Genomic DNA, 57,671 nt, shown 5'->3' with positions numbered 1-57,671 from the left:
CTATTACAGAAGAGTATGAGCCACGTAAAAATAATACAAACATTCCTGCAAGACCTTGTATGTTGCACCCCCCTGCCCTGTTTTTCCACTCTTCTGATGCTAAATAATATTTAATTTCTTGTTCGCTGAGACGCTTAAATTTCACTATTGTAACTACAGTCCTAATATGCTGTTTAGATTGATCAGGAGTTAATAAACACACACTGGTGTATACTCTATGCCTTCTTCCTGATAACAAGCGAACGCATTTTTCTGCTTGCTCAACGTTTTCAGCTTTGAGCAGTATCCTTCTACCACAAGCAACAACTGTATCAACACCAAGCACAAAGTAATTTAGATTTGCACTTTGTATTTTCTCGGCTTTACTTTTTGCCATACGGATTGAGTAATCTTTTGGCAGCTCTTTCTTCAAAGGCGATTCATCTGTATCTGCTGGCAAAACTAAACCTGGCTTAATATTTATTTGTTTTAGTAAGGCTACTCGCCTTTCTGATGATGAAGCAAGAATAAGATTATCTAGAGATTGTTCTATCACTTGAGCCTTTTTATTATCCTACCCTTTCTTGCATTCCTATCATAAATACTCATCTCAACTAACACTCTATCGCCTATAATGATACGTATTTTACTTCTTCTCACTCTTCCTGATACATGACAGATAATCTCATGTTCATTGTCCAGCTTCACTCTAAATTCTGCTGCAGGTAGTAAAGCAGTTACTGCCCCTTCCACTTCAAAAATTGTTTTTGATTTGTCTTCTTTTATCATTGTCGTATTATAATTTAATAATCTTTTTCAGTCTACTATAGATTTTAAATTATTATCAATACAGGAGATTTTTATACTCTACTTGAGTATTGCTCTTGCAACTTAACTCCAATCATCTCCTTAACAATGCAAGAGGAAAGCGAGCTACCTACGCTTCTACTCTCTACTACCTTCTCAATAGAACTTATATTAGAAGATAAATCATTATCACAATTTTCCTCATCGCTATCAAGTCCACTATCAAAACTTGAAGATCTGGATAACTCTGTCTTCTTTTGTGAGGCACTATCAGGTTCACTAAAAACGTTTCCTGCTAGAGTATAAAATTGATGATTGAAGCTTCTTTGTTCAATAGAACTCATGTTAGAAGATAAACCATTATCACTACCATATCCTCCATCAGAGCTTGAAGATCTGAGTAACGTCATCTTTTCTTCCAGTGGAACACAAGACTCATTATTAGTCTCATTAAAAATATTTCTTGTTGGAGTATAAAATTGATTATTGAGGCTTCTTTGTTCATCAGCATGAATTTTTTCTCCCAGTCCATCAGCTATTTCTACAACTTTATCATCCCATTCATTCTCACACTCTAGCTTGCTTCTTAACTCTTCAACTTCCCATGCTAGTTTGCATATCCCTTGTTCATAAGATTCCAGTTGTGCTTTATGCTCATCTTTCAACTCTTGCACTTGAAGTTTTAAATTGCTTATATACTGCTCCTTTTCCTTCATTATGTGTGCTGCTTCTTTTAATTTGTCTTCTAACTCCTTCTTTTCTGTATTAACACCTTTTAGCTTACCCTCTAGCTTTCCTTTTGCTTCACATACATTTTTAAGTTCTTGTGCTTTCTCTTGTAACTCTGCTAACACGCTTGCTAACTTTTCATCTTTTTGTGCCAGTTCAGTTTGCAATTCCGTGTTTTTTCGCTCTTCTTTTCCAAAACTGTTTTGTAAATCAGTTATTTGTTGTGAAGCAATTTCTGGTTGAGTTTCAGTGTGCTGTAAATTGGCTTCCAATGCATTGCTATTAATAGAAGGAGAAGGAGAAGAAGGAAGGCTATTATCAGCATCAACTTTATGATCTAACTTCCCCTCTGGTTCCTTACCTTGATAAGCCACCATAGATTCATTGTAAAGATTAATAGGAGTAGCCCTATTCTCTTCTAGTGATTCCATTACAGCATCATATAAGGAGAGACCTTGAATATATAATTCATCGTTTTGCTTTATTAATTCTAGAATCTACTTCGATGAAACAAAATCTTCACCATTAAATTTTAGTATTTCAGTTATGCCATCGCTACTCACATTCATAATCATGGTACACATTCTTGATCCATCTTTTGCAGCCCAAGTGCTTGTCATTTCATAATATGCACCTTCTTTAAATTCATAATATCTTTTCTTATCTTTTTTATGAGCGTGTATTTCATGTTTTTTATTGCAATAGATATTCAGTTCTTTAATATCTTTCTCTTGCTGTAAAACGTCACTAATCTTTGTTGGCTCACTATTGTCGTAATGAGTAAGGTTAATATTCAAAACTTTATTATTATTGTCAATTTCTTCACAGTAAACTTGAAAGTCCTCTTTCCATTTTCCAAAATACCTACTTGCAACTTCTTTTCCTTCCTTTACTAACTCTATGTATTTACCTATATTTTTCTCAAAGTCCTCATTAACAGGCTTTTCTCTTTACTTTTACTGCTTCATCCACATACATTCGCTTAAAATCATTATCACCTATTAGATTACTAAAACGCCAATTACCATAAGCTTTTTGTATATCAGTAAAGTCCATCTTTTCTCTCAAAAGCGCTAATAAGCTTATCTTATCTCTCAAATTTTCTAACTCACAATCGAGAAAATCATCGAAACTGCATAACTTTTTATACAGTTCTCTATCTTCTATAATTGAGCAAAGAAATTTCATTATAGTAAGGTTCTTAATGGAAGGCTCATTTTTTTCTACATCATTAATATAGCTTTTGAGAAATTGAAATATACCAAGCCCATCGCTATCTTGGACAAACTTCTCTCTATCATTAACACAATTGTTGCCCTGTGATGAACATAATCTATTATGCAATTTTTGCAAGTCATGTATTGACTTAACTACATATTCTGCAACTGACAATTCTCTCAGCTAATCACTTGTTTTTTCCGCTTTTATTGCTTTGTCTCCCTTAGTCAAACCTGCAATCATAATACGCCTACTTTAACTATGTTTATATTATAACAATCAACATGTATTTAAGAAAAATCACACTGCTCACTGTACGTTTACGCTGCTACTTTACATAATAGATTGCTTGAAGTCACACAAGTATCGTTTTTTATTAGATAAAAGTTAATAAGACGTTTTCATAGATTTTTAAGCTTAATAACATCCTCTCTATTGGGACTAGTTGAAATTAGATGAATTGATACGCCTATTAATTCTTCTATTTTTCTCACATATTTCATCAAATTTGCAGGTAATTCCTTAACTGACCTTTTGCCTTGAGTTTTCTCTTTCCAACCAGGAAATTCTTCATATATTGGCTCTAATTCTTTTTGTATTGAATGTGATGCGGGTAAATAATCATACATTTTTCCGCCATACTTATAACCAGTGCCTATTTTAATAGTATCAAAAGAATCAAGAATATCTAATTTGGTTAATACAATGCTTGAAACTCCAGAGAGTTGTACGGCCTGGCGCACTAAAACTGCGTCAAACCATCCGCAGCGCCTTCTTCTATTGCTTACTGTTCCAAGTTCCTTACCTATAGAAAATAAGCTGTCTCCAATCTCGTTATTTTGTTCAGTAGGAAATGGACCATTACCCACTCTTGTTGTATACGCTTTTGCTACACCAATAATGTGAGCATTGTAGGATAATCCTGAGCCTGTTATCGCTTGCGATGCTACGGTATTACTTGAAGTAACAAAAGGGTAAGTTCCGTGGTCGATATCTAAAAATGCGCCTTGAGCGCCTTCAAATATTATTTTCTTACCTTCTTTCATAAAATCATTTAGTATCTTCCACACAGGTTTTTTATATGAAAGAATTTTTTCTGAAATCTGTCGAATTTCCTTTAATATTTCTTCTTTTTCAACCACCTGGTAGTTAAGGCCTTTTCTGATAGAATTATGGTAACTCAGGAGAGCATCCACTCTTTGATTGAGCTCATCTGCGTTTTCTAAGTCACAAATGCGTATAGCTCTCCTTCCAACTTTATCTTCATAACATGGCCCTATTCCTTTGTTTGTTGTGCCAATTTTGCAATTTCCGTTTAAATCTTCAAATAGCTTTTCCTTGTCCTTATGTACGCTAAGTATTAATGGACAGCTCTCGGATACCATCAAGTTGTTATAGTTTACGTCCACTCCTTTAACTTTCAATGATTCTATTTCTGATATTAGAGCTTGTGAATCAAGAGCAACGCCATTTCCTATGATAGATATTTTTCCTGGCCTCAAAACAGCAGAGGGCAGTAAATTTAATTTATAAACCTCATCATCTATTACTATAGTGTGCCCTGCATTATTTCCTCCCTGAAATCTCACAACTACATCTGCATTCTCAGAAAGATAATCTACTATTTTACCCTTGCCTTCGTCACCCCATTGCAGACCAACAATTACAATATTATTCATCACTATTTTCTAGATTAATACGTAAATATTAATGCAGCATGCTACAAATGAAAAGAGAAATCTACGCCTTTCCTACACCTATTAAATAAAGAAATATACTATCGACTTTTTTTATATGTTATCAAATTATTCATCATTATATGATACAACTTACAGTATATTTATAGTAAGGTGTTAATTATGAAAGAGGCAAAGGAGAGTCCAGTAGTTAGATTAAAGGCCACAGCTAAAGAGTTCAATTTTGGTAAATTAAGAGCAGATCAAGATAATAAATTAGCAAATTCTGGTGAAACAATGTTCTTGGATTTTCAAAGGATGAATTTTATTATTAATAAAAAAGAAATAGATAAAAATTTTATTATTGCATTTAAGGAAGGAGATAAAGATTATAAAAATGAGATTTTTAACCGTGATAATTTTGATAACCTCTCCGAAGAAGGTAAAGCTTTTATGGAACCAGTACTTAAGGAGCTTGATCAAGATAGACTATCTGAAGTTTGGGAAAATCATTGTAATAGCCCTACAATTGCTGATGAGAAAAAAATTGATGAATATAGAAAGGAATTTGAGAGATTTTATAACGCAGGGAGAAGCTCTTATCATCTATTCTCCAAAAAAGATTACCGTGCATTAGCAAAGGAAATTTTCAAGGAAATGTTCAGGTATGCTGGAGCAGAAGTTCCAAGTAATGCTATTTTAGAAGAGCTAGTCACCAATTGTAATCAAGCAGGGTATGAAGCTGGTATATTTAATGAATCTCATGCAGCACTCAGTAGTTGTAGCTTGATTCCACATAGTCCTAAAAAAGCGCTAAACATTTACTGCACTGATCACAACCACATAAAAGTGAAGTCTGATATGGCAATGCCTATAACCACGCTTAACAATCCGAAAGAGAAAATATGCGACCTATCCAGCTCATTAGAATTTACACTTGAGTCTCAATATGGTGAAGACCTTGTAAAATATGGAGATGGTAAATTATCACTTACTATTCCTGAAGAGTTGAAAAACTATAAAGACAATGGCAAGACCTTGTTTGACACTATTAAAGAATATTTTCAGAAATTCCGTGCAAAATTAGGATTTAAACCTGAGGCAAAAATACAAATAGAGCATAGCTTAGGTACTCAAATCAAAGTAAACAACTATTTAGATGGTACAATATCTACTACAGGATCGGATGCAAATGAAAAATTTACCAATCTTTTAAAGAAAAATCTCAGAGAGAGGTTATTGGGATCAGGAGTTGCTCTAGGAGATGAAGATGTTGATGATATTATTGAAGTCAGAGTATCTACAGTTATGGATCTACTGCGTGATTATACTAAATTGGAAGATAATAAAGAAAACAGAGAGTTATTAATAAGTGAAGTAGCAGATAATTTAGGGCTTTCCACTCAAGATAAAACAGCATCAGAAGTATTGATGGAATTAAACTCTTTACCTTCTTCGATAAAAGGTCAGGTTAATCATAATCAAGTGCAGTTTGTTGTAAATATTTTTACCAATTTAATTGTTGAAGGAAAAAGCGAAGTATACAAAGAAAAAAATGCAATTAATGCAATTGATGCAATTCATCAGAAGATAGATAAGGCAATTGTTGAGCAAGAAAAAAGAGCAACCAACAAACAAGATATAGAAAATGATAAATGGACAGATAAAATAAAAAAACAGAGATTATCTATGGAATCACATGGGCATTTGCATTAAAGATACTGTGTACAGAGGCGTAGTATGCTCAATTTTCGCCTTTCATTTAAAGCACTCAAATTGACCAAACACACTCAATCCAAAGCGTTTGTAGATTCGATATCTTGAGTAACTTGACGCAGAGAGAATTGTATACCTTAGTCAACTTTTCTAGCGGTATCCATAAGGTAAATCATTATTTGAGTGTTACACCCAAGCCCTCTTTATTTTCCTCTGTTATCAAGCTAAAAATACCATTTGGTTTCATTATGTATACGAAACTATTATGCTTGCAAGAAAAAAAAAACTAAAAAACTGGAAAAGAGAATAGGAATTTGACATAAGCTATTCCCAAATTTTCAATGTTCATATGGTTATAAGCAGTACAGCTATTAATCATCCATTATTGATATACCTGAATTATTCTCAGTAAATAAATCAAGTATAATGTTAGGTACTCTACCATCAACTATGTGAACAACCCCTGCACATTCTTCTACCATTTTAGTATATGACATAAGCCTTTCAACAAATTTTTCTCCTTTAATTTTTCCACAATCAATCGATTCTTTTAAATTTTTAATCAAGACTCTTCTATTGCCAACTTTGTTTATTTCTTCATCTGTATCAGTCAAGATTATCATTTTAGATGCGTAAACTGCAAGTGCAATTGCACTTGCAGTGCTATCAGTATCAATATGATATGTTTCTCCATTTTTTCCATAACCGATAGGTGCAATAACTGGTATAGAATCTGATTCTTCAATAAAGAATAATATATCAGGATTGATTTCAGTTGGTCTACCGATAAATCCCATGTCTAGTATTTTTTCAATATTATTTAATCTATTTTCCCTAAGCGTAGTGCTTATCTTTTCAGCTTTTATGAGGTTGCCATCTTTTCCACATAGTCCAATAGCTGAACCACCAGCAGAATTTATATGCTGAACAATTTTTTTATTAATTGAACCACACAGTGCCATTTCAATGATTTTCATAGTGCTTTTGTCTGTAAGTCTGACACCATTTATAAACTTATCATTCATACCTAGCATTTTTAACACTAAGTTAATTTCATATTCTCCGTCATGAACTACCACCGGATTTATACCAAGCTGTTTCAACAGAACAACATTATGCGCAAAAGCACTAAGCAGCGTTTCATCTGAGATTATTACACTGCTGCATTTGATGATAAAAGTTTCGCCTACAAATTTAGGTATGTTAGACAGAACTTCAAATAATATTTCTGTTTTTTCCTTCAATGGCATCTTACCATTTAAAGATTCATCACTTTTCATTTTTTTATCTTGTAAATTTGAAAAACTCATCTCTTACCTTGGTGATTTTATGCTTAACACGAATGCTTATTTGATGAATTGATACATGTTCATTATTAACCCACTTTTGAGTATTTTCTAGAATAGCATCTAGACTTTCCTGATTCACTTTATCTATTTTTGTTAGCACAATATTAAAGTTAATATTATTACATATTAACCAATAAACAAAGTCTTTGTCTATTTCTTTTAATCCTACCTTGCTATCTATAAGCACAAAGACTCTTTTTAGATTTCTCCTGTGAATTAGATAGTACTCAATTAGGTTTAAGTATTGTACTGCTTCTTCCTTGCTTGCACAAGAATAGCCATAACCCGGTAGGTCGACAATCCTAAACTTATCATTGTACATAGAGTAAAAATTTATTTGTCTAGTGCATCCAGGTTTAGAAGAAACTCTTGCAGCTTTTTTGCTGTTTATCAGCAGGTTGATTAAACTTGATTTTCCTACGTTTGATCTACCAGCAAATGCAATCTCTGGAGCCGACTCATCTGGTAATGATTTTTTGTCTGAAGCTCCAAATATGAAGCTGCAGATTGATGTTATCTGTTTTGCCATTATACTTAGGTAGAAATATTCGAGACAATTATAGTGTTATTGCTTGATATAAGAAATTTTTTATTTCAGTATATATTACTTACTTAAACAGCTGAAAACTAGGCCTGTACTATATGGATATAGAGAATAATTTACAAGACTTAAAAAAAAAGTTTTCTGATGTAGAGAGAAATCTGGAAAACCCTACCAATTTGAGTCAAAAAGAATTCGTTAGTTTTTCAAAGGAATACTCTGAACTCAGACCAATTATCGAGATAATCGATGAATATAATATATTAAAAGAGGAAATTTCAGATTTAGAAGAAATCATGAAAGATGAGAACAGCGATGGTGATATAAAAGAGTTAGCAAAAGAAGAACTTCTTGAGAAGCAAAAGATACTATTACCAAAAGTAAAAGCAAAACTAAAGTTGGCATTATTACCCAAAGATGAAGATGACTCAAGAAATGCAATATTAGAAATTAGAACAGGCACAGGCGGAGAAGAAGCAGCATTATTTGCAGCGATGTTATTTCGTATGTATCAAAAATATGCAGAAAGAAGAAATTGGAAGTTTGAGCCAATAAGTATTTCTAATACAGGTATAGGTGGCTATAAGGAAGCTTCTGCACTCATTAATGGAACAGAAGTTTTTGCAAGACTGAAATTTGAGTCAGGGGTGCACAGAGTACAAAGAGTGCCAGAAACTGAATCCTCAGGAAGATTGCACACTTCCGCAGCTACTGTTGCAATATTACCTGAAGTAGAAGAGGTTGACTTTGAAATAGAAGAAAAAGATTTACGCATAGATGTTTATAGATCCAGTGGTCCTGGAGGGCAATCAGTGAATACAACTGACAGCGCAGTAAGGGTCACCCACTTGCCAACAGGGATAGTTGTAATACAGCAAGATGAAAAATCGCAGCACAAAAATAAGGCTAAAGCGCTCAAAGTGTTGAGAGCAAGGCTATACGAAATTGAAAGACAAAAAAAAGAAATGGAAAGGTCAACAATGAGGAAAAGCCAAATTGGTTCTGGAGATCGCTCTGAACGTATAAGAACTTATAACTTTCCACAATCAAGAATAACAGATCATAGAATTAATCTCACTTCACATCGACTAGAACAGATTATAAAAGAAGGTGAACTAGATGAATTTATTGAGGCATTGATTTCACGAAATGAAGCAGAAAGGTTGACTGGAGGGGGTAATGTTACTTTTTGATGGAAATTTGAAACAAAGCATAGGTATCAGGTTAAAAAGAAGTAAAGTTAGTTGTTCATAAGGTTGACAATTATTTAAATTTATGCTGTAATTAGCAGCTCTATAACTTACAGAAACCATGGAAGTTGAATTGAATCAATATGTTAATAGTAACACCTTAGAGTTAAATAATCTATATGTATATATGGAAAAGCTAGTAAACTTTTTACAGAAAAAGCAAAATATTACAAGCTTGACTTTATCTAATTGTTATATTGATGCTCAGTGCGGAGAAGTTTTAAATGAAGCATTAGAGAATATTAATCTTCCAAATATTACTGAGTGTAAATTAACTTCTAGCATTATTGGCGCAGAAGGCTCAATAGCAATCACTAAATTGTTAAAGAATGGGTAACTTTCCAAATCTTGTTAAACTTGATTTAATTTCTAATGATATTGATGTTGAAAGTAGAATAATATTAATGAGTGCGCTAAGGGGTGGTAGTTTTTCAAATATTAAAGAATTTAATTTACTTTATGATAACGTTTGCAAAGAAGGCATAGCAGCATTACGTGAATCATAGAACAACAATATGCTTCCAAATCTTATTAAGTTTAGTTTTCCCTTTAGTATTACTAATGATAACAAAGATATGGAAATGTCAAGCGAATACCTATTCGGTTAATAGCATCATATAGAAAAAGGCAAGTTACATTTATTTGTTGCTGCTCATAGAACATCCAAATTCAACTATAGACCTGCTAAAAGGTGTAGGAAATCTTACTGCTATTGACATTATTGCGAAAATTCCATCAATTGATAACTTCCTATTCTGTGTAAAAAAATAAGAAAGGAGAGGAAAAAAGGATTAGTTTCTTTTATGATTATCCAAGAAGTCTATTCTAAATTCAAGTTTTGTGAATAGGCCTAGCGCTTAAATTTTTGATCAAAAAGGGACAAGTTTAGTAAAAAATAATGATATTATAAGTGGAACATAAAATAGTCCCACTGCAGTACTAATTAGGAGCAATAAAGTAGCTTTATCTGGTTGGTAATTTAAAATATTAGCAAGTATTATACTGGATCCAGAAATCGGAATAATAGCCAGTAACATCAGTGCTTTATAGATGCTTTCATCGTATATACCTGTAACATGCTTGTCTAGCAAGACAATTCCCAAAACAAATAACGGCCAGAATATGTACTTTGCTACAATAGTGGTCAAGGCAAGCTTCCAATCTACTTTAAAATTTGTAATTTGTGCAATACTTACTCCAAGCAGCACCATTCCTAATGTGATAAATGTACTTCTGATATTTATCATAACATCTGTCAAAAAAGTGGGTATTTGTATATCATATATACTTAAAAAGAAACCTAGAATCATTGCATATAATGAGGGAAGTTTGAGTAACTTTAATACGCATTCTTTTGCAGTATAGATACCATTTGCAGCTATATAAAATCCCAAGCTATTTTCAAATAGTGCCATTCCTATGTAACAGACAACATACACAGACACTGAATCTTCATCAAATAAAGCAATGGCAATCGGTAGACCAAAATAACCCATACTTGTGCTGCCCGAGCTAAACGCTAATATGTTTCTCGTGTTGTCCTTAAATAAAAAAGAAGAAAGATAATACACTGATAAAGACATAGTACTACCTATAAACCATATCAAAATCGGCAGAGAAATTACTTTTAAATTAACTTCTGTATGAGATACTCCGTATAAAATCACTATTGGATTAGCTATATAAAAGAGTATTTGAGATATAGTATTTCTATCAATTTTAAGATATCTTCCTGCTAAGTAACCAATAAGTATTGTAATGTAAATAGGTAATATTTTGAGGAAAAGAGTAAAGAACATACTAGCCTATTGTGATATCTTTGCTGATAAAGTGATATTAGATTTTAAGGTATTATAAAAGTAAGTAAAATTTATTTTCCAATTAATCAAGTTCATAGTTAGTTAAAAAAGATTCACTGAGTGCCAAAATTTGTTCTTATATAGGACTTAATAATGATATTTTTATGATTAAATTATGTTAAGTTTGTATAAAGCTCCTTGTATATTGTTATAAACCACTTGTAGTAATTTAGGTAGATTGTTGAAAAAACACTCATCTTGAATGGTTCTCAGGAATTCTTGCCTTAATCATTAAAATCGCACTATCACTTTCCATAATTTTTTTAAAGCCAACTTTTTCGTAAACACGGATTGCACAAACATTTGCTATACCTGGGTCGACAAAGGCATTCTCATAAACTTTAAAGACAAATTTGTTTAAAAATATATTCAAAGCTTGTGAACCAACTCCTTTACCTACATAATTCAGCTCTCCGATATACCAGTCTATAGCAGCACAACTTTCTGGAAGTTCTAAAGTGTTATAGACCTGTTCAGGTGGGAAATCATGTTTGTTGTAATATTGAATATAACCAATATCAACTCCATCACAATTAATAATGAATGCGTGCATTGGTTTTTCAATAATTTGTGTCTTAGATTTCAAACGTTTGAATCCTTTAACGTAGTTGCTATATTTTTTCTCAATTAACTCTGGTGTCCAATTTATATCCGCATCCCACCACTTCTTTATATGGTGTGTTTCTACCCATTTTAATAATAGTGAAAAATGTTCTTCTTTCAACGCTTTAAATGTGATATTTTTATTCATTAATTAAAGATTTTAAGTGTTACTACCGTTTTTATTAATTCTATCTCTAATTGCTAAGTTCATTGAAATTGATATTTCTGTACCTAGTTTTCCTGATATAGTACGCTATTTTAACATACCGGAAGGCACAATTCAATTAACTATTGCTTATAATTTTTTAGGCGTTTGCATAGGAGGGTTATTTTTTGGTCCATTGTCTGAATGCTATGGAAGAAGAAGGATGATGATCATAGGCAACACTTTGCTACTCATCGGTGCTGTTGGCTGTATTTTTGCGCTGTCAGTTTCTTGGCTTTTAATCTCTCGCTTTATTCAAGGCATTGGTGTTAGCACATCTGTAGTTGTGTTTGCAATTATTGCAGACAGCTATAAAGGCAACGAAGCAGTAAAATTTATTGGAATCATGAATTTTATTCTCACAGTTCTCATAGCAATTGCACCAGTATTAGGCAGTTTCATCAACAAAATTGTTGGGTGGCGTGGCAACTATGCAAGTGTTGCAATACTTTGTTTCATCTCTTGGGTTTTGCTGCTTTTTCTGTTACCAGAAACAAAAAAGGACCGTGATATTTTTAGTCTAAAAAAAAATGATGAAAGACTATAAAAAATTATTATCAAGTTCAAAATTTATGGTGTTGTCTTTGGCACAGAGCCTTTTTTCTGCGGCTTATATGTCATTCATTACTTGTGGCCCTTTTTTGTATATGGAAACTTTTGGTTTATCCAGCACTATTTATGCGCTACATCAAGGTGCAATGGTTGGATCTTTCTCACTAATTAGCCTGTTTTCCAGTAAGATCTTAAAGAAACTTGGAGCAATTTGGTGTGTAATTTCCGGTACAGGCGTAATTGCTATTGGATCCCTATCACTTTTAATATTCAGTATAATCATGCCCAGTGCTTACTACTTAGTAACGCTGTCTATGGCTATTTTTGTATTGGCTGTGGAATTTGTCAAGCAGTCATTTTCAATGCATCATTAAATATTTTCCCTGAAATGAAAGGCACAACTTCTTCTGCAATTTCATTTATTAGAGCTTCTATCATGGCTATTTTTATCGGCTTAACAAGCTACGTTTACGATGGTCAAGCAACCAGTGTAGCTATTCTTGTTTTTTTTGCAGTAGTTCTAATTTACTGTCTATTTATTGTTTTCAAGATCTGGAAAAATCTATAATCACCATATAGATCCTTCTCATTTCTAGTTATTGCGGTAATATGTATTGTAACTTTGCCAGCTGCTCTAGATGTATCTCTTCCAAATCACCTAATCTATATTAGTTAAAGAGTATTATCTTGCTCATGCATCTAAAGTTTGAGAGCCAAATTTCAGCAATCCAATCAAATTCCAATTTTTTTCAAACAACTGTTTCTTGCTATTTTTGTACCTTAAAAAATTTAGCTTACTTTTACGCTAGCTTGTTCAAATAGCATTAGTACGATTTACTTTTTTTGAATGTAGAGATTTTCTAGGGATTGTCCTCTTAAATTCTATAGTATCTTGTTTAACATTGAAACGAGAATCCAGTTTCAAGCATTGAGGTGATGAAGAAAGGGCTGCTTTTATTCCATCCCTCTCAACTACTCGAGTAGTGGACAATGGAATACGATTACTTTCGTTTATACTAATCAGCACGTCAAATTCTATGCTATTATTGTGTTGTTTGATGTTGCTAGCTCTAATTTTACCATTTCCAAACCAAAACTTTATAGAATTACTCGCATCATGATTGATGTCTGCAGAATCAGGCAAAATAGCAAAATTCGCGTTGTTTACAAATCTAGAAAACGCATTTTTGATGTCGTTAAATGTACCGTAATGGTCTATATGGTCGTCATTAATACTTGTTACAACAGCAATATCTGCAGGAATTTTTAACATAGTTCCATCAGACTCATCAGCCTCAATTAAGAAAATGTCACTTTTGCCAAGTTTTGCATTACTCTGATAGGAATTTAATATTCCTCCAACAATTACAGTGGCGTCATCACCAGAATGATCAAAAATGGAAGCAATCATAGCTGTCGTCGTCGTCTTGCCACTTGAACCTGAAACTGCTATCACATATTTACCTTTCATAATTTTAACCAGCATGTCTGACCTATGCAAAACGGTTTTATTGCTATTTCTTGCTGCAACTAGCTCCACATTATCAGGTTTTATTGCGGAAGAATGTACAACTATTTGAGCTTGTCTAATACTACTTGCATTGTGACCAATATAGACCTCTATACCTAATTTTTGTAACCTGTCTATATTGTCGTTTGATCGCGTATCACTGCCTTGAACTTTATAACTGGAATTATGAAGAATTTCAGCAATTGCGCTCATTCCAATTCCACCTATACCGATTATATGTATTACTTCTTTTTTAGTGCTGTGCATATTTGGCAGTAGACGTTTACTTATTACTAAATTTATTATAGTATAATTTAAAACCCTCATGGTATCGAACCATTTCACTAAGTACAATGATAAAAAAACTAGCCTTTCTATGTCTAATATTCGTTTTGATGAGTAGTTGTAGTTTTAGCAATAGGTGTAATCACACCGCAGGTCATTATAAAATTGGCAATAGCTATACAATAAATGGTATCACCTACCACCCAAAATACTGTAGCTGTTATGAGGAAGTAGGAATAGCATCGTGGTATGGAATAGAAGATCATGGCACAATTACAGCTAACGGTGAAGTGTTTAATCGTCACTTGATTTCTGCAGCACATAAGACCTTGCCCCTACCCTGCTTTGTTCGTGTTACTAATTTAGAAAATGGAAGGAAGCTTGTTATAAGAGTTAATGATAGAGGGCCATTTGTTGAAGGTAGAATAATAGACTTGTCAGAAAAAGCAGCACAAGTTTTAGGACTTCATAAGTCTGGGCTTGCTAAGGTAAAAGTCGAGTACTTAAGAAAGAGGTCAGAACAATTGATACAAAATACTCCTCATTACAAAAGGCAATATGAAAAAGAAATGCAGAAACGTCACCCAAAACAAAACAATGCAGAAAGTAAGGGATATGTAGCATTTTTTGTAAACGCTCAGGTAGCTAAATCAGCTGCATCAAAGCTTCGTAATCAAGGAATAGAAAATGTTAGATTGCTTTTCAAGAATGATCAATATTGCGTAAAAGTAAGTTAAAACCTGCATTACAGATTGTGTAGCATGCCAGAAACTATTTGACAAATGAGAATGTTCCAAAAGCATGTGCGTCAAGTTGAGAAACTATCGTGAAATATAGCAATATTTAAGATTGGTATTTTATTTGTTACATTTCAGGTAGTGACAGCTACCTCAGCTATAGCTGTAAAAAATAATCTACCACTTAAGAAATTTCATTAAAAAAATAGCATAATCTTATTTCTCTAAAAAATACTATCTTCAACTTGAATATGTTGAAAAATATTTTGCGTATTATCCAAAAAGTCATCCTTTATAGCAGCTAGCTCGGATTGTTTTTGAGATAGATTATCTTCTATTGTTCTATTAAAACAATCAAGATCATTGCACTTTAGTTGAGAGCGCATGTCTCCATTTTCATATAAACCTCGTATAACGTCATAATATGCTCGAGTTACATCAGTTTCTGGTTGTTGCTTTTCTTTGAGTATTGCCTTTAATTTTGAATCTATGTCTAATTCTCTTTTTATAGCTTCAGTAGCATTTTTATGATATTTTTCATAATCTTCAAAACTTTTTAATATTTTACCTTTTACTTCATTTTGTAACATCTTTAGCAAATCTTTAGCATGAGGTTTTTCAATTTTTTCCTTCCACTCATCATACGTATATTCTTGTCGACTACCATATTTTGTATCCTGACACTCACTTCCTATGTTAAACAGCTCTTTGTTACAGATTTTATCACCCTGATAAAAGTAATCGCTTATATTAATTTTATCGCTAGTTAAAGTTTGTCTAATTGCTGCTTTATTTTCTGCAAGTTCTTCTCTGTACTTGTTAATGCAATTTAGTAATTCTTTTTTGCAATCTGTAGTCATAATCTAGCTCCTTTAATAAAATTAGACCTAATCTAGTGTAAAATAATTAATATTTTATTACTATTTTGGTTATAACTAAGATAGTAATGAGAAGTTCAGTATCTACAAAGTTCGTTTAAACTATTTTAAAAATGGGTAGAATGTAATTTTAGGTTAATAAAATGAATTACGATGTAATCATTTCAGGTAGTGGGCTAATTGGTCTTATTACTGCTATTGGCCTGAGTAATGACTCTGTATCTGTAGCCGTAATTGAGAAAAATAGTTTACCACGTGCAATTGATGATAATCGAGCATTCGCTATTTCTCAAGGATCAAAAAAAATACTAGAAAAATTAGGGATTTGGGGACTCTTAGAAGGCGAAGCTGAACCAATACTTGATATATGCATATTAGATGGAGATAGTCCATTTACTGTGCATTATGACCATAAAATGGTCGGTGAAGAGCCAATGGGCTATGTAATCAAGAGCGCTATTATATGGAATGCAATCAATAATAATTTTTTGCATAAACTCAATATATATTCTCCACGTTCCTATAAAACAATTTCTTGTGACGAAGGATACGTGGAAGTTACTCTTGATAATGATCAAAAATTGATATCATCGCTATTTATCTGCGCTGAAGGTAAAAACTCTAAGCTGCCAGAGCTGTTTTCTATACCAATGATAAAATTTGGTTATAAACAAAATAGCATGGTATTTAATGTAAAACATGAACTACATCACCAAAACTTAGCTGTAGAGCGGTTTTTTCCTGGTGGTCCATTTGCAATTTTGCCAATGAAAGGTGGCTATACTTCTTCAATAGTTTGGACAGAAAAATGCGAAATTTCAAAAATGCTGATGAGCTTATCCGAAGAGGAATTTGTCACAGAACTCAAAAAAAGATTTGGTTCTTATTTGGGAGAAATTGAATTAGAGGGTGAAAGAAGACTTTATCCTTTGAGTTTTACTTTTGCGAGAAAGCTGCATAAAAGCAGAATTTTGCTTATTGGCGATGCAGCACATTCAATCCATCCAGTTGCAGGTCAAGGACTTAATCTTGGAATGAGAGATGTAGAGAGTGTTATTAGACAAATAACTACTGCAAAAGCGTCTGGCATTGATGTTGGCAGTAATTATCTATTGAAGAAAATTTCACGTGACAGATACTTTGATAATTTTACTATGGCACTTGCAACTGATGGACTAAATAGGATATTTTCCAACAGAATATTTTGCGCTAGAGCATTTGGTTTAATGATAGTTGAAAATTCAAATTTTCTTAAAAAACGCTTCATTCGCCACGCTATGGGGTTTATATAAATCATTAGATTTCTTTCATCATAATCAGGTGTCATTAGAGTAGTTGACACTGGAGCCCAAATTCCATAATGTCATGCCAGTGCCCAGACACTGGCATCCAGAAAAATTTATAAGCAAACTTGAGCTTATGCTAAATTTGATGAAATGAAAAACTGGATTCCAGCAGGCTTTGTTGCATCACTCTTCGGATAATAGGTAACGTGGAATAAATTTATGAAGCTATCTCAAATTTAGCCATGCCTATATCAGTAAATTTGTTAAGCAAATAACACTTGAGTAGCAGTTCTCTCTCACGATTAACCTCAGATTTGTTTCTAAAACTAAACCCAAATGTTTGCTTCAGTCGCGAGAAAAAACTTTCTATATAAGATCTCTTCCCATAATTTATCTCTTTTTTCCACCTCTTCATACCATCTTCATCATATGACTTTATGAGCTTGATTGTAGAATTTCTCTCATCCATATAATCCAACTTTGGATGCTCTATTGCATTATTTTGCGGAGGAATCCTTGTCTTTATGTCAAGCTCATCGCACAGTTTGTATAACTTCTTTCGATTATATGCCCTGTCTGCATATAGTGTGCTTATATTATATTTAACATCAATCCTTGCAATAAGATCACATGCTCCATAGTGGTCAGAATAAACTCCGCCACTGTATTTTGCTGCTATAACTTTTTTGCTACCTATCTCTAGCATTACATGCAGTTTTCTTGTTTGCTCATAGCAGCGATACTTTCTATCTGTACCATTTGCCTTGCTATGACCTGGAATATTATTGTAGATCAGTACTATCTATGGCAATCTCAATATCTTCTGTATTATTTTTATCATGTCTTCGATCATTAATTTTGATGTTAAGTTTTTTAAGCCTTCTTGAGGTCTGGGAATAGCTAATAACTTGCAAGTTTTTCCTTACTTGCTCAAGGTACCCTGCTATAAATCCCGCTGTTTGTCTCAGATCTATTCTAAATAAATAAGTTATTATGTGAACCAGAATCACGACCTTATCGCTATAAATATAGTTGCCACCAGCCATTTTTGGACCTTTTTCGTACCAATTTTCTATGGCATCATTGACGTAATAAAAAATATTTCCCCTCTCTTGGAGAAATTTGTTATATTCATGGCAGTTACTGACTCTCATTTTTTGTGGCATATTTTTCTTTAGTAGGTTAAATGCTTGTCTTATAGTGAATTTTGTCAGTAACTGCCAGTTCTTTTTATTTGACCTGTGCAACAAAGCCATTCCAGCATCACGCACTGGAATGACAAGAAAAAGAGTACTGGCATGACATTAAATGATTTTCCTTATTTTAGCATTAAACGCGATGAAGAAAATCATTTATAATCGCTATAGCAACTAGTGTTGAAACCTGACGTACCTTTTGGCTTGACAAACGAGAGTTTTTATCTGATTTGACAACAAGGGCTTCTAGATGACTTTGAAAGTAAATATTACTATGCTTATCTTCGATAGTTTCTATTAACCCGTCATTGGCAAATGCTGCAATTTTATATCCAAGTAGCTCTAGCCTTCTTCTATTCTCTGTAGTATTACTTACTGTACCTGAATGAGCATTCGGAAAATAAGTTGAAAACCAGCCATTTTGATTAGGTAGTAAAAATCTAGCTACCACTTTTTCCAAACTACTACCTGGAACAATTTTTATCTGCTGAAGAGGTATATTCTCTTTTTGTGGATAGGATGCTGATTTTAAATGATTCTTCTCATCATTAACAACATTTGTTATTTCAATTTCTTTTGCATGCATAATGTCTTGTAAACCACCGCATATGGTAAGCAAATGAATTGTAGGATTGTCATCTACTATTTTTACAATTGCTTCATTCACAAGCTGGCGGTAAGGTTTAAGAGCTGAATGAAAGTTATCTGAAATAAATATTCTGTTTATCTTTTGCTCTTTGATAAATTTTGCAACTTCAACCTTTATTCGATCTAGTATCAGCTTTTTTGCCAATATTTCATCTTGTTTTGCGAACTCTTCTTGGATTTCTTTTAGATTAATTATTTTGTCGTAGTCAATAAATATAGTTTTAACCCCAAAATTATTGAATATCTCATAGATATTTTGAGATTCATCTGTTTGCAATAAACCAACAATTATATTGTAATTTACTGCATTTTCCGCTGTCAAAGCAGATAATTCTTTGTTTACTTTTTCACTATAAGCGATATTACTTAATAGTAGAAATGTAATTAACAGTATATTAAATATTCTATTGTAACATTTAGACATTATTTCCTAAATAATTGTATTAATATTATAATATATTATAGAACATTAAGAAAAAGAATGTGGCCTGAGCAGGAATCGAACCAGCGACACAAGGATTTTCAGTCCTTTGCTCTACCAACTGAGCTATCAGGCCAACTACGTACTTTTATTTTTAGACAAAAAACGTTATTATGTCCATCAAAAGTTTTTGAAGTATAGAAACAAAAAATGAACATTAATAACAAAATAGGAATTTATCCTGGTACGTTTGATCCTATAACTTTTGGGCACCTTGACATAATAAAAAGAGCATGTAAGCTAGTCGATAAGTTGATAGTTGGTGTTGCAGAAAATGTTAACAAACATACTACCTTTAACATAAAGCTACGCACAAGCATGGCTGAAAATGAAGTTAAAGGAGCAGAAATTAATGCAGATGTTATATCTTTTAATGGGTTGCTCGTGAAGTTTGCCAAAGAGCAAAATGCCTCTGTTATTATCAGAGGACTGAGGGCAGTATCAGATTTTGATTATGAATTTCAAATGAGTTGGGTAAATTATAAGCTCTCCCATGAAATCGAAACCATATTTCTTCCTGCATCTGAAGATACTCAATTTATCTCATCAAGTTTTGTGAAAGAAATAGCGAGATTAGGAGAAGATGTTAGCAGCTTTGTATCACAAAATGTCCAAACCGAATTGATTAATCTAAATAGGGTAAAAAATGGAGAATAAGTATTTATTGTCTTTTTTATTCCCAAACGAGTATGTTCGATGTATAAAATACTATAAATTAAAGGAGCGAAATGTCAGAAGTGAGGGATAATAATCTAATAGTTTGCTGCCGTGGTGATGAGAATGATGATGGTTCTGGTCATCCAGTAGTATATTTACATAAAGAAGGAGAAATGTATTGTCCTTATTGCAGTAAGCCCATGAGTGAAATAGTAAACTCCGAAGAATTTCAATCTGTTGAGGTGAAAGCATTGAATAAAAAGGAAAGGACCAAAGGTTAATAGCACTTCATTCTTTAGCTTATGTAAATAGCAATAAAGGGGGCAGTAAAGATGAAACTGTCCATACGGTCAAGTACTCCTCCATGGCCAGGTATTATACCTCCACTATCTTTAACATTGTAAACTCTTTTTATGAGTGATTCAGTAAAGTCTCCAAGTTGGGCTAGAATAGCAATTGTAAAGCCAATTATTGGGGAATAGAAAATTGGAAATAAACTCAAAAATATTGAGCCAAAAATTGTACAAAATACTCCAGCTAAAACTGCACCTAAAAGCCCTGACCAAGTCTTTCCAGGACTAATAATTGGGCAAATTTTAGCACCACCAAAGTTTTTACCAAATAGGTAAGCGGTAATATCGATGCTCCAAATGGTTAAGATAAGCCATATTAATTCATATTTTCCCTGTGGTAGATTATATAAGTATATCAGCGATGCATTTGGTAGTGCAATGAGTAGTAATGCAAAAATGTATAAGATTCTATTGCCTTTAGTTAGGTTATACCATTCAAAAGAAGATAGAACCGCAATTGAAAAAATTAGTAGATAAAATGATAAATCACTGAAATATGTAGCAAAAGAAAATATCAGTAATATTACTATTGAAGACAGTGTTCTCACCATAAAATTATTATCTACCATATTTTTTCTCTCTCTTTGTATAATCTGCTAATGCTTTACTCAAATCTTGACAAGAAAAATCAGGCCACAAAGTATCACAAAAATACAATTCAGCATAAGCTGCTTGCCATAGTAAAAAATTGCTTAACCTTTTCTCGCCACCAGTGCGAATTAATAAATCCAGTTTTGGTAAATCTTTAGTATACAGAAATTTTTCAAATTCCTCTTCCAATACGCAATCAATATTTCCTTTTATGACGTTGTTGATAGCATGTATAATTTCCTGCTTTGCTCCATAACTAACTGCAACAGTGAGTAATAGACCATCGTTCTTATGTGTCACTTCTTCTGCTTTTTTGATTTGATCGAATATTTTACTGGGCAATAGACTTAAATTGCCAATAAAATTTAACTTAATGTTACAATTGTAAATGAATTTCATTTTATCTTCATTAGTTAAAGTGGAGTAAAATAAATTAAATAGGTAGTCTGTTTCGTTTTCAGACCTGAGCCAATTTTCCATGGAAAATGCATACAAAGTTAAGTAAGGTATGGCCAGGACTGTGCAATGCTTAGCAATATCAAATGCAACCTCACTGCCTTTTCTATAGCCATCAATTTTTACCCTTCCTTGATTGTTTGCCCACCTACCATTACCATCCATAATAATTGCTAGATGTTTTGGCAGAGATTCTAGATTCAACATTTGAATTCAACCTGTTCTAATTAGCTTGATTTCTATATCTCTGTATGAAACGTTCACTATATCCACCTAAAACTATATTATTACTGAAAAATCATTGATAGTCTATATTACAAAAATTTTCTCAACCTCGGTGTCAGCTGCCAGTGATTTTACCAAGAAAATATAGTAAAAATAGTCTGATATAGATGGTTTTACGATATAGTAAAATTATTATAAATAAATGAATTTGGTGTTATTAGAAATACCTAGCTCTTTTATGTGGATTGATATTCTCAATAACCTGCTCTAAAGATAAATTATATAATTTTGACACAGGTTCTTTGCATTCAATATATCTTTCAAATGTAAGGAATGGTACAAGTGAATTTATATTTATGTCCTGCTCTTGAGGAAGATCTTTACCGCCTAAGAAAATCCCTGGGAAAGGATATTGAGTATATATGCTCAGCTCTTGGGGAACATATTTAATTATATCTTCGTAAATACGTTCCTTGTTGTTCAAATAATCGATATTAATATCTGTAATTTTACCAGCTTTACGCAGGAGTATAGCAAGCCTCAAAGTCGACTTTACGCTAGGTTTAAAATTTTTAAATATATTGACAAATACCTTACCAGTAACATTATCTGTTATTACTTTTAGCTCTTTAGTGGTAACAGAATTGATCTTCTCAACAGCATTTTGATCTTTTAGTAGTGTTATAATCCTTTTGTCATTCAAGCTTGCATTATCAAGTAGAAGTCGAAATTTTTCAGTATCAATAGAATCGATAAAATTCCGACTTTTTAGTAAATCCATAACCATGGAGCGATCAAATTTACTACTACTAGATATAAGTTCAAGTTTTTCAAGATCGATAGAATTGACTCGAACGAATAGACTCTGATCTTTTAGTATTTCTCTAACATCTGTAGAATCAAACTTAATGCTTTTGCATATAATTTTTAATCTATTACCATCAATAGAATGGAGTTGAGGTAATGAAGTCTTTAGTATTGCTACAATCTCTTTATCTGTAAAAAAATAATCACTTTTCATGATACTCACTTTATTTTCATCAAGAGAATTGATTTGATCAAATAAACTCTGATCTTTCAGTAAATTCATAATATATCCTTGATCAGAATACTTAAATATTAAGTCAAATATTTTACGATTCATCGAATTGATGCGTTCAACAACTTCCTGATTTTTTAGTAATTCTATAATAATGGTATAATCAAATTTCCTAAATACGGATTTAGATTTTCTAGGATCAATCAAATCGATAAGCTTAACAAATTCTCGGTCTTTTAGTACTTTTATAATATATTCACTACTAAACCTATCACTTTTAACTATGTATTTAAGCAGTTCTTCACTAATAATATTGATGTTCTTAGCAACTTTCTTATTTTTTAGTAATTCTACAATAATATTAATATCATCAAACTTACCACTATTAAGTATGAGTTGAAATCTTTCAGGAGCAATCGAATTGATGCGTTCAAGAATTTCCTGATCTTCCAGTAATTTTATGATATCTTTAAGACTAAATTTATCATTCTCAATTATATATTTCAACGTTTCTTTATCAATAAGATTGATGTTCCTAGCAGCATTTTGACTTTCTAGTAATCCTATAATACTGGTACCATTAAACTTACCACTATTAAGTATGAGTTGAAATCTTTCAGGAGCAACCGAATTGATGCGTTCAAGAATTTCCTTGTTTTCTAATAATTTTGTAACATCTTCATCACTAAGCTTACCACTTTCAAATATACATTTTAGTATTTCTTCATTAAGATAAAACTGAACATCATCAACACGTTTTTCATTAGTTCCTTTATCTCCTAATGCTTCTTTCGCGAAGTTATTCGGATCATTTTTTTCATCTTCCTCGTAATAATAATTATCATAATATCCATAATCTTCTTCATTCTCCTCACTATCACTACTTTCGAATTCATTGTTGATATTGCAAACCTTCCCACCTTTTAGTATTTCTAGAATATTGTGCTCCGCAGGTGCATCATTTAGCATGGACCTAAACATTTCATCATCATAATCGTTGATGTGATTAACAATGCTCTCATCTAATAGTAATTCTTCAATACCTTTGTGACTAAACTTATTATGATACTTGCATAAGATTTTAAGCTTACTGTAATCCATTGAATTGATGCCATCAACAACTCTTTGATTTGATAGTAATTCTCTGTTATAAGTCTTACATATCAGTTGAAGTTTTTCGTTATATAAGTCTTCTGCATTGCCTGCCTTATCAAAATCCATAATCTTATTTCAATTTACTTAGTATTTTAATTTTGCATGTATTAGGAGGAAATAATCAAGCATTATGATAAAAGGCCTAATGAATTTATTAGTTTATTTATGTTTCTTTTCATGTATAAATTTATAGAAAGTTTTATGTAGAAGTTATTTTATGAGCAAAATTATAGAAATCAGAGCGCCAAAAACTCTTGGTGGTGAATCAGTTACGGAAGGTATAGTAAAAATAAAGAAAAATATCGGCGAAGCAGTAAAAGTAGATGACTTGATCTTTGAAATTGAAACTGATAAAACGGCGCTAGAACTAACTGCAGAAGCTTCAGGACAAATAACTGAATTTTTTGTGAAAGAGGATGATGTAATTAGCTCTGATCAATTACTGGCAAAACTTGCTGTAGGAGAAGTAAAAGAAGAAGTGAAAAAAGAAGATAAAGGCGAAAGCGCTGATAAAAAAGATGCCCCTTCAGCTCGTAAAATTATGGAAGAAAATGCAATTAGTGCAGAAAATGTAAAAGGAACTGGCATGGGAGGCAGAATAACTAAAGCGGATGTGATAGACCATATGAGTAAAGCTGAACAACCTCCGGTAAAACAATATGAATCGCCAAAAAGTGTAGTAAGTGGAGAGAGAAGAGAAGAGCGAGTGAAAATGAGCAAAATAAGGCAAGTAATAGCTGCTCGTTTGAAAGCATCGCAAAATACTGCTGCAATACTGACCACGTTCAATGAAATTGACATGAAAAACGTCATGGATCTGAGGGCAAAGTATAAAGAAACTTTTGAAAAGAAATATGGAATAAAACTGGGTTTCATGTCGTTTTTTATAAAGGCAGCAGTGCAAGCACTAAAAGAAATTCGTGAGATTAACGCTGAGATTTCAGGTGATGAAATTGTATATAAAAATTACTATGACATAGGTGTTGCTGTTGGCACTGACAAAGGTCTTGTTGTACCAGTTATTCGTGATGCTGATCAAATGTCATTTGCTGAAATTGAACTAACTTTAGTTGCTCTTGGCAAAAAAGCACGAGAAGGTAAGCTGCAAGTATCGGAAATGGAAGGTGCAACATTTACTATCTCAAACGGTGGTGTGTATGGTTCACTTCTTTCTACTCCGATAATAAACCCTCCGCAATCTGGAATACTTGGCATGCACTCAATACAAAATAGACCAGTTGCTGTGAGTAGCTCAATTGAAATCAGACCTATGATGTACATTGCCCTCTCTTACGACCACAGAATAGTTGATGGTAAAGGAGCAGTTACTTTCCTTGTTAAAATAAAAAATTACATAGAAGATCCAAATAGATTGGTTTTGGAAGTTTAAACAAGTTAAAAACGGCAGGTAAGTTTTTCTGAAGTTTTCAAGGTGGGTGTTACAGCTGTGCAAACATTTGTTTATAAAGGTAACTTATACAAAAAATGGTCAGTGCTTACTGTACGAGCATTGTGATTTAGGCCTAAAAAATGCGAGTAGCCCATTTGGTGTTATCCAAGTAGCTGACACTGGGATCCAAATTGCAAGTAATGCATTAGGTTGGGTGAGTATAGGTCTTGCGTTATAGAATGGTGATGTCATTCCAGTGCTTGACACTGGAATCCAGAAAAATTTACAAGCAAACTAAGCTTATGCTAAATTTGATGAGATAAAATGAAAAACTGGATTCCAGTGTCAAGCACTGGAATGACATCATTTACTATGTGCCATATTGCAATGTTTGTAAAGTTGTGTGTGTGGTCCACCAAAAGGGTGTCAGCTACTTGCATGACACTATCTGCTATTTTTCCTTGTCTGAATGAATACAAAACGGTTTTTGGTTACTCACGAAATAGATTTGTCCATTTTGCTCTTATTATTTAAAACGCTTTTGTGCCAAATATGTCAAAATTTTTATTTGACATATGTTAAAAACATTCTAAGGTAAGGCTATTTATAGAATAAGGGGGTATATAATGTTAAGTAATTCTTCTAAAGAAAAAAACTCTGAGGTTGTTCAAGGAATACCTGGACCAGTGTCAAGTGATAAATGGAATAGGACTTTCAATTTTCCTCCGAATAATAGGGTGAGAGCAGATGATCATCCATTTTTAGGTACCAAGCATGACCGCAAAATTGAATATTTAGATTGTGATGATGAAGAGTCAAAAAGGCGAATTCTTGCTGATAGCTCTTCTTATAATTCAGAAAATGAAAATCACGGTAAATATCTAAAAGGCAAGATTATTGATGAAACTAAGCAAGAAATTGCTCAACACATAGAAAACAGTGATGTAGAATCTGTACAGCTTAGAGTGAGAAGTCCAATTAGAACTATGTTGACTGCAAGAATTGTGCTGAATGATAATAAAGGAAAAATAAACATTAGTAATATTTTAACTAATGATTTTTTTGAAAGCAATAGGATAACGGCGGTTACATTGTTGCTACCTGGAGATGAAAAAAGAGGAATGCATGGACGAGTTGATGAGCATGGAGTAAGAATTTATGAAGTAGCTAATGGCTTGTAATAGTTTAGACTTGATCTGACAGGCATGAATTATCTGACAGAAGAATTGACAAAGTCAAAACCGATATCAGCATCCTGTTTAATGCTATCAATATTTTTCTGATAAGCAATATGCATACTATCAAAAAAGGTTTGCATAGGCATAGCAATATTTACCTGAATGTGGTCTAGATCTATTGTAAGAATGCACCCAATGGTCTACGTCTAACTGAAGTTCTGCCAAAGAGGTGTAAATTTTCTTTCTAAAGATAATATTGTAACATTCATCTTGCATAGTTCTATGGAACCTTTCACATATGCCATTAGTCTGTGGAGAACGAGCTTTGGTTCGAGAATGATCAATATTTTCTACCCCTAAATATAGCTGGTAAACGTGATTTTCAGGTCTGCCACAATACTCTGTACCACGATCCGTCAAAACACGTAGCAATGATACTTTCTGTTCATCAAAGAACGGTACTACCCTATCATTAAGAAGATCTGCAGCTGTGATAGCAGTCCTTTCTGTGTAAAGCTTAGCAAAAGCAACTCTGGAATAGGTATCAACAAAGGTTTGCTGGTAAATTCGTCCAATACCTTTGATATTACCAACATAATAACTGTCTTGGCTACCTAAGTATCCTGGATGCTCTGTTTCAATTTCTCCATGGGCCTCTTTATTCTTCCTTAGCCTTTTCTAGAGCTGTTATCTGTTCTTCTGTTAAAATGATACCATCCTGAGCTACTTTTGCTTCTAATGCCTTTAACCTCTTTTTAAAATTTTCAAGATCGTTTCTTTGCCACACTGATCTTATTCCACTTGCAGAGATGAGAATTCCTCTCTTTTTCAGTTCGTTTGCTGCTCTTTCTTGTCCGTATGCTGGAAACTCTATTGCTATTTCAACTACTGCTTTTTCTATATCCTCCGACACTCTATTTGCATACAATGGCTTGCTTTTGCTTATCTCGTGTAAAGCCTCTTCTCCTCCTGTTTCATACAGTTCTTTGAAGCGGTAAAATGTATCCCTTGAATATCCCATTACTTTACACGCCTGTGATACATTTCCTAATTGCTTTGCAAGTTCTAGCAATCCCAACTTTGGTTTTAGTATTTTTTCTTGTGTTGTATTCATATCTGACACTCCTTTAAAACTTGTTTATATTTTTATCTTACTTTGTTTGCTTGTCAGATCAAGTCTAAACTATTACAGAAGCAAAAAATTCTTCTAATTCTTCAAAAGGACAACTATTTTTCTCTAATTTTACTTTTATAATATTGCTTAACATTGTAACTCCACTAACCGTTTTATACATGTAGCTTAACACTATTTTAATAACTTATTAAGAAAGTTTAATTATTAATTATAATATTTAATAAAATAAATAGACTCTTTTACATTTCATCTGCAAGAATCTTTTCCTTAGTTTGTAAATAAAGATTTTCTGAATCTAATTGCCGCAGGTTACGTTTAGTAATATAATCTCATATTAAATAAAACTTTACCTAAGTTTATGCCAGACTCTACGTTAGTTTTAACAACTATTCTTACATTCTTCATCTTTACGTTGTCACTTTTTTTTATAAAAAGGATATTTGGATCAACGAACAAGAAGATAATAAAATCTTTCAGAAAAATTGCTCAGCAGATTAATGCGCTAGAGCAAGAAATGCAGAGCTTATCTGATGAGGATCTTGCTAGTAAAACTGCGGAATTAAAACAAGAACTGAAAAATGGAAAAACACTAAATGACCTTCTCGTACCTGCATTTGCGGTTGTACGAGAAGCATCACGAAGATTCCTTAACATGAGGCATTTCGACGTTCAGCTAATTGGTGGCATGGTTCTCCATAATGGCATGATATCAGAAATGAAAACAGGAGAAGGAAAGACACTAGTCGCAACTTTAGCTGCATACCTAAATTCTTTAGAAGGAAAAGGTGTGCACGTCGTAACTGTTAACGATTATCTTGCAAAACGAGATACAGAGTGGATGAGTAAATTATATAATTCTCTTGGAGTTTCTGTTGCATTTATTACAAATAATTTGAAAGACGACGAGAGAAAAAAGGCTTATAGCGCAGATATAGTATACTCAACAAATAATGAACTTGCCTTTGATTATCTACGAGATAATATGAAATTTTCTCAAGAAGATATGGTTCAGAGAGGATTCAATTATGCAATAGTAGACGAAGTAGACTCCATACTGATTGATGAAGCGCGTACTCCGCTCATTATTTCTGGCCCACTTGAGGAAAATAATCAGATATATAAGCATATCAATAAAATAGTAATCAAATTAGTTGATTCTGACTATGAAGTCGATGAAAAGAGTAGAGCAGTGTTCCTCACTGAAAATGGCATTTCACGAGTGGAGGAATTACTAAAATCGTATAACCTCATTCCTGGAAATTCCTCGCTCTATGATACTAGCAATATTATACTGACTCATTATATAGATCAAGCACTTCGTGCACATAAGCTGTTTACTGCTGATAAAGATTATATAGTGAAAAACGGTAAGGTGGTAATTATTGATGAGTTTACTGGGCGCATGATGGAAGGTAGGAGATATTCTGATGGTCTTCACCAGGCACTGGAGGCAAAGGAGAATCTTGAAATTCAGCATGAAAGTCAAACTTTAGCATCAGTCACATTTCAGAACTACTTTCGTATGTACAACAAACTTTCTGGTATGACAGGAACAGCAGCAACAGAGGCAGAAGAATTTCGTGATATATATAGATTAAATGTAGTAAAAATTCCAACTAATGTGCCTGTTAAAAGAATAGATGTTGATGATGAAATTTATGGCACAGAAAAAGAAAAATTTAGTGCTGTATTGAAGTTTATAGCGGAATGTCACAAACGTCTTCAACCAGTGCTTGTTGGCACTGTGAGTATTGAAAATTCTGAAAAACTTTCCGATCTTTTGAAAAGCCATTCCCTTAAGCATTCAGTATTGAATGCTCGTTATCATGAACAAGAAGCGTATATAATAGCGCAAGCTGGAATACCAGGCAGCATTACTATAGCAACAAACATGGCAGGACGTGGAACTGATATTCAGCTTGGTGGAAATGTTGAAATGATTGCAAAAATAGAGCTCGAGAAAATAAAAAATGCTGATGAAAGAGAAAAAAAATATCAAGAAATAGTCGAAAGAGTAAAAAAAGATAAGGAAATTGCTATAAAAGCTGGTGGCTTATGTGTTATTGGAACCGAAAGGCATGAAAGCAGGAGAATAGATGATCAATTACGTGGACGTTCTGGCCGCCAAGGTGACCCTGGACTTTCTAAGTTCTTTCTATCACTTGAAGATGATTTAATGAGGATATTTGGTTCTGATAGAATGAGGAATTTTTTGCAAAAAGTGGGACTAAAGAACAACGAGGCTATTCATCATCCATGGATTAATAAAGCACTTGAAAAAGCACAGAAGAAAGTTGAAGTTAGAAATTATGATGTGCGGAAGTCTTTGCTAAAGTTTGATGATGTAATCAACAATCAACGTAAAGTTATTTTTAAGCAGAGAAATCATATTTTAAACAATGAAATCAATGATTTAGTTGAAGTATATAGTGAAGTAAATGAGGATATAATAGAAGGTATAGTACAAAGTGGTTATTACGAAGATTATGTTGAAGATATTGCAAAAGAATTCCACATAAGATACGGGATAACGCTTAATCTAGCAGAGTTTTTGAATAAACAAGAAGCCTTGGATTATATAAATGACAAGATACAAGAATTTTTTACTGAGAAAGAAAAATATTTCAATAGTCAACAAACTACAGATTTGTGGAATACGATAGTGAAACAAGTGATGATCATGACACTTGATCATTTATGGAGGGAGAACCTTTCGGTCTTAGAGAGCCTAAGACAAAGCATAAATTTGCGTGCCATGGGGCAAAAAGACCCACTGAATGAATTTAAACGCGAAGCTTTCTTAATGTTTGAGTCGATGCTTGAAAAGTGGAGGGAGCTTACCATTCACCGCCTAGCGCACTTTAAGTTGCTAGACAATCAAGAAATAGGCAATAGGTCACGCTCTACTAAAAATAGCAGACTTCCAAAAGTTTCAAGAAATGACAAGTGCCCTTGTAACTCTGGAAAAAAATACAAACACTGTCACGGTTCAGTTGCCGTAGTGAATTAGTTGTTGCAAGCACATTATAGCTGCTATAGCTAACCGAAGTAAGATCTGCTCGAGCACTCTGAAAGACAAAATCAATAGCCGAATTAATATTGGGCCAAAAGGTTTGTAGAGACTTTCTTATGGCGTGCTTGATCAGAACTTCTCAATCGGATTTAAATCTCACTTTTACCCACAAATAAAAAAGTGAGTAAAATGGATACCAAATAAATTTGGGATTAAAATGAGTGAAGTAAGTACAAATGTGCAATATACTGATGGCTTAGGGGATAAATGGCTGGAAAGAGAGTTAAAACACGTTAATTTAGGAGATACAAGACTTAATAAGAGACTTATTAAAACAGGCTATTGTATAGAGGGTAAGGCGTCTGGATCAATTAATCAAAGCTGTAGTGGATGGAAAGAAGCTAAGGGTGCATACAGATTATTTAGCAATGAAAAGCTTAAGGATAAGGAAATTTATTCTTCCCATTACAAAGAAACTATGGAGAGAATGAAAGGAAATCAGTTTGTTTTTTCAGTTCAAGATACAAGTTATTTGGATTTTGACTCTCATATAAAAACCAAGAGGCTAGGTAGTATTTCTAAAGCTTATACGAAGCATAAAATGGGTTTACATACTGTAATTGCTATTGAATGGTGGAGAGACATACTCCATTATTTTAGCACGAAGTAACAAATTCAATGAATTGGTTCTTCAAAGATAATTTAAACTTTTACAGTAGGAGCAGTCTCATGAAGTATTATAGCGGATTAGATGTCTCACTCAAAGAAACTTTTATTAGTATCGTTGATGAGAAAGGAAAAATTGTTAAAGAAGAAGTTGTTGCAAGCAAAAGTGACGCAATAGCTAAGTACCTGCTTGACCAAAGCAAAGGATACGAATCCATAGGAATAGAAAGTGGACAACTATCAATATCAATGTGCAAAGAGCTGAGAAATTTTGGATTACCAGTAACTTGTGTGGATGCAAGGCATATGGCAGCAGCATTATCTGCAAGAATCAATAAGAATGATAAAAATGATGCAAGAGGTATAGCACAGATGATGAGAGCTGGGCTATTTAAAGAGGTATTAGTAAAATCAGACGAAGCTTGCCAGATTAAAGTGGTGCTTGGGAGCAGAAGACAATTAATATGTAGCAGAAAGAAAATTGAGGGAACAATAAGAGGGTTATTGAAAATACACGGGATAAAAGTTGATCAGCGTTCCAGATCTGCAAGTTTCGCTTTAAAAGTGCAGGAAATAATTAATGAGCTAGATGAAATTAGCAAGAATTCAATTGAAGCATTAGTACATAGCTTAGAAACAATAGAAGAATCAATAGGAAAGCTTGATAAAATACTTTCAGAGCAAGGCAAAAAAGACGAGGATTGTAAATTATTAACTACTGTACCAGGAGTTGGTATTATAGTAGCAATGACATATAAAGCTGCAATAGATGATCCGTATAGGTTTGAAACATCTTATACAGTTGGAGCCTATATGGGGTTGAGCCCAAGACAATACGCTTCTGGAGAGATTGATAGGCATGGAAGTATATCAAAAATGGGACCAGTAGAATGTAGGAATATGCTGTACGAAGCTGCACAAGTCTTACTAGTAAAATGTAAAAGGACATTTAAATTGAGGAGTTGGGGATTAAGGATTGCAAAAAAGAAGGGTATGAAAAAAGCAATTGTTGCTGTAGCACGTAAGTTGTCTGTAATCATGCATAAAATGTTGGTTAACAAAACAGAATTTTGTTACTAATAAATGCAAAAAAGTAGATAATTTTATGTAAAGTAAAGATAGCAATGCCGATGGAAGGGATAAGCAAGAGCTCCGGTTGAAGCATAGACTTCGTAGTTTACATGTTGCCGTCCACTTCCGCCTAACAAGTATAGTGCGGCTTGGCTAAAATATAAACTAGCCATATCAGACCGTGGAGAGAACCATGGAAGCGTGCTATTTTAACTTATATAAAATCATTAAGGCTATGGGGGAAAAAATGATACCTTAGTTTTTATAAGCTTAATGAATATGTGGATAAATACTTTAAATGTGTGTAGGCGTATTTATCCACATATTCATTGGCTACACTAATTTAAAAGGGGTTAATTAGAAATTTAGTACTAGTTTTTAGTTGCCGATAAGGCACTCTTTGATTGAACAAAACAACATGATAGTAAATAAAAGGTTGTATTAGAGCTGAATTTTACATCAGAAAATATTTTTCATGATACAAAAAAAATTATTATTGACTTGTATGCAATTAGAGAACTGTTGCACAGTGCCTTAATAGTCAGCAAAGACGGATTACCTTTAGGTCTATCTCTCAACAATGTTGGGCACGTTCTATTAGGGAAAAAGAAACGGCACAAGAAAAAGCAAACAGGAAATACCGTACCTCCATAGAAGAAAAAGAAAGTTATAAGTGGATAACAGCTCTCAAAGAAAGCATAAACAACCTTCCTGCAAATGTACAACTTGTTACCCTTGGTGATAGAGAGGCAGATATCTTCAAATTTTTATGGATCACTGAGACATTAGGTAGTTTTTTGTGTAATAGTTTAGACTTGATCTGACAAGCAAACAAAGTAAGATAAAAATATAAACAAGTTTTAAAGGAGTGTCAGATATGAATACAACACAAGAAAAAATACTAAAACCAAAGTTGGGATTGCTAGAACTTGCAAAGCAATTAGGAAATGTATCACAGGCGTGTAAAGTAATGGGATATTCAAGGGATACATTTTACCGCTTCAAAGAACTGTATGAAACAGGAGGAGAAGAGGCTTTACACGAGATAAGCAAAAGCAAGCCATTGTATGCAAATAGAGTGTCGGAGGATATAGAAAAAGCAGTAGTTGAAATAGCAATAGAGTTTCCAGCATACGGACAAGAAAGAGCAGCAAACGAACTGAAAAAGAGAGGAATTCTCATCTCTGCAAGTGGAATAAGATCAGTGTGGCAAAGAAACGATCTTGAAAATTTTAAAAAGAGGTTAAAGGCATTAGAAGCAAAAGTAGCTCAGGATGGTATCATTTTAACAGAAGAACAGATAACAGCTCTAGAAAAGGCTAAGGAAGAATAAAGAGGCCCATGGAGAAATTGAAACAGAGCATCCAGGATACTTAGGTAGCCAAGACAGTTATTATGTTGGTAATATCAAAGGTATTGGACGAATTTACCAGCAAACCTTTGTTGATACCTATTCCAGAGTTGCTTTTGCTAAGCTTTACACAGAAAGGACTGCTATCACAGCTGCAGATCTTCTTAATGATAGGGTAGTACCGTTCTTTGATGAACAGAAAGTATCATTGCTACGTGTTTTGACGGATCGTGGTACAGAGTATTGTGGCAGACCTGAAAATCACGTTTACCAGCTATATTTAGGGGTAGAAAATATTGATCATTCTCGAACCAAAGCTCGTTCTCCACAGACTAATGGCATATGTGAAAGGTTCCATAGAACTATGCAAGATGAATGTTACAATATTATCTTTAGAAAGAAAATTTACACCTCTTTGGCAGAACTTCAGTTAGACGTAGACCATTGGGTGCATTCTTACAATAGATCTAGACCACATTCAGGTAAATATTGCTATGCCTATGCAAACCTTTTTTGATAGTATGCATATTGCTTATCAGAAAAATATTGATAGCATTAAACAGGATGCTGATATCGGTTTTGACTTTGTCAATTCTTCTGTCAGATAATTCATGCCTGTCAGATCAAGTCTAAACTATTACAGCTAATACCAAAGTAGTTATAGTGTCCTGTTAATTTAGCCTTCAGTACTTGCCACCAATCTTTAAGTCGAATACTTCCGCGGACTATTTTCAACCACTCCTTGATTTCTTTTAGTTTTCTGGCTAGATTTAACTTTGAGGTTTTATGTCCCATTATTAATCTACCACGACGACTTTTTGCACCATAGTGCGTAAACCCCAGAAAATTGAAACTTTCCGTCCTTCGTTTCCCTCTTATCGCTTGTTGCCACTCCCTCTTGCAAAACTTTACTACTCTGGTCTTGTTTTCAGATACTTCCAACCCAAATTTATTTAGCCTTTGTTTCAGTAATTCCAGAAATTCTTCCGCGTCTACCTTACTTTCGCAACAAACCACAAAATCGTCGCAAAACCTTATTAGTTGTATATATCCTCTGGATCTTGGTTAAAATTTCTTTTCTCTCCATAAATCCAACACATAATGTAAGTATATATTTGCTAATACAGGACTTACTATACCACCTTGGGGTCTACCTTGTTTTGTTGCTTCATAATTTCCAGCTTCGACTATCCCTGCCTTGAGAAACCGCTTTACTAACCACCGCAAATTTGGGTCAGTTATTCGTTCCCTTAGACATCTCATTAGCCATTTATGCTGTATATTATCGTAGAACTTCTTGATATCCACTTCTACAATGTAGTTTATTGGCTTGTACATAACTGCTTTATCTAGTGCATTTACCGCTTGATGACAGTTTCTTCCAGGTCGAAATCCATATGAGCTGTCCAGAAAGTTTGCCTCGTAAATATTTTCTAGTATCTTCTTCAGCATAATCTGTACTAATTTATCCTCGGTCGATGGTATTCCGAGTCCGCGTTTCTCTTTACTGCCAGCTTTCGGTATATATACCCTCTTTACTGGTTGTGGTTGATATTGCTTCCTCTTCATACTTTCTACTAGCACTTCGAGTTTCTCATTCAGATTTTCTCCGTATGATTCCACTGTTATCTGGTCTACTCCACAAGCCTTGTTACGCTTCAGTTCTTTATAACATCTCGCAAGATTCTCTGTATTTATCAGATGGACTAACGATGTGAATTTAGTCGCTTATCTTGCTTTGCTCTTACTGCTATCTGGTTTAGTTTATTTTGCATGTTATTCCAACCTCCGTTGTATTGGCCTAGCAATCCCTATTCCAGTTACTATATTGCTGATCGCTTCCCCTTGTACGTGGCTTTCCCACATTCTGAGTACTATCAATCAGTCCGACTTCCCCTGCATCTTCCGCTAGTTCTTGCCTTTGTTGACTTGTTCCAGCGTACCTTTGTAGGAATGCATAGGATCTCCCAAGTTCACTTGAAGTCCATTTCAATACATGGCACGGTCTCAGATCCCGATAGAGTGAGTGATAACTTGCCTTTACGTTATCCTTCATGCTGTCTTCCATGGCCATGAAAATGTCGACCTCTATGTCTTCAGGTATTTCGGAACTCAATCCTTCACTTTCGTTGTACCCTGCATTGTCCATCCCACTAGCTCTATTACACTCGTTACCTCATGCAACATAGTGGTCTGTTCCAAACTGTTGGCTAGACTTTGTTTGTGTTGGATTTTTACCAACTGTTCTCCAAGCACTTCTTGGCGCACCAAGAGCAACCCTCACGCACAATCTCTTAACCCAAATGGAAGAAGTAAAATAGAAGATCAGCGGCAATAAATACTTTTAAAATAATAACTCTATGGTTAATATGCGAAGATTTAAGTAAAAAATGTTGTCATTCTAGTAGCTGATACTGGGCTCCAATGTCAATTACTCGGATAACAAAAAAACACAGGCTTCACATGCATCTGCAGTACTGTATTAGTCTACTATCTTCATTCCCACAACATTATACCCTGAATCAACATGTAAAATTTCTCCAGTTGTACCACTACTCAGGTCGCTTAATAAGTATAGTGCTGCCTTGCCAACATCTTCTATTGTAACATTGCGCCTAAGTGGAGAATTACTTCTATTCCATTCCGATATGGAGTGAAAGTCACTTATTCCAGAAGATGCCAAAGTTCTGATTGGACCAGCAGAAATTGCATTTACTCTGATGTTCTGTGGTCCGAGATCACATGCTATATATTTTACACTTGCTTCAAGTGCTGCTTTACATAAACCCATCACATTATAATTTGGCATAACTTTTTCAGCACCATAGTAAGATAAAGTAAGTAAACTACCGCCATTTAACATCATTTTTTCCGCTCTTTGCGCTAAAGCAGTAAAAGAATAGCACGATATATGCATTGCATTAATAAAGTTGTTTAGTGAAGTATTGACATATTTACCATTTAGCTCATTTTTATCGGAGAATGCTATTGCATGTACCAAAAAATCAATAGCACCCCACTTCTCCTTTATTTCCTTAAAAGCATTATCTATAGTTTCCTCATTTGAAATATTACAGTGCAATATTAACTCTACATTTAATTCACTTGCTATTGGTAATAATTTCTCTTTTATTGTTTCATTTTGATAAGTGATTGCAAGCTCAGCTCCATGTTCTGAGAGGGTCTTTGCTATACCATATGCTATTGACCTCTTATTTATTATTCCGGTTATTAACCCTTTTTTGCCCTGCAATATCATAGAAATTATTTGCCTTTTTTATAATTTGAAATATTAACTAGGCAAAGTCAATTATGTTTTAACTGTAGCTAACGTATAAAAATTACTTCCGCATATTTCCAACCTCATTATAATTACAATTAGAGATATTTTAAGAGCTCAAAATCTATCTTTAGTCTGCAGATTTTTTAATCAAACTTATTAAAAAATATATTCTTCAGTGTATATCTGTCGTATATGCACCGCATTTTTTTCTAACTTTTTTTACACAGGAGGATTTTATGTCCAGAATTCCAGATACTTGACCTTTACTTTAAAACCAACTGGCGCCTATGGTTTTTATAAAAAGATTACAGGAAATAAAAACACTCTAGAGAACATGAAATAAGGATACTGAAATATAAGCTGCCTACATTTGCAAGCAGCTCATAAAGTCTTCTTATTTACTTACTCCTTGAGCAGAAGAAAGTTGTTTTGATATAGTCACACTTTCCATACTTGTTGAAGGATTCTGTGAAACTTTTACTATTTCAGAACCTTCTTTACGTAAGTAGGATAGTGCATCTATGTAATAGTTTAGACTTGATCTGACAAGCAAACAAAGTAAGATAAAAATATAAACAAGTTTTAAAGGAGTGTCAGATATGAATACAACACAAGAAAAAATACTAAAACCAAAGTTGGGATTGCTAGAACTTGCAAAGCAATTAGGAAATGTATCACAGGCGTGTAAAGTAATGGGATATTCAAGGGATACATTTTACCGCTTCAAAGAACTGTATGAAACAGGAGGAGAAGAGGCTTTACACGAGATAAGCAAAAGCAAGCCATTGTATGCAAATAGAGTGTCGGAGGATATAGAAAAAGCAGTAGTTGAAATAGCAATAGAGTTTCCAGCATACGGACAAGAAAGAGCAGCAAACGAACTGAAAAAGAGAGGAATTCTCATCTCTGCAAGTGGAATAAGATCAGTGTGGCAAAGAAACGATCTTGAAAATTTTAAAAAGAGGTTAAAGGCATTAGAAGCAAAAGTAGCTCAGGATGGTATCATTTTAACAGAAGAACAGATAACAGCTCTAGAAAAGGCTAAGGAAGAATAAAGAGGCCCATGGAGAAATTGAAACAGAGCATCCAGGATACTTAGGTAGCCAAGACAGTTATTATGTTGGTAATATCAAAGGTATTGGACGAATTTACCAGCAAACCTTTGTTGATACCTATTCCAGAGTTGCTTTTGCTAAGCTTTACACAGAAAGGACTGCTATCACAGCTGCAGATCTTCTTAATGATAGGGTAGTACCGTTCTTTGATGAACAGAAAGTATCATTGCTACGTGTTTTGACGGATCGTGGTACAGAGTATTGTGGCAGACCTGAAAATCACGTTTACCAGCTATATTTAGGGGTAGAAAATATTGATCATTCTCGAACCAAAGCTCGTTCTCCACAGACTAATGGCATATGTGAAAGGTTCCATAGAACTATGCAAGATGAATGTTACAATATTATCTTTAGAAAGAAAATTTACACCTCTTTGGCAGAACTTCAGTTAGACGTAGACCATTGGGTGCATTCTTACAATAGATCTAGACCACATTCAGGTAAATATTGCTATGCCTATGCAAACCTTTTTTGATAGTATGCATATTGCTTATCAGAAAAATATTGATAGCATTAAACAGGATGCTGATATCGGTTTTGACTTTGTCAATTCTTCTGTCAGATAATTCATGCCTGTCAGATCAAGTCTAAACTATTACATTGCCAAATGGTCTAACAATAACTTACACGGCACTGGTATCCTGTATATTAGAGAAAAATAGTAAAGCTGTTAGAGGAGTTCTAGAAGCTTCTAAAAAGAATGGTATTTTGAAAGAAATTCTCAACCAAAAAGTGAAAGTAAAGAAAGCAGAAGGTCAAGAGATAAGCTATACACTGATTGATTATACTAATAAACAAAATTGTAAAGAAATTGCATTTATTCTGAAGGAGTTTGAGGAAGTTCTGAATATAGAAGTTGAAGCTGCAAGTAGTAATGTTGAAACTAGATGTGAGGGTATCAATAAAGACTGTAGAGATCTTGAAATACACGAAACTATGTTTGCAAATAGTGAAAAAACCCAAAATATTTCAACAGGAAGCAAAGATATTAAGCCCACATGTGAAACCAGTGTAAAAGAGGAAAACAAAGACGAAGAAAATTCTTTAAATTTTATTACTGATGAGCAAGAAGAAATCGTTAATATATTTGAGAAAGATGCAGAAAATAACACTGAGTGGCACAGAGAAAATCGTCATACAAATCAACCCATCTGTAAAATCAATAAGAAAGACCAAAATACTTTTACGCAAACTAATATGCAAGAACCAAATAGGTCATTTCAAGCTGAACCATATTTTAATATTGGATATGGCATTACTAAAGATGGAAAATCATCAAATCAACCAATTTTAGCTGGAGTTATTGGTGCAGTGTTATTAGTAAGTGGTATTGTGTTTTATATTATGGAAATACATATACTAGGGATAGTTATTGGAATTGCTGGGTTAGCTTGCGTAAGTTTTGGATTGTGTAGTAATTTAGAGCCTAATACCAGGCTTGAAAAAGTAGAGCAGCCTACTATCCACTCTTCAAACCCGATTTCTGGATTAGATTTTAGATAAATTATTGAAAATCTCGATTTTTTTAGCTAAGTCTAATCGAATTTAAAAGATGCTCATTAACTTTTCCATCGTAAATCTCGTAATTATAAGTTATCGATCTCTTTTTAATTATTAATACATAATTCAGGTTTCAGGAGTTATTAATAATTCCACAATAATATCTGCATAAAGTATGCAATAAACTAAGATTTTTAACAACTTATCTAAAATATAATAGAAAATCTATATTGTAATAAGAAATAAAAGGACATTACTGAATAAGTAACATCCTTTTGAAGAAGGTGAGCTGTTTTGTTTATCTTGATGTTTGCAAAGATTGTGTCACCTGAATTGGCTCTTGACCAGACATGAATGTAGAAGGCTGTTGTTCACCTATTTTTTCCTGCGAATTTACTTTTCTCAATTGTGACCTAGTTTTAATTAAGTCGTCCGAAGAAATAATCATCCTCTCTGGTGTAGAAGGAATAGATGTACCTTTTCCACTATCAGAACCACCAAGGTAACTGAAAGAACTGCTTTTAGACTCAATACTGCCATCCATACTACTACTAAAACTTGAATGGATATTATTAGAAGCTAAACTACTAACAGAATTACTGCGAGTTGGAGTTCTATTAGATAAAATATATAGATTTCGTTTGACAGTGGGATGATTGAAAACATCTTCACTCAGAGAATTTTGTGAAAATGAATTTATAACCTCATTCAAATTAGTCAGTGAAGCACTTATATTTGGTACTTTTGGAGTTAATACCTTAGTAAGGTTACCAGTGCTATTACGTCGCGTTGTTCCTATTTTACCTCCTATTGTTGCAGTTGGTGTTTCACCTTGATACTTCACATTACTTACTTTTTTGCTTTTACTACACTTACTTGCTGCCTTATTAAGGTTCTCTATAGAGTTAGAAAGTTTATGCTCTATTTTACATTCTCTAATAATCCTCTCAATTTCATCATGATGTTCAGAGAAAATTTCATAGAGATTGTTATCATTTTGAGCTAACAAATTTTGCAACTTTTTAGCATCTAATTTATCGACAAAACTTGCTTGCTGTGTCAATTGATAAACTAATTGGTCCTTTTTGAAACCTTGTGGACCATCAATAGAACCAGCTTTTTCTGATATTTTTCTGTTTAATTCAGAGAATATTTCCTTAATTAAAGCAGACTTATTTACAGTCTTGTCTTGCAAAATTTCACTAACAAGCATCTCCTTCACACTGTTGAAATTTTTCGTTTTTTCTTCTGTTTTTAAAACAACAGTTTGACTCTGTAAGTCTATTGAATATGGAATGCTATCCAAATTAGATATACTTGAACCCAAATTACCCAATTTACTTCCCACTTTTTTAAGTGTATCACTTGTGCCCTCCCTTGTTTTCTGTGCTACAGAACTTCCAGCTTCTTTTAATGAATCTCTAGCATTTATAAAGCCTTTTTTTATTGTGCCTGCAGTATATTGTGCTCCTTCAACAGTTTTTTCAGCTGACCATTTGAGTCCTTTATATCCAGATTGAACTGATTTTACAGCTACTTTTACAGCGAAATATAAAGTAAGACCAACTATAGCACCTGGTATAGCAAGTGTTACACCAACTGCTAAAAGTGGTAATAATGCTGTAAATAACCCACTTGCTGTACCTACTACAAGAGCCTGATCTCCTTGTTTCATTCGAGAGAATTCTGTATCTCCTTTTTACAGGTCAGTGATTCTTTCCTTTAGCTTTTTGTGATTATTAACACTCTTCATATTCGATAGATCTTCAGTAAATTTCTTAAAATCAAGATCATTTTCTTGTTGAGTTACAAGAGAATATGAATTTGTTTCATTAGGTAACATTTTTAACCTCACTATTAATTCAATATATTATATTTTATATATGTCATCATTAAATTAGTGTTAACTTGATTACTAATATTGGTATAGCTTAAAATAATTTAGCTGGACATGATTTTATAGAGACTCAAATTTACGATTAGAGCCTAGAGTATAGTAATTATAAATGACTCAAGAGACTTTGTTCAGCCAAAATAATTAGATTCAAACTGATAAGGCTGTATATAGAATATCAGAGGATTATCCTGATAATAGTGTTAAATCAAGATTGGAATATACGAGTAATTATGCTATTTATTAGGAATGATTTTGTTAAAAAGTAATTGTGCAAAAAAGTGAGAATTTGACTGAAGATAAAAAATTAGCATCTGATATTCTACAAGAGGTTGCAGATGCTGGTAATACTAATAGTGACAAAGTGACGTTGTTTGAAATTAAAACATCTCTACAAGAACGTGGTTTTGGTATTTTAATAATTATTTTCTCCTTGCCACTATCTGTACCTATACCAGTTCCACCTGGCTATACAACTATACTTTCCATACCTTTAATCTTATTTTCACTGCAGCTTCTGCTTGGGTTTCATTTTCCTTGGATGCTAAATTGGTTGGAAAGCAAATCCTTTAAACGTTCAACACTAGACCTTGTGGTCAAAAAAACTTTACCTGCATTAAAAAAAAATAGAAAAGTTCATGAAACCAAGAATGTCCTTTATCTTCCTAGAGCCAGGTGAAAAGATTTTGGCATTTATAATGTTAGTTTGTGCGTTGGTGATAGCCAATCCGTTTCCGTTAACTCACTTTATTCCAGCAATCGGTACAACTCTTATTTCACTTGGTATTATGAGTAAGGATGGGCTTGTCTCGATACTTGGAGTGTTGGTATCTTTATGTGGAATATTATTTGCTCTTATTGTAATGGTTAAAGGACCACAGCTTATAATTAGTACGTTTTCTTTTCTCAAAAGTTGTGTATATGGTTAATTTTTAACTGTGAGAACCTATTTTGAAAGTGAATAAAGAAGGGAATAAGATGAGGTAAGCAAAAAATAGGAGGGTAACAAGCGATATAAGTGACAAAGAATGAGAGCCAAGTGTTGCACAAGGAGCGATAGGTCGGCTAAGAAAGCACAATATCAGAATAATTATCAATACAATAAGGTATATAATGAGAGGTGGTTGCCAGTGGAGCAAAAGATTTTCCGCATGGAAAACAGTGTACGACTATTTTCTCAGGTAGTGGCAAATTGGAAAAAATACATGATATGCTAGTAAAAGAGGTAAGAAAAATGGTTGGCAAAAATGAAACACCATCAGTAGGAATAATTGATAGTCAATCAGTGAAGACTACTCAAAAAGGGGATCTATAGCTGGCAAGAAAATAAAGGGTAGAGAACGTCATATTGTTGTAGACACAGTAGGCCTAGTTATTATGGCAGATGTTCACAGTGCAAGCGTTCAAGATCGTCATGTTGCTCTAGATCTTTTTATTCGAGCTAAAGTAAAGCCTTAAAAGATAATTATATCATAAGGATTATTAATATTACCATAATAATATCTGCCATATATAATGAAAATTAACCTTGTTCATAGAAACTAAAACAAAATGAAGAATGTTTCTAAAATATTCCATATACCTTCACACTATAGTGTAATACATCTAAGTTACTGATCACTTGCAAAAAATATTTAAGTGTAATATACTCAAAGTACTATGTATTTGTGTGGGGGCAAAAATGAATCAACATTTAAAATTAACTGATCAAGAATTTAACAATAATACCGAGCTATTCAGTTTATTAGAACTAAAAGCTGTACAGGTTGTAGGCAAGAATTATCAGGAGATTAGTAGAATTTTAAAGAAACAATATATAAGCTAGTGCTTGTAAATCACCCTGATAAAGGTGGAGATAAAAATAGATTTAATCAAATTTATAATGCTTATCAAGGACTAAAAAAATACATTGAACCTTTAGAGTCAGGTAATCCTTGTATTAAAGTGAGTGTTAATGCTGAAAGTAATGGTCGTTTAACAGAAAGAGAATTTTGCTATAGGCAGAAATTGTTTGTAAAGCTGGGAATAGGTAAAGAAGCTATAGGCGAAGATTATGAAAAATTGAATTCCATGTTAGAAAAAAAGCTTTCTGAGGATTTTTTATCAAGAGATTGTATTACGCAATTACATTCTTACATTTTTCTTCTAAGCAAAAAAGAGGATCTAATAAGAGAAGACAAAAAAGCATTAGCATTAAAGTTTATAGAACGTAAAAATGCTTTATTAACTCTTCAAAATTTTGCTTATTTGCCCTTGTCTCTACTAATTACTATTACTATAGCTTGCTACTTTTCATGTGTGATCATACTACTCAACTTCTTTGTCAACAAAGTCACTGGTTTATTACTAAATTACTATATGAAAAAATATGAAAATTCAGAGATTTCTACCGATGAATTTATAAGTAAAATGAGCTATATTGTGCTAGGCAGCAAATTTCTTATTATATATCCTTCAGCTGCTTTTTCTATCTATTTAATTACAACAAATTTCATTGCTAATGGAATAACTGTTGGTGGAGCTATACTTGGTCCAATATTGTTGTTAGCAATATTTATTGAAACACTAGCTCCTGTTTTTTCGAAAGCTTGTGAAATATATACTGAAAAACATACAAAAGATTTGTTAGAAGAGGATCCAAGGGATAGAGTGGAAAAGGAAACTGACTTATTGAAATGGTACGATCCAAGAAAACTACTAATGCCAATTATTATGCCTCTTGTTAGAAAATGCTTTGCAGAGGTAACAAATGAACTTGCTGAGAGAAATTTTTATGAAATAAGCACTGATCTATCTAGTGCTCGCACTGAGCAGTTACCTAAAAAACCTCAAACAATTGAATTTGCAGGGGAATGTTCAAAAAAGTGTGTCAAACCGAAAAAAAGTAATAAATTGATATAAAAAAATGGAGGTTTGACAATGAGTCAAAAAGTAGTAAACAGAACTAACGGATTGGTAGATTATAAAGAGTTGGAAACAAATATCCTGTCGTCTATACGAGAAGGAAGACCGTTGACAGGAAAGGAGGGAGCATTAACACCATTTATAAAAAAGCTGCTGGAGGCGAGTCTAGAAGGTGAAATAGAAAACCATTTATTAGCTGAAAGTGAAGAAAATAATCGCAGAAATGGGAGGAATGGAAAGACTTTACGTACAAGTGCAGGTTCATTTGAGCTGTTAACGCCAAGAGATAGAGAAGGAAGTTTTGAGCCGCAAATAGTCAAAAAAAGGCAAAAAAGCTTACATCCAGAGCTTGAAACGAAGATTTTGAGCACATTTGCCAGTGGTATGAGCTATAGAGTCACACGTTGAGGAAATTTATGATCACAAAATATCGGCAGCAGAGATATCAAGTATTACCGACAAATTACTGCCTATAATCAATGAATGGCGTAGTCGTCCACTGCAATCAGTATACCCGATAGTATTTATGGTTCTTTAAGGTCAAGGAGGATGGACATTGCGTAAGTAAATGTATGTACAATATATTGGGCATAGACCAAAATGGCAGAAAAGAAGTCCTGGGCTTTTATTTGGCTGAAAGTGAAGGAGCTAACTTTTGGTTGGGAGTGCTAAATAACCTCAAAGAAAGAGGAGTAGAAGATATTCTGATTGCATGTGTAGATGTGCTAAAAAGCTTTCCTGCAGCCATCAACAGTGTATTTCCCAGTGCAGAAGTGCAGCTATGTATAGTACACCAAATAAGAAATTCTCTGAAATATGTATCCAGTAAAGATGTAAAAGTTTTCATGAATGATCTGAAAAAAATATATCGTGCTTCAAGTAAAGAAATTGCTGAGAATTATCTGCTTGAGCTGGAAGAAAAATGGGGAGAAAAGTATCCTTTAGTTATAAAATCCTGGCAGAACAATTGGGAAAACTTATCCAGTTATTTTAAGTATTCTGGGCCAGTTAGGAAGCTGATTTACACCACTAATCCAATTGAGGGGTTGCATAGACAAATCAGGAAATTTACTAAAACTAAGGGTTCATTTACTAGTACAAATGCCTTGTACAAACAGGTATATTGTGCTATAAAAAAGGTAGAGCAAAAGTGGATTATGGCTCTCCCTAATTGGGCTTTAACTATGTCTCAACTTGATATTTTCTTTCCAGATAGATTGAAAATTGAGTTGAACTAAAAATGCGGCTTGACACACTTTTTTGAACATTCCCATTTGCAGAGCAGAGTATTACAGTATAGTGTGAGTTCCTTTATTATGTAGAGTAGCTTGCGTTTCTTGGAGATTGGAGACTACTATCATCTTTGCAGGCTCTTTCCAAAGATCGACTTTTGTCTCATCAGATTGACCGATCTTTTCAGAATGAATTAATGCTCTAGATCTATTGAAAGAACCTAGGTTTATAGCTTCATTTACTGACAACCCTCCTAGCAAGCAATTCTTGCCTATTTTTTCGTTATAGTTTTCTATTTTATCCAGCAGATCTTTATCATTCACCTCTACTGTTATCAAATTTTCATTTTCCTTATCAGGATATAATCTCACTTCTAACTCCCCAAAACTAGTATCGAAAGTCAGTACTATATCACTACCATCTGCAAGGTCTGTATAATTTCTTATTCCTCCTTGAGTAATAATTTCTACCTCACTTTCACCAATCTTTATTATATTTCTCCCACACCCTACTTCCTGAGTGAATCCTAAATCTCTTTCTCCATCTGTAATCTTCGCAACATCTATCGTGCTATCCTCTGAATATTCTAAATAAAAAGATGAGTTATCCATTTTTGCATTTTTTATCCTACCATTGGTTGCACTTTTAGCAATTTCCATAAATTTTGTAGTACGATTGATATAATCTTCATAGGCTTTTACTATATTGGTTTTGTGGCCTTCAAATTCCCATTCCAGAGTATCAAATAAATCCTCAGCATCTACGCTATATAACATTGCTCCTCTTGATAACAATTTACATACTATTTCACTAGCAATCTCAAAGTTACTGTCTAATTCGCCAATTTTGTTCACTACAAGATCCATAAAATTATATATTTCTTCTCCAAATTCATCATAAAATGACCTGGGAAAATTAAATCTTACTCCAGACTGTATAGCTTGATCTACAATTTCTGATAGTTGGTACATATTTTGAACTTTAGATGCTTTTTTAAATAATTCATCCAGCTCCATATTTTGATTTAATATTAAATTATACCATAAGCTAGATTCTGGAACATATTCTTCCATTCTATAGCCCATTTTGTAAGTTACTCCTACTTCTGAAAAAAGTAATCTTCTTACTTCAGGGACGATTGCAAATTCACAAAGATTGAAAACCACTTTTAAATCTTAATCATTTTTATGTTTATGTAAAAACTGCTTGAGACCTTCAGTAAGGCCAACTGAATCACCTTGAAAGTGCAACTCATTAGATAATTCCTTTTTTAATCTTTTCTGATTGTCAGTGAAAAAGCACTCTATATATTTGTTATCATTATCAATTGCAACATCTAGAGGAGTTTTTCCCTGTTTATCAAGTATATTGAGCTTAGCCCTGCTCTCTAGAAACAAATTTATACTTTCTTTATCTAACCCAACTTTAGCAGCATAATGCAAAGGAGTTTTCCCTTGATTATCCTGCTGATTAGGATTAGCTCCTGCTTTTAGAAGAGAAGCTATACTGTTAAATCCATTAGCACAATGCAAGGGTGTCTGCCCTCTATCATTATGTATATTAGGGTCAGCTCCTGCTTTTAAAAGCAAACCCACAGCATTATCATAGTCTTTATCTTTATCAGCTACGCTTGATAATGCATGTAGTACAGTTAATCTAGACTCTCCCCTTCTGAGATTCAGAACAGTTTTTAAATCTTGATTGTCTTTGTTGTCGAGTAAAAACCTCTCAAGATTCTTAGCATAATTATTTCCTGTAGAGCTTAAAATACTTAACAATTCTTCATTTAACTTCTTTTCATTTTCACTTTTTATTAAGTTAGATCTGTGAACAAACCATATACGCATTAAGTTATCAAACGTATCTTCAGTAATATCCATTAAAGAGCAATCACGAAATGTGAAACTGCAACGTTCAAATGAAGAGCATAAATATTCTTTAATCAGTTGATACTTGTTATTGACTTGCTCTTCCTTGAACTTTTTTAGTAGCCTTTTCAAGGTTTTATCTTTTTTTGAACGTTCTTGATCAGTACTTAGTTCTGTTTCTTGCTCAGAAAAACTGTAATAACCTTTATCGAGTAATTTACCTGCTTCATTAATTTTTTCCTGGTGACAACTACCTCTATTATAACTGATTTCCTTGTGAGTAAACTTGTCTGCCTTGATCTTTACCTCACTGAGTTCATCTGAGAGTAACATTCCAGTCTGAAAACATAGAGGTTTAGACTTTAGATCATCATTTTCTTTTTGTAATGTACTCAACTCTCTAGTTAAATCCTGCTTTTCTAAATTCAATGGTCTATTTGGTTCTAGACACTTTTGCTCAGAACTCGACTCTGGTTTTATTCCATCAAGAAAAGAAGCGTAACCTAAATCTGATTCCTGACTAAACGCACCTTTATCATAATCATTTTCTGTTTGAGTAAATTTGTCTGCTTTGATATTTGCCTCACTGAAATCATCTAAGAGTGATTTTCCGGGTTGAAAATGTAGAGTTTTTAATTTTAGATCATCATTTTCTTTTTGTAATCTATTCAACTCTTCAATCAAATCATGATTTTTTAATTTCTCTTGATTTACATCACCTCTCAGATATTCAACTTCTTGTAAATACTTATTATCATCTGTTAAATTCTTTATTAAATCTTCCAGCTGCTTTTCCTTCTCTTCAGACTGATCTTTTAACCTATTTATTAAAGTCTCAGCTTGATCCAAATCTTTGTTTAGCTTTTGATTTGTTATGTTCATGAAATGAATTTCATCTTTTTGATCCTTTAACTCCTCATTTAAGAGGTTAATTGTAGAATTCTTAATAGAGACCTCATTTCGCAGACATCCTTCTAATTTTGCTAGCTGTTGTTCTAATCTTTCATTTTCTTCATAGATGTTACGTGCATTTCTTTCCTGTTTCTCCATTGTAACTTCAAGCCTTTTAATTTTCCCTTCTAGGGTTTGCTTATCTTCGGTAAGCTGACTTACTTCTTCGTAATACTCTTCTGCTCTTTCCTTATAGTGTCTGTGTAACTCTACTTTTTGTTTAAGATCAAAATTTTCTTGTTGTAGATTTTCTATTGTACTTTCCGAACTATCTATTACTTGATTTTCTTCACTGCTAATCTCAAATACCTCTTCAGGAAAATGTGCAAATTTACAAGATGAAATGCCTTCAAGGACGTTACTACCAAATAAATTATATTGTACTACCTGCTTCGAACTAAACATACCTATACTCCCTACTAAAATAAACAAGTAATATATTGTATGCGCTATATATCATAAATACAATCGGTTTGAATATAATCTATTTACTAATTCGTATTGTGAATTTTTATAGAATAGATTTAGGTGTAAAATATTATGATACCATTAAAGTAGATGGATAAAGCACAGTCTTTTTGAGAGGATAAATTTAATGAAAAGACCATACTAATTAGTGTTATAAGGAATTGAATTATTTACTTCCTCCAAAAAACATAAAAAGATCGTATATTTGTGAGAACAATTTAAGCAAAAGCTGCGTTATGAAAATAGAAGATTTAAATTATTTCTATAAGTTTGAGCAAATTAGTTCGTATGTAGATATGGATGAAATGGTCTAATATTGCTACTTTTAGCGTATAGCAAAGTCAGAGTATAAAAAAGTTCGTATGGTACACATGGTAGACCAACACATCCCAAAACAAACTCTTCTCTCACTAGCTGATTTTGAGTGCTAGAAATAGTTATTTTGCTTGAGATCTTAATAATATATTTTGCTAAATTAATATTGATTTACTTGCGGAAGAATAATGAAGACAAGCTCATGACGAAACAAAATTCAAAATAAATAAAATGTCATGTATTGAGTCTATTAAGGGTCTTTTGCCTAAAACTACTTTGGGTTAGAAAATTTTTCTATACATAATGGTAATTGACAAAGTTTTAAAGGTAGAGCAACATGTCTAAAATATATTAAATCTTGTTAGGAGGTAAGTATGGGTTACGAAAATGTACAAAAGGTATTACTAACTTCCATTAAAGAGGACGATCCTCATAAAGGGCTTAAAGAGTTAGAGATTAAAAGATGGTGTATTGCATATCAGACATTGCTGAATAAATGGGATAGCACAATAATACCACCCCTTTTTAAGAAAGTTTTAGAAGATGAAACTTGTTGGAAGATAGAAGATGCTTCAGGACAAATTAGACTCAATAGGTATACTTTCGGGGAAAAATTGTTAGCCTTGAAAACTTTGGATGGGCAAAGAAGTCTTATTAGACCCTTTGATCGCTACAGAATTGCCTGCTGGTGTTGTTTTGAAGACGAGATAAGAGCTATTTTTGAAGAATTTAAATTAACATTAGGTAGTAAACCAGTAGAGAGTTTAGTTAAGGGATGTGATAAAGGGGCTTTAATGATTTACTGGTCACATGCTATAAATAACCAAGAACATCAGTTAGAATTAAATAATGAGCATCCATACGTTTACGCTTTTAAATGTGCAATGATAGAAAAGCATGTTGAAGCCTTAGAGTTTTTTTGGAATAAGTTACAGTCGATTGATTCTGTATCTCCAAAAAGAAAAGAAGATTTATTAATGGAAGTAGCATATAATAAAGGACGTTTTTCTACTGATGATGTTGGAATGGTTGATTTTTGTCTACGTAACCTTCATGAAGATAAGTATCATGAGTTATTGAAAAGGGATTTTAAGCAAAATAAGTATCATTATACGTTAAGCACGCTAACAGCAGGTTATTTCTTTGAAAGTGCCAAAAAGCTATTTGAACATTTAAAGTCAGAAGATTTATCTCCTGAAGGTTATAGTACATCAATGTTTGGAGCATTGGACTCACTTGTTTCTGTACCAGATGATAGTTTTATTAAATCTGGTAGTGACATGCTCACCTCCATGTGGAATCGTTCTGGCTTTGAAACTCATAAGCAACACTTTTTAGATAAGTTGGGTATAGGATATGCATCTAGGAATAGAATTGCTTGTCTGATCAAAAAGAATGCGGATATTAAGGTATTGCCGGAAATTATAAAATCTCTTAATCAAGAGCAAATGCAATCTATTATGGAAGAAGATAAATCAATACATGAGATATTCACTAGAATTAGAAACAGGCAATTAGATAGCGGAGCAGGTGATAGTCAGTTACCAAGTGCATCATTAGATGTAGAATCTGTAAAACAGGAAGTTACTGATATTAGAAGCAAAGTGTAGAGTTTCTCTTTTTGAAAATTCAGTTACTTAGACTTAAACGAAAGCATACAAAGAATTTTAGTGAGAGTAAAGATTGTAAAAGGTTAAAATAAGGTTAAAATCAGGAGGTAGTTATGGTTGATAACAATCAACAACAAGAGAAATCACAAGATTTTGAACTAATAGAGTTACTTTTTGGGAAAGTAGACCCTTCAACCTCTGCAGATCTACTGGATAAGTCCTTTGAAGCAAGATTTCAATCATTGGTTGATCAAATACAATCTTATTTGCACTCTAGTGAAAAGGCTGTTTTTTTTCCTCATCGATTTCTAGGTTGGTTTTCCAGTGTGTTAGATACTAAGCTTAACGATAAGCTAGGTATAAAAAAGTTACATTTTCATTTTGAAGGAGCAAGAACTTTAAAAGTTGTAGCAGAAACAGAATCCAAAACACATGTTTTTATTTTCACTGAAGATATAGAAGCTCAACATTCTAACTCCCCACAAACACGCACTAGGAATTTTGAATTCACCACAGGTGAGTGGAAGAATGTGATGGGTAGAGATTACACTCCATTAGACGAACGTAAGCTTCAAATTGATGTGATAAAAATTTTGAAAGATAAGTATGAGTTAGTAAAAAGCAGACCAAAGTCAGACAAGGATGTTAAGTCGAAGAAGTTACATTTATATCTGAAGAATAACGTATTGGAGTATAAAGCTAAGGATATATATGGAAATATTCAAACAATGCAAATTGATTCTGGTGAGTTAAAGGGTAATGATGCGTTTAAAAATAAATTTTTTGATGAAATCAAGCAGTTTCTAGGTAAATCAGGTAAGGATCTTAGTGATGATGTTAGAAAAGAGTTATCAAGACTTACGTCAGTAAAGGGATATACCTTAAAGAGTGATGGAGAAGATGAAAAAATAAACATTAAGGTAGAAAGTAAAAAGAAGATTATAGATCAACCTATTGAGCCTACAGTAAAGTTTCAAGAAGTGACAAAAAAGCTGGGTAAATCTATTTACCTAGAGGATTATATAGAAAAGCTTGTCAGTTCAGATACACGTCAAGCTAAGGAAAATCTCGAAGACATTCTAAATTATATTAAAAAAAATTCACACCAATTTAGACTTGCAAGCTAATGTTTATGGCATTAAAGCTCGCGAAGCTGATCAACATGGCTTTGTAGCAGGAGTATTTGATAACTTTCGATATCGTGATAATACCAAACTCTATCTGGAGCAATTTGCTGGTGGAGGTTATGCTGATATTGTTTTGCTCGTTCGTGGGCCTAATCGCGCTGTTGATTCAGTTCCAATTCTTATTGAACTCAAGGCTGGCACTAAAGGGCAAGTTACTCCAAGTGATGCACTAAAGCAAGCTGAAGACTATATTAAAGGTTTTAGACCAAATAAGATGAGGATTTTAACCAATACAGATAATGCCATTGCTGTTGGGTTAAATTTAGATAATGTGGAACCGTTTAAAACTGAAGTAAAACCTATTAAACAACCTTCTTCTCCCTTGATGGAGGAATTTATCGAACTAGTTGGTGAGTGGGATAATCAATCAATTTCTGAGGAAGTTTTTAAGCGAAAGGTAACAGATTTATTATCAAGCGAATACAATACTTTTCCAGCAAATAAAGAAACAAAAGATCATTACTATTTCAGTCGAGACATATTAGGTCAATCAATTTTAATCAACAAGATTGGTCAAGATCAAAGTAACATTAAAAAATATATATACTCATATGATGAGTACCCGCTGAACTGGCCTCAGGGAACAGAATACACTTTATCTAAAAGCCCAGTTATGACATTAATACTTGTTCAAGGTAATGAAGGACAAGAAAAAACAGCATTCATTTTTCATATACGAGAGTCCAATACAAAGGAATTCTATGCTGATAAAAAAATTCCAGTACTGAACATACCTGAAATAGGAAAAGTAGGAAATGCCGTAGAAATTAAAATGAGTCTAAAAAAATATGAAACAGGATTATCTTTTGAAGACCTTTTTAAAATAGAACAGATAAGTAAATATAAACCAAGTGGTGCCGATCAACAATTTACAGGTAGTTTTCTTAAGATACCTAATTCTGATGAATTAAAGGTAAAATTTGATCAGGCAATCACTTCTCAGCATGCTACTTCTTCTGATGGTAAAGATTTATTACCAGATTATAAAAGGCTACTTGCTGAGGTAGCAGATGCAATTTATCCTATTAAAGATTTGATTACTAATGAAGCAAGATTACAAGCCATTCTTAATGGTTTATTTAGTAGTTACAGCGATTTAAAGCTACAGGAAACTTCTTCTAAGACTGTAATTATACCTGAATTTCAAGTAGGAGCAGGTGGTCGTGTTGATATGGTAATTCAAGGTATTGGTCCTTCGCCTCAGGGTACTAAAGAATATACTCCTATAGCGCTGGAATTTAAGCTTATAGATAAAAACTTAAATCAAGATCAGCTAAAACAGGAAGTTGATAAATTAACAAAAGAACAAAATGTTAGATATGCTAAAGGGGCAGCACTGAAAACAATAACAGATAGTGACAAAATGCTTTTCATGGGCGTAGTTGTTAATGTGAAAGCTAAAGATAAAAATTCTTTAATATTAACGAGTGATGAGTTTGTTCCTGCTATAGTAGTTCATAGTTCTATTGATATAGCTAAGAAAAAACATTTAGAAGGAATACAAGAGATAACTCAGAGACTTAAAAATATTGGTATACAAGAAGAGAATTTACGTACATTAGAATCTGCAACAGCAGAAAAAGATTATCATTATTGGCTGCAACAACATGATATAGCTGATATTGCAAGAATAGAATACGGTTATGGAGCTGATACATTATTTGAAGTAGTGGGATCATCAGAACACATAGTTAATCAATTGCAACAGTTTCAAGATAGCGTAACAACAAGAGGTGAAAGAAGGCCATTAACTTTAATTGTTAATTTAGATAATAATCACTGGGTTACGTTGGTCGTTGCCTATCAAAATGGGCAGTATAATGGATACTATGTAGACTCGTTGGGTAATAGTGTTCCAGATAATATTCGTCAAGTTTTACAACAGGCTCAAATTAACGTTCATGATGTTCCTGTTACTCAACAAAGAGATGGTTATAATTGTGGCTTATGGGCGTTAGAAAACGCTAGAGGTATTAATGCTGTGTTGCAAGGAAGTAGAAGTAATATTCCTGATGAAATACGTAACCGTTTGCAAGTTCAAGGAAGAGATGAAGCTTATTTTATACGCACGAGAGAAAATGTTTCAGACAAATTAAGTATAGATCCACAACGTATAGCTAATCTAGAGGCTGTACTTGCTGAAACACAAGCACCTAGAAAGAAATTTGACCTAAATAATTGTGTAAAACAAGGTAGTAGAAAAAGAAGAAGTATTAATCCTTGTTTATTTTCATTGGATGATGTAAAAAAGTTTATTAAGGGAAGGGTAGATGAAAATAATATAGATAAGATTATAGTTGATAGTGAAAAGTTCCTAACTTATGTTAAAAGTAGTCAAAATGAAGGGAAAAATGCTCAGCTAATAGAGTTCGTTGGAGATAAAAATATCGAAGGTAATCATAAGTACTTATTTGATAAGGTAGTTGAAGATCAAGGGTACGGACGTTATATTGAAAATGAACGTATTAAGAATTTGCACGGTGACATTTCACAGCAAACTGGTAGTACAACAAAAAGCTCAAAGTTGAAAAGCAGGTTAATGAACGCTGCAGGTGGAATACAATTAATAAGAGGAATTCATGGAGCTATTGTATCTTGTAAAGATGGAACAGCAATAGATTGTGGATTAAATTTAGGTGGGATAGGATGGTCTTTTGCATCTCAACCAATTGAGAATGTAATGGTTAAAATTACTCCAAAAGTTGTAGCATCAGCTGAAAAGGTTGCAGGAAAAATTGTATCAGGCACTCTGGGTAAACAGACAAAATTTGCTATTCGGATTGCAGGTATAAAGTTTGGAAGTACAATAGCAAAAGGTACGGCAGGAGCTATAGCTGGTGTTTTTGATATTGTTGATATAGGTATGTCAGCAAGTAATCTTGTTGATTGTAAAAAAAGAGAGGATAGTGATAATCCATGTGGAGAAAAGGAGATAAGAGATAATATAGCATCTATATCCTTTTCTAGTGTATCATTTGTTTCTGGTGTTGCTCTTACAGCAGCAAGTATGCCGGTAGTTGGTATTGCAGTTGGGTTTGGGCTCATGGTAGGTTATGGAATTTATAGTGGTGTCAGCAATATCGTGGAGTACGAGAAAAAGTATGATACGGCCCATGATGAAAATTGGCGTATTTTTTGGCATACATTTGCTTTTCAACCTGTACCACTAGATGTGCAACATCTTGCAGCAAGAAAGGAAATGGTTAATAGTCTCACTAAAGGAGCGTGGCAAGCTTTAAATAATAGCCCTAATAGTACTGTTGCTTATGGTATTGGTCTTGGAAAAGTAAGCGGTAATACCCTTCGTCCAGATTATGCAAAAATTCTGATGGATAAGGAAGACACTAATACCGAAGATCTTTCACGTGTTATACCTGATCGTATACCGGGTGCTAGCAGGATTTGTTTGCCAAAGATTACTGGGCAAGATTATGAAAAAGGTATTACAAATTCAGTTCAACCGCCTTTATACTACTGTGATAATGCAATGGTTATTAGTCACGATGGTAGAGTAGGTGTAAAGCAAAATGGCAAAACAATTGTCTATGATCTACAGAATGTAGATAATGGTGTCATTATTGGAAGCAACGAATGGAACAATAATTTTCTAATTTATCCAGGTGCAACAAGAATAACTGGTGGTAATAATGTAGTAAATAGGTTTATTGTAAATAACATTGGCTTTTCAGGTAAAATTATTGGTGGAGGTAACTCTGTTAATATAATTGATTTAAGTCAATTGAAAGATCCAGTTATAGGAATGAACGTTAACTATCGTTTTAAGCCTAATGCCTCTGGGTCATTAAAGGCAAGAGTAAATGGTCGTTGGTTAATCAATGATCAAATTGATAATAATGGCATCTTTAATTATTACTATGTTGGAAGAAAGAACAAGGTGGATGAGATTTTGTGCATGGGTTACTCTGAGCACTTTATAGGAACCGATGATCGTGAGGTTATAATAGATAGTGGCGGTGGTCTTGATAAAAATAGGAAAGATGTAGTTGAAAATTGTAAAAAAGTAATTATTTCGCCGTATACTACAGTCAAGGGTGGAAAGAGCAATTATACTTTTTACGTAAAAGCTGCAGACTACAAAGGTAAGGGTTTATATTCAGAAATTGATGTAGATGGAACAGGAACTATAATTTTTCCGGAAATCGATTTATTAGGTGATTGTGATCAAATCACTTATTCCACAGACAGTAATACTTTATCTTTAAAAATAAATTTTGGTCAAAACAATCAATTTACTCTTGATGTAAAAAATTATGTTGAGCAAAGCAGTAATAAACCTCGCTTTGCACTAATAGATAAAAATGGTAGTAATATTGTTCCTAAGATTGAAAGATCAGACTCATCAACTATAAAAATTACTTCATTTGAATTACATTCAGAACATTCCCTAGATAATTTTGACAATGTTGAAAATCATTACAAAAAAATTCTAAATAATCATAAGAGTTATAAAGTCTTTGGTGTTATTAGAGATAAAGTACAAAATCAGGATAATAGTACAGTTTCACATATGTTTTTTGGTTCTTCAGAAGATGATATAATAAATTTTGATCAAGGAGCCATAGTTGCTAGAGGTGGAGATGGAAGTGATGTGTATTTTATTAGCAATGATATAAATAGTAGAGAAGTTAAAATTGATAATAATTCAAATGATAAAAAACTGGATATACTATTTATGCCAATGGTTGAAAAAGATTTTTCAATCCAGCAATGTGACCTCTATTTAAAGCACAATAATAGTAACATTCGAGTAAAAAATTACCTTCAAGATTCTAATTATAGGCATCTTATAATTATGAATAAAAAAGGAGAAACTTTTATCCCTAATATACAGTCAATATCATGTTCTCCCTCTTCTTCGAGAAATGGTAAATTAGTTCCTTTTTTCCACGCTACACAAGCTCAAAACATGTTTGTGTTACCTAAAGATTTTCAAGATGATCATGTAGTGATAGATTCCCGTCTTGAAGATATTGAGCGATATAGAAACAAAGATCATCTTTTACTGATAAGGAATAACGAGGTTCCTTTTATAATAAAAGTAGAAAATTTTTATGATAATCAAAGTAAATGGAGAAACGTTAATTTTTTTCTGTGGAATGATGGTAATTTTTCCTCATATCTTGGTTTACAGCAAGAAGTTAATGGAATAATGGACTATCAAGATAAACTTAAGAGTGATTATGAGAAAACTGTAAAAGAATACACTATAGACTTCACTGAGTCTGTCGATATTACACATAATCAAAATGGTACTTTAAATTCGATAGAGGAAGATGAAAAGCGTATAGGAGTAATGATACTAAAGAATATTACTCCAGATCGGATTAGAGTTTCTAGTAGTAACACAGATTTGGTGTTTTCTGATGAAGTATCCAATCACACAATCAATATAAAGAATTGGAATAATTCTGAGTCTCATAGAATTTCTACGTTGGAGTTTGATCTAGGTTTAGAACCAATAACGCTCGGTAGATTAGATAGGTTTAGCTTATATGAAGTAGGGAAAGTACAAGACCTAATTGAAAAAGCTTCAGAGA

The 57,671-nt window shown here is 33.2% G+C and carries 44 protein-coding genes, 1 tRNA gene and 9 pseudogenes (2 of these 54 only partly in view); 27 read left to right on the top strand and 27 right to left on the bottom strand.

The window, feature by feature from the left end; translation table 11 throughout:
- The 6 genes from OM967_RS02385 to OM967_RS02360 all read right to left on the bottom strand — a co-directional run.
- Window positions 1-535, bottom strand: partial view of a Maf family nucleotide pyrophosphatase gene (locus tag OM967_RS02385; RefSeq protein WP_211908342.1) — the 5' portion only. Its footprint begins 56 nt before the window's first position; the window shows 535 of its 591 coding nt (coding positions 1-535); its start codon is at window positions 533-535; its stop codon lies off the left edge, out of view.
- Window positions 532-768, bottom strand: coding sequence for a translation initiation factor IF-1 (infA, locus tag OM967_RS02380; RefSeq protein WP_007302820.1), 237 nt, complete (start codon window positions 766-768; stop codon window positions 532-534). Before infA ends, OM967_RS02385 begins: the two co-directional genes overlap by 4 nt.
- Before the next feature lie 71 nt (window positions 769-839).
- The gene (locus tag OM967_RS08205) at window positions 840-1,946 is read right to left on the bottom strand and encodes a hypothetical protein (protein WP_264337545.1); all 1,107 of its coding nucleotides are present in this window, start codon (window positions 1,944-1,946) and stop codon (window positions 840-842) included.
- 66 nt (window positions 1,947-2,012) lie between these two features.
- On the bottom strand, window positions 2,013-2,312 hold the full coding sequence (locus OM967_RS08200; protein ID WP_246433216.1) for a hypothetical protein: 300 nt from the start codon (window positions 2,310-2,312) through the stop codon (window positions 2,013-2,015).
- A gap of 136 nt (window positions 2,313-2,448) precedes the next feature.
- On the bottom strand, window positions 2,449-2,907 hold the full coding sequence (locus OM967_RS08195; RefSeq protein ID WP_250120349.1) for a hypothetical protein: 459 nt from the start codon (window positions 2,905-2,907) through the stop codon (window positions 2,449-2,451).
- 227 nt (window positions 2,908-3,134) lie between these two features.
- On the bottom strand, window positions 3,135-4,412 hold the full coding sequence (locus OM967_RS02360) for an adenylosuccinate synthase (RefSeq protein WP_211908344.1): 1,278 nt from the start codon (window positions 4,410-4,412) through the stop codon (window positions 3,135-3,137).
- Window positions 4,413-4,592: 180 nt separating this feature from the next.
- Here OM967_RS02360 and OM967_RS02355 point away from each other — a divergent pair, with 180 nt between their 5' ends.
- Window positions 4,593-6,125, top strand: a complete 1,533-nt coding sequence (locus OM967_RS02355) for a hypothetical protein (protein WP_250120348.1) — start codon at window positions 4,593-4,595, stop codon at window positions 6,123-6,125.
- Window positions 6,126-6,496: 371 nt separating this feature from the next.
- Here OM967_RS02355 and argB read toward each other — a convergent pair whose 3' ends face one another.
- A complete protein-coding gene (gene argB / locus OM967_RS02350; protein WP_250120347.1) occupies window positions 6,497-7,435 on the bottom strand; it encodes an acetylglutamate kinase in 939 nt (312 codons plus the stop codon).
- Entirely contained in the window at window positions 7,410-8,006 is a 597-nt protein-coding gene (gene yihA, locus OM967_RS02345; RefSeq protein WP_369800778.1) for a ribosome biogenesis GTP-binding protein YihA/YsxC, read from the bottom strand. The genes argB and yihA overlap by 26 nt, the downstream gene beginning before the upstream one ends.
- 110 nt (window positions 8,007-8,116) lie before the next feature.
- Here yihA and prfA point away from each other — a divergent pair, with 110 nt between their 5' ends.
- The 3 genes from prfA (at window position 8,117) to OM967_RS02330 (ending at window position 9,771) form a co-directional block, all read left to right on the top strand.
- Window positions 8,117-9,208, top strand: a complete 1,092-nt coding sequence (gene prfA, locus OM967_RS02340) for a peptide chain release factor 1 (protein ID WP_264337544.1) — start codon at window positions 8,117-8,119, stop codon at window positions 9,206-9,208.
- A gap of 118 nt (window positions 9,209-9,326) precedes the next feature.
- Entirely contained in the window at window positions 9,327-9,602 is a 276-nt protein-coding gene (locus tag OM967_RS02335) for a hypothetical protein (protein WP_246433219.1), read from the top strand.
- Window positions 9,595-9,771: a hypothetical protein gene (locus OM967_RS02330; RefSeq protein ID WP_246433220.1), complete on the top strand. Its 177-nt coding sequence runs from the start codon at window positions 9,595-9,597 to the stop codon at window positions 9,769-9,771. The genes OM967_RS02335 and OM967_RS02330 overlap by 8 nt, the downstream gene beginning before the upstream one ends.
- Before the next feature lie 363 nt (window positions 9,772-10,134).
- Here OM967_RS02330 and OM967_RS02325 read toward each other — a convergent pair whose 3' ends face one another.
- Together OM967_RS02325 and OM967_RS02320 are read right to left on the bottom strand one after the other, a co-directional pair.
- Window positions 10,135-11,064 (bottom strand): AEC family transporter, encoded by a 930-nt coding sequence (locus OM967_RS02325; protein WP_211908347.1) that lies wholly within the window; start codon window positions 11,062-11,064, stop codon window positions 10,135-10,137.
- Window positions 11,065-11,317: 253 nt separating this feature from the next.
- Window positions 11,318-11,875, bottom strand: a complete 558-nt coding sequence (locus OM967_RS02320; protein WP_211908348.1) for a GNAT family N-acetyltransferase — start codon at window positions 11,873-11,875, stop codon at window positions 11,318-11,320.
- A gap of 16 nt (window positions 11,876-11,891) precedes the next feature.
- Here OM967_RS02320 and OM967_RS02315 point away from each other — a divergent pair, with 16 nt between their 5' ends.
- Window positions 11,892-12,479 (top strand): MFS transporter, encoded by a 588-nt coding sequence (locus tag OM967_RS02315; protein WP_264337543.1) that lies wholly within the window; start codon window positions 11,892-11,894, stop codon window positions 12,477-12,479.
- Window positions 12,466-12,858: an MFS transporter gene (locus OM967_RS02310; RefSeq protein WP_264337542.1), complete on the top strand. Its 393-nt coding sequence runs from the start codon at window positions 12,466-12,468 to the stop codon at window positions 12,856-12,858. Before OM967_RS02315 ends, OM967_RS02310 begins: the two co-directional genes overlap by 14 nt.
- 634 nt (window positions 12,859-13,492) lie before the next feature.
- Here the strand turns inward: OM967_RS02310 and OM967_RS02305 are convergent.
- Window positions 13,493-14,321: pseudogene (locus OM967_RS02305) on the bottom strand (Mur ligase domain-containing protein); the annotation flags it as partial.
- Window positions 14,322-14,347: 26 nt separating this feature from the next.
- Here OM967_RS02305 and OM967_RS02300 point away from each other — a divergent pair.
- Window positions 14,348-15,016 carry a septal ring lytic transglycosylase RlpA family protein gene (locus OM967_RS02300; protein WP_012481726.1) on the top strand — a complete coding sequence of 223 codons (669 nt, stop codon included), beginning with the start codon at window positions 14,348-14,350 and terminating at the stop codon, window positions 15,014-15,016.
- 224 nt (window positions 15,017-15,240) lie between these two features.
- Here the strand turns inward: OM967_RS02300 and OM967_RS02295 are convergent, their stop codons facing one another.
- Complete coding sequence (locus OM967_RS02295; protein WP_250120345.1) at window positions 15,241-15,876, bottom strand: hypothetical protein; 636 nt, start codon at window positions 15,874-15,876, stop codon at window positions 15,241-15,243.
- A 161-nt stretch (window positions 15,877-16,037) separates the two neighbouring features.
- Here OM967_RS02295 and ubiH point away from each other — a divergent pair, with 161 nt between their 5' ends.
- Window positions 16,038-17,186 (top strand): 2-octaprenyl-6-methoxyphenyl hydroxylase, encoded by a 1,149-nt coding sequence (gene ubiH, locus OM967_RS02290; protein ID WP_264337540.1) that lies wholly within the window; start codon window positions 16,038-16,040, stop codon window positions 17,184-17,186.
- Between the two features lie 211 nt (window positions 17,187-17,397).
- Here the strand turns inward: ubiH and OM967_RS08190 are convergent.
- From OM967_RS08190 to OM967_RS02270, 3 genes and pseudogenes are all read right to left on the bottom strand, one after another.
- Window positions 17,398-18,346 (bottom strand): annotated as a pseudogene (locus OM967_RS08190) (IS5 family transposase).
- A gap of 163 nt (window positions 18,347-18,509) precedes the next feature.
- Complete coding sequence (locus OM967_RS02275; protein WP_264337536.1) at window positions 18,510-19,448, bottom strand: glutamine amidotransferase; 939 nt, start codon at window positions 19,446-19,448, stop codon at window positions 18,510-18,512.
- A gap of 60 nt (window positions 19,449-19,508) precedes the next feature.
- Window positions 19,509-19,581 (bottom strand) — tRNA-Phe (locus tag OM967_RS02270).
- Window positions 19,582-19,655: 74 nt separating this feature from the next.
- Between OM967_RS02270 and coaD the strand changes: the two genes are divergently transcribed.
- Together coaD and OM967_RS02260 are read left to right on the top strand one after the other, a co-directional pair.
- On the top strand, window positions 19,656-20,162 hold the full coding sequence (coaD, locus tag OM967_RS02265; RefSeq protein ID WP_015587724.1) for a pantetheine-phosphate adenylyltransferase: 507 nt from the start codon (window positions 19,656-19,658) through the stop codon (window positions 20,160-20,162).
- 71 nt (window positions 20,163-20,233) lie between these two features.
- The gene (locus tag OM967_RS02260) at window positions 20,234-20,443 is read left to right on the top strand and encodes a zinc-finger domain-containing protein (protein WP_211908360.1); all 210 of its coding nucleotides are present in this window, start codon (window positions 20,234-20,236) and stop codon (window positions 20,441-20,443) included.
- A 14-nt stretch (window positions 20,444-20,457) separates the two neighbouring features.
- Here OM967_RS02260 and OM967_RS02255 read toward each other — a convergent pair whose 3' ends face one another.
- From OM967_RS02255 to OM967_RS02245, 3 genes are all read right to left on the bottom strand, one after another.
- Window positions 20,458-21,084 (bottom strand): phosphatidate cytidylyltransferase, encoded by a 627-nt coding sequence (locus OM967_RS02255; RefSeq protein ID WP_250120409.1) that lies wholly within the window; start codon window positions 21,082-21,084, stop codon window positions 20,458-20,460.
- Entirely contained in the window at window positions 21,074-21,769 is a 696-nt protein-coding gene (uppS, locus tag OM967_RS02250; RefSeq protein WP_211908364.1) for a polyprenyl diphosphate synthase, read from the bottom strand. Before uppS ends, OM967_RS02255 begins: the two co-directional genes overlap by 11 nt.
- Window positions 21,770-22,004: 235 nt before the next feature.
- Entirely contained in the window at window positions 22,005-24,047 is a 2,043-nt protein-coding gene (locus tag OM967_RS02245) for a hypothetical protein (protein ID WP_264337534.1), read from the bottom strand.
- Window positions 24,048-24,198: 151 nt separating this feature from the next.
- On the opposite strand from OM967_RS02245, the gene odhB reads away from it, so the two are divergent.
- Both odhB and OM967_RS02235 read left to right on the top strand, forming a co-directional pair.
- Entirely contained in the window at window positions 24,199-25,371 is a 1,173-nt protein-coding gene (gene odhB / locus OM967_RS02240) for a 2-oxoglutarate dehydrogenase complex dihydrolipoyllysine-residue succinyltransferase (RefSeq protein ID WP_211908367.1), read from the top strand.
- 626 nt (window positions 25,372-25,997) lie between these two features.
- A complete protein-coding gene (locus OM967_RS02235; protein WP_264337533.1) occupies window positions 25,998-26,552 on the top strand; it encodes a hypothetical protein in 555 nt (184 codons plus the stop codon).
- A 29-nt stretch (window positions 26,553-26,581) separates the two neighbouring features.
- Here OM967_RS02235 and OM967_RS02230 read toward each other — a convergent pair.
- Window positions 26,582-27,663: pseudogene (locus OM967_RS02230) on the bottom strand (IS481 family transposase).
- A gap of 379 nt (window positions 27,664-28,042) precedes the next feature.
- Here OM967_RS02230 and secA point away from each other — a divergent pair.
- From secA to OM967_RS02210, 4 genes and pseudogenes are all read left to right on the top strand, one after another.
- A complete protein-coding gene (gene secA / locus OM967_RS02225; protein WP_264337532.1) occupies window positions 28,043-30,694 on the top strand; it encodes a preprotein translocase subunit SecA in 2,652 nt (883 codons plus the stop codon).
- A 220-nt stretch (window positions 30,695-30,914) separates the two neighbouring features.
- Complete coding sequence (locus tag OM967_RS02220) at window positions 30,915-31,367, top strand: IS4/Tn5 family transposase DNA-binding protein (protein WP_264337531.1); 453 nt, start codon at window positions 30,915-30,917, stop codon at window positions 31,365-31,367.
- A gap of 8 nt (window positions 31,368-31,375) precedes the next feature.
- On the top strand, window positions 31,376-32,443 hold the full coding sequence (locus OM967_RS02215; RefSeq protein WP_264337368.1) for an IS110 family RNA-guided transposase: 1,068 nt from the start codon (window positions 31,376-31,378) through the stop codon (window positions 32,441-32,443).
- An 868-nt stretch (window positions 32,444-33,311) separates the two neighbouring features.
- A pseudogene (locus OM967_RS02210) lies at window positions 33,312-34,393 on the top strand (IS481 family transposase).
- Between the two features lie 10 nt (window positions 34,394-34,403).
- On the opposite strand, the pseudogene ltrA reads toward OM967_RS02210, so the two are convergent.
- The 4 genes and pseudogenes from ltrA to OM967_RS02190 all read right to left on the bottom strand — a co-directional run bounded on the left by ltrA (window position 34,404) and on the right by OM967_RS02190 (window position 37,044).
- Window positions 34,404-35,354 (bottom strand): annotated as a pseudogene (ltrA, locus tag OM967_RS02205) (group II intron reverse transcriptase/maturase).
- A 232-nt stretch (window positions 35,355-35,586) separates the two neighbouring features.
- Complete coding sequence (locus OM967_RS02200) at window positions 35,587-35,841, bottom strand: hypothetical protein (protein WP_250120414.1); 255 nt, start codon at window positions 35,839-35,841, stop codon at window positions 35,587-35,589.
- Between the two features lie 56 nt (window positions 35,842-35,897).
- Window positions 35,898-36,056: a hypothetical protein gene (locus tag OM967_RS02195; protein WP_264337529.1), complete on the bottom strand. Its 159-nt coding sequence runs from the start codon at window positions 36,054-36,056 to the stop codon at window positions 35,898-35,900.
- A gap of 211 nt (window positions 36,057-36,267) precedes the next feature.
- A complete protein-coding gene (locus tag OM967_RS02190; protein ID WP_264337527.1) occupies window positions 36,268-37,044 on the bottom strand; it encodes an enoyl-ACP reductase FabI in 777 nt (258 codons plus the stop codon).
- Window positions 37,045-37,667: 623 nt separating this feature from the next.
- Between OM967_RS02190 and OM967_RS02185 the strand changes: the two are divergent.
- Window positions 37,668-38,749: pseudogene (locus OM967_RS02185) on the top strand (IS481 family transposase).
- 34 nt (window positions 38,750-38,783) lie between these two features.
- Window positions 38,784-39,686, top strand: coding sequence for a WD_0033/WD_0034 family tandem repeat-containing protein (locus tag OM967_RS02180; protein ID WP_211908053.1), 903 nt, complete (start codon window positions 38,784-38,786; stop codon window positions 39,684-39,686).
- 295 nt (window positions 39,687-39,981) lie between these two features.
- Here OM967_RS02180 and OM967_RS02175 read toward each other — a convergent pair.
- Both OM967_RS02175 and OM967_RS02170 read right to left on the bottom strand, forming a co-directional pair.
- Window positions 39,982-41,370 (bottom strand): annotated as a pseudogene (locus OM967_RS02175) (actin-bundling T4SS effector WalE1 family protein); the annotation flags it as partial.
- 12 nt (window positions 41,371-41,382) lie between these two features.
- On the bottom strand, window positions 41,383-41,526 hold the full coding sequence (locus OM967_RS02170; protein ID WP_264337522.1) for a hypothetical protein: 144 nt from the start codon (window positions 41,524-41,526) through the stop codon (window positions 41,383-41,385).
- A 322-nt stretch (window positions 41,527-41,848) separates the two neighbouring features.
- Between OM967_RS02170 and OM967_RS02165 the strand changes: the two are divergent.
- The 6 genes and pseudogenes from OM967_RS02165 to OM967_RS02145 all read left to right on the top strand — a co-directional run bounded on the left by OM967_RS02165 (window position 41,849) and on the right by OM967_RS02145 (window position 45,719).
- Window positions 41,849-42,506 (top strand): annotated as a pseudogene (locus OM967_RS02165) (exopolysaccharide biosynthesis protein).
- Window positions 42,507-42,633: 127 nt separating this feature from the next.
- Window positions 42,634-42,762 carry a transposase gene (locus tag OM967_RS08110; RefSeq protein WP_211908773.1) on the top strand — a complete coding sequence of 43 codons (129 nt, stop codon included), beginning with the start codon at window positions 42,634-42,636 and terminating at the stop codon, window positions 42,760-42,762.
- 96 nt (window positions 42,763-42,858) lie between these two features.
- Window positions 42,859-43,035 carry a transposase gene (locus OM967_RS08105; RefSeq protein WP_405197051.1) on the top strand — a complete coding sequence of 59 codons (177 nt, stop codon included), beginning with the start codon at window positions 42,859-42,861 and terminating at the stop codon, window positions 43,033-43,035.
- Between the two features lie 223 nt (window positions 43,036-43,258).
- Window positions 43,259-43,402 carry a hypothetical protein gene (locus tag OM967_RS02155; protein ID WP_264337520.1) on the top strand — a complete coding sequence of 48 codons (144 nt, stop codon included), beginning with the start codon at window positions 43,259-43,261 and terminating at the stop codon, window positions 43,400-43,402.
- Window positions 43,402-44,478 (top strand): molecular chaperone DnaJ, encoded by a 1,077-nt coding sequence (locus OM967_RS02150; RefSeq protein WP_264337518.1) that lies wholly within the window; start codon window positions 43,402-43,404, stop codon window positions 44,476-44,478. Before OM967_RS02155 ends, OM967_RS02150 begins: the two co-directional genes overlap by 1 nt.
- An 18-nt stretch (window positions 44,479-44,496) precedes the next feature.
- Window positions 44,497-45,719: pseudogene (locus OM967_RS02145) on the top strand (IS256 family transposase).
- 51 nt (window positions 45,720-45,770) lie between these two features.
- Here the strand turns inward: OM967_RS02145 and OM967_RS02140 are convergent.
- Window positions 45,771-46,880: a hypothetical protein gene (locus OM967_RS02140; protein ID WP_264337517.1), complete on the bottom strand. Its 1,110-nt coding sequence runs from the start codon at window positions 46,878-46,880 to the stop codon at window positions 45,771-45,773.
- A 9-nt stretch (window positions 46,881-46,889) separates the two neighbouring features.
- On the bottom strand, window positions 46,890-48,938 hold the full coding sequence (locus tag OM967_RS02135; protein WP_264337516.1) for an ankyrin repeat domain-containing protein: 2,049 nt from the start codon (window positions 48,936-48,938) through the stop codon (window positions 46,890-46,892).
- A 752-nt stretch (window positions 48,939-49,690) separates the two neighbouring features.
- Between OM967_RS02135 and OM967_RS02130 the strand changes: the two genes are divergently transcribed.
- The 3 genes from OM967_RS02130 to OM967_RS02120 form a co-directional block, all read left to right on the top strand.
- A complete protein-coding gene (locus OM967_RS02130) occupies window positions 49,691-50,926 on the top strand; it encodes a hypothetical protein (protein WP_264337515.1) in 1,236 nt (411 codons plus the stop codon).
- Window positions 50,927-51,039: 113 nt separating this feature from the next.
- Complete coding sequence (locus OM967_RS02125; protein WP_264337514.1) at window positions 51,040-52,053, top strand: hypothetical protein; 1,014 nt, start codon at window positions 51,040-51,042, stop codon at window positions 52,051-52,053.
- Window positions 52,043-57,671, top strand: the 5' end (the start) of a protein-coding gene (locus tag OM967_RS02120; protein ID WP_264337513.1) for an ankyrin repeat domain-containing protein. The gene runs 7,277 nt beyond the window's last position; 5,629 of the gene's 12,906 nt are visible here — the first part of the coding sequence; its start codon is at window positions 52,043-52,045; the stop codon falls past the right edge of the window. Before OM967_RS02125 ends, OM967_RS02120 begins: the two co-directional genes overlap by 11 nt.

The organism is Wolbachia endosymbiont (group B) of Dolichovespula media, assembly GCF_947179505.1.
Lineage (GTDB): Bacteria > Pseudomonadota > Alphaproteobacteria > Rickettsiales > Anaplasmataceae > Wolbachia.
This window is presented reverse-complemented; position numbering and strand designations above follow the sequence as displayed.

Excerpts from the sequence above, each read along its gene's own strand:
- infA (WP_007302820.1), bottom strand. The coding sequence starts at position 768 with ATGATAAAAGAAGACAAATCAAAAACAATTTTTGAAGTGGAAGGGGCA.
- OM967_RS08205 (WP_264337545.1), bottom strand. The coding sequence starts at position 1,946 with ATGGAATCACTAGAAGAGAATAGGGCTACTCCTATTAATCTTTACAAT.
- OM967_RS02360 (WP_211908344.1), bottom strand. The coding sequence starts at position 4,412 with ATGAATAATATTGTAATTGTTGGTCTGCAATGGGGTGACGAAGGCAAG.
- OM967_RS02355 (WP_250120348.1), top strand. The coding sequence starts at position 4,593 with ATGAAAGAGGCAAAGGAGAGTCCAGTAGTTAGATTAAAGGCCACAGCT.
- argB (WP_250120347.1), bottom strand. The coding sequence starts at position 7,435 with ATGAGTTTTTCAAATTTACAAGATAAAAAAATGAAAAGTGATGAATCT.
- prfA (WP_264337544.1), top strand. The coding sequence starts at position 8,117 with ATGGATATAGAGAATAATTTACAAGACTTAAAAAAAAAGTTTTCTGAT.
- OM967_RS02335 (WP_246433219.1), top strand. The coding sequence starts at position 9,327 with ATGGAAGTTGAATTGAATCAATATGTTAATAGTAACACCTTAGAGTTA.
- OM967_RS02330 (WP_246433220.1), top strand. The coding sequence starts at position 9,595 with ATGGGTAACTTTCCAAATCTTGTTAAACTTGATTTAATTTCTAATGAT.
- OM967_RS02325 (WP_211908347.1), bottom strand. The coding sequence starts at position 11,064 with ATGTTCTTTACTCTTTTCCTCAAAATATTACCTATTTACATTACAATA.
- OM967_RS02320 (WP_211908348.1), bottom strand. The coding sequence starts at position 11,875 with ATGAATAAAAATATCACATTTAAAGCGTTGAAAGAAGAACATTTTTCA.
- OM967_RS02310 (WP_264337542.1), top strand. The coding sequence starts at position 12,466 with ATGAAAGACTATAAAAAATTATTATCAAGTTCAAAATTTATGGTGTTG.
- OM967_RS02300 (WP_012481726.1), top strand. The coding sequence starts at position 14,348 with ATGATAAAAAAACTAGCCTTTCTATGTCTAATATTCGTTTTGATGAGT.
- OM967_RS02295 (WP_250120345.1), bottom strand. The coding sequence starts at position 15,876 with ATGACTACAGATTGCAAAAAAGAATTACTAAATTGCATTAACAAGTAC.
- ubiH (WP_264337540.1), top strand. The coding sequence starts at position 16,038 with ATGAATTACGATGTAATCATTTCAGGTAGTGGGCTAATTGGTCTTATT.
- OM967_RS02275 (WP_264337536.1), bottom strand. The coding sequence starts at position 19,448 with ATGTCTAAATGTTACAATAGAATATTTAATATACTGTTAATTACATTT.
- coaD (WP_015587724.1), top strand. The coding sequence starts at position 19,656 with ATGAACATTAATAACAAAATAGGAATTTATCCTGGTACGTTTGATCCT.
- OM967_RS02260 (WP_211908360.1), top strand. The coding sequence starts at position 20,234 with ATGTCAGAAGTGAGGGATAATAATCTAATAGTTTGCTGCCGTGGTGAT.
- OM967_RS02255 (WP_250120409.1), bottom strand. The coding sequence starts at position 21,084 with ATGGTAGATAATAATTTTATGGTGAGAACACTGTCTTCAATAGTAATA.
- uppS (WP_211908364.1), bottom strand. The coding sequence starts at position 21,769 with ATGTTGAATCTAGAATCTCTGCCAAAACATCTAGCAATTATTATGGAT.
- OM967_RS02245 (WP_264337534.1), bottom strand. The coding sequence starts at position 24,047 with ATGGATTTTGATAAGGCAGGCAATGCAGAAGACTTATATAACGAAAAA.
- odhB (WP_211908367.1), top strand. The coding sequence starts at position 24,199 with ATGAGCAAAATTATAGAAATCAGAGCGCCAAAAACTCTTGGTGGTGAA.
- OM967_RS02235 (WP_264337533.1), top strand. The coding sequence starts at position 25,998 with ATGTTAAGTAATTCTTCTAAAGAAAAAAACTCTGAGGTTGTTCAAGGA.
- secA (WP_264337532.1), top strand. The coding sequence starts at position 28,043 with ATGCCAGACTCTACGTTAGTTTTAACAACTATTCTTACATTCTTCATC.
- OM967_RS02220 (WP_264337531.1), top strand. The coding sequence starts at position 30,915 with ATGAGTGAAGTAAGTACAAATGTGCAATATACTGATGGCTTAGGGGAT.
- OM967_RS02215 (WP_264337368.1), top strand. The coding sequence starts at position 31,376 with ATGAATTGGTTCTTCAAAGATAATTTAAACTTTTACAGTAGGAGCAGT.
- OM967_RS02200 (WP_250120414.1), bottom strand. The coding sequence starts at position 35,841 with ATGAAGGATAACGTAAAGGCAAGTTATCACTCACTCTATCGGGATCTG.
- OM967_RS02190 (WP_264337527.1), bottom strand. The coding sequence starts at position 37,044 with ATGATATTGCAGGGCAAAAAAGGGTTAATAACCGGAATAATAAATAAG.
- OM967_RS02170 (WP_264337522.1), bottom strand. The coding sequence starts at position 41,526 with ATGTTACCTAATGAAACAAATTCATATTCTCTTGTAACTCAACAAGAA.
- OM967_RS02155 (WP_264337520.1), top strand. The coding sequence starts at position 43,259 with ATGAATCAACATTTAAAATTAACTGATCAAGAATTTAACAATAATACC.
- OM967_RS02135 (WP_264337516.1), bottom strand. The coding sequence starts at position 48,938 with ATGTTTAGTTCGAAGCAGGTAGTACAATATAATTTATTTGGTAGTAAC.
- OM967_RS02130 (WP_264337515.1), top strand. The coding sequence starts at position 49,691 with ATGGGTTACGAAAATGTACAAAAGGTATTACTAACTTCCATTAAAGAG.
- OM967_RS02125 (WP_264337514.1), top strand. The coding sequence starts at position 51,040 with ATGGTTGATAACAATCAACAACAAGAGAAATCACAAGATTTTGAACTA.